This is a genomic window from Streptomyces sp. NRRL F-2664, assembly GCF_000719345.1.
Lineage (GTDB): Bacteria > Actinomycetota > Actinomycetes > Streptomycetales > Streptomycetaceae > Streptomyces.
Genome location: NZ_JOFX01000012.1, coordinates 115,344 through 173,014, shown reverse-complemented (window position 1 = coordinate 173,014; position 57,671 = coordinate 115,344). Strand labels below are relative to the sequence as shown.

The 57,671-nt window shown below is 73.2% G+C and carries 46 protein-coding genes and 1 riboswitch (2 of these 47 cut by a window edge); of the genes, 25 read left to right on the top strand and 21 right to left on the bottom strand.

What is annotated here, in order from left to right; translation table 11 throughout:
• The 4 genes from IF89_RS0114190 to IF89_RS0114175 form a co-directional block, all read left to right on the top strand.
• Window positions 1–1,700: the 3' portion of a RecQ family ATP-dependent DNA helicase gene (locus IF89_RS0114190; protein WP_030766500.1), read on the top strand. 460 nt of this gene lie to the left of the window's left edge; only the last 1,700 of its 2,160 coding nucleotides appear in the window; its start codon lies beyond the left edge, outside the window; the stop codon is at window positions 1,698–1,700.
• Between the two features lie 128 nt (window positions 1,701–1,828).
• Window positions 1,829–2,752, top strand: coding sequence for a serine hydrolase domain-containing protein (locus tag IF89_RS0114185; protein ID WP_051807061.1), 924 nt, complete (start codon window positions 1,829–1,831; stop codon window positions 2,750–2,752).
• A gap of 110 nt (window positions 2,753–2,862) precedes the next feature.
• Complete coding sequence (locus tag IF89_RS0114180) at window positions 2,863–3,678, top strand: SDR family NAD(P)-dependent oxidoreductase (RefSeq protein WP_030766493.1); 816 nt, start codon at window positions 2,863–2,865, stop codon at window positions 3,676–3,678.
• Window positions 3,679–3,743: 65 nt separating this feature from the next.
• Entirely contained in the window at window positions 3,744–4,496 is a 753-nt protein-coding gene (locus IF89_RS0114175; RefSeq protein WP_030766490.1) for a TylF/MycF family methyltransferase, read from the top strand.
• 78 nt (window positions 4,497–4,574) lie between these two features.
• On the opposite strand, the gene IF89_RS0114170 is transcribed toward IF89_RS0114175, so the two are convergent.
• Genes IF89_RS0114170 through IF89_RS0114155 form a run of 4 tightly spaced genes read right to left on the bottom strand, consistent with a single transcriptional unit; the run spans window position 4,575 to window position 8,277 of the window.
• On the bottom strand, window positions 4,575–5,507 hold the full coding sequence (locus IF89_RS0114170) for an aromatase/cyclase (RefSeq protein ID WP_030766488.1): 933 nt from the start codon (window positions 5,505–5,507) through the stop codon (window positions 4,575–4,577).
• Between the two features lie 3 nt (window positions 5,508–5,510).
• Complete coding sequence (locus tag IF89_RS0114165; RefSeq protein WP_030766487.1) at window positions 5,511–5,768, bottom strand: acyl carrier protein; 258 nt, start codon at window positions 5,766–5,768, stop codon at window positions 5,511–5,513.
• 35 nt (window positions 5,769–5,803) lie between these two features.
• Complete coding sequence (locus IF89_RS0114160) at window positions 5,804–7,015, bottom strand: ketosynthase chain-length factor (protein ID WP_030766485.1); 1,212 nt, start codon at window positions 7,013–7,015, stop codon at window positions 5,804–5,806.
• On the bottom strand, window positions 7,012–8,277 hold the full coding sequence (locus IF89_RS0114155) for a beta-ketoacyl-[acyl-carrier-protein] synthase family protein (RefSeq protein ID WP_030766484.1): 1,266 nt from the start codon (window positions 8,275–8,277) through the stop codon (window positions 7,012–7,014). The genes IF89_RS0114160 and IF89_RS0114155 overlap by 4 nt, the downstream gene beginning before the upstream one ends.
• A gap of 166 nt (window positions 8,278–8,443) precedes the next feature.
• On the opposite strand from IF89_RS0114155, the gene IF89_RS0114150 reads away from it, so the two are divergent.
• A complete protein-coding gene (locus tag IF89_RS0114150) occupies window positions 8,444–9,580 on the top strand; it encodes a glycosyltransferase (RefSeq protein ID WP_030766481.1) in 1,137 nt (378 codons plus the stop codon).
• A gap of 75 nt (window positions 9,581–9,655) precedes the next feature.
• Here IF89_RS0114150 and IF89_RS0114145 read toward each other — a convergent pair whose 3' ends face one another.
• From IF89_RS0114145 to IF89_RS0114125, 5 genes are all read right to left on the bottom strand, one after another.
• Window positions 9,656–10,663 carry an NAD-dependent epimerase/dehydratase family protein gene (locus tag IF89_RS0114145; protein ID WP_030766478.1) on the bottom strand — a complete coding sequence of 336 codons (1,008 nt, stop codon included), beginning with the start codon at window positions 10,661–10,663 and terminating at the stop codon, window positions 9,656–9,658.
• On the bottom strand, window positions 10,660–11,274 hold the full coding sequence (locus IF89_RS0114140) for a dTDP-4-dehydrorhamnose 3,5-epimerase family protein (RefSeq protein ID WP_043193919.1): 615 nt from the start codon (window positions 11,272–11,274) through the stop codon (window positions 10,660–10,662). The genes IF89_RS0114145 and IF89_RS0114140 overlap by 4 nt, the downstream gene beginning before the upstream one ends.
• Window positions 11,271–12,023 carry a class I SAM-dependent DNA methyltransferase gene (locus tag IF89_RS0114135; RefSeq protein WP_030766473.1) on the bottom strand — a complete coding sequence of 251 codons (753 nt, stop codon included), beginning with the start codon at window positions 12,021–12,023 and terminating at the stop codon, window positions 11,271–11,273. Before IF89_RS0114135 ends, IF89_RS0114140 begins: the two co-directional genes overlap by 4 nt.
• A 74-nt stretch (window positions 12,024–12,097) precedes the next feature.
• Window positions 12,098–13,222: a DegT/DnrJ/EryC1/StrS family aminotransferase gene (locus tag IF89_RS0114130; RefSeq protein ID WP_030766470.1), complete on the bottom strand. Its 1,125-nt coding sequence runs from the start codon at window positions 13,220–13,222 to the stop codon at window positions 12,098–12,100.
• Entirely contained in the window at window positions 13,219–14,577 is a 1,359-nt protein-coding gene (locus tag IF89_RS0114125; RefSeq protein WP_030766467.1) for an NDP-hexose 2,3-dehydratase family protein, read from the bottom strand. Before IF89_RS0114125 ends, IF89_RS0114130 begins: the two co-directional genes overlap by 4 nt.
• A 154-nt stretch (window positions 14,578–14,731) precedes the next feature.
• Between IF89_RS0114125 and IF89_RS0114120 the strand changes: the two genes are divergently transcribed.
• Together IF89_RS0114120 and IF89_RS37970 are read left to right on the top strand one after the other, a co-directional pair.
• On the top strand, window positions 14,732–15,799 hold the full coding sequence (locus IF89_RS0114120; protein ID WP_199820502.1) for a serine hydrolase domain-containing protein: 1,068 nt from the start codon (window positions 14,732–14,734) through the stop codon (window positions 15,797–15,799).
• Between the two features lie 37 nt (window positions 15,800–15,836).
• A complete protein-coding gene (locus IF89_RS37970; RefSeq protein WP_030766462.1) occupies window positions 15,837–17,066 on the top strand; it encodes a nucleotide disphospho-sugar-binding domain-containing protein in 1,230 nt (409 codons plus the stop codon).
• Between the two features lie 194 nt (window positions 17,067–17,260).
• Here the strand turns inward: IF89_RS37970 and IF89_RS0114110 are convergent, their stop codons facing one another.
• From IF89_RS0114110 to IF89_RS0114090, 5 genes are read right to left on the bottom strand one after another with little or no spacing between them, the layout of a single operon-like run.
• On the bottom strand, window positions 17,261–18,295 hold the full coding sequence (locus IF89_RS0114110; protein WP_030766460.1) for an LLM class flavin-dependent oxidoreductase: 1,035 nt from the start codon (window positions 18,293–18,295) through the stop codon (window positions 17,261–17,263).
• 14 nt (window positions 18,296–18,309) lie between these two features.
• Window positions 18,310–19,041 carry an SDR family NAD(P)-dependent oxidoreductase gene (locus IF89_RS0114105; protein WP_030766458.1) on the bottom strand — a complete coding sequence of 244 codons (732 nt, stop codon included), beginning with the start codon at window positions 19,039–19,041 and terminating at the stop codon, window positions 18,310–18,312.
• Between the two features lie 50 nt (window positions 19,042–19,091).
• Window positions 19,092–19,520: a hypothetical protein gene (locus IF89_RS47625; RefSeq protein WP_234327759.1), complete on the bottom strand. Its 429-nt coding sequence runs from the start codon at window positions 19,518–19,520 to the stop codon at window positions 19,092–19,094.
• A gap of 36 nt (window positions 19,521–19,556) precedes the next feature.
• On the bottom strand, window positions 19,557–20,486 hold the full coding sequence (locus IF89_RS0114095) for an MBL fold metallo-hydrolase (protein WP_030766452.1): 930 nt from the start codon (window positions 20,484–20,486) through the stop codon (window positions 19,557–19,559).
• Window positions 20,483–21,253: an AfsR/SARP family transcriptional regulator gene (locus tag IF89_RS0114090; RefSeq protein ID WP_234327757.1), complete on the bottom strand. Its 771-nt coding sequence runs from the start codon at window positions 21,251–21,253 to the stop codon at window positions 20,483–20,485. Before IF89_RS0114090 ends, IF89_RS0114095 begins: the two co-directional genes overlap by 4 nt.
• A gap of 460 nt (window positions 21,254–21,713) precedes the next feature.
• Between IF89_RS0114090 and IF89_RS0114085 the strand changes: the two genes are divergently transcribed.
• Window positions 21,714–22,913 (top strand): acyl-CoA dehydrogenase family protein, encoded by a 1,200-nt coding sequence (locus tag IF89_RS0114085; protein WP_043193918.1) that lies wholly within the window; start codon window positions 21,714–21,716, stop codon window positions 22,911–22,913.
• A 67-nt stretch (window positions 22,914–22,980) separates the two neighbouring features.
• On the opposite strand, the gene IF89_RS0114080 is transcribed toward IF89_RS0114085, so the two are convergent.
• Entirely contained in the window at window positions 22,981–23,886 is a 906-nt protein-coding gene (locus IF89_RS0114080) for a nitroreductase/quinone reductase family protein (RefSeq protein WP_030766444.1), read from the bottom strand.
• A gap of 462 nt (window positions 23,887–24,348) precedes the next feature.
• Between IF89_RS0114080 and IF89_RS0114075 the strand changes: the two genes are divergently transcribed.
• The 8 genes from IF89_RS0114075 to IF89_RS0114040 all read left to right on the top strand — a co-directional run bounded on the left by IF89_RS0114075 (window position 24,349) and on the right by IF89_RS0114040 (window position 35,654).
• On the top strand, window positions 24,349–25,326 hold the full coding sequence (locus tag IF89_RS0114075; RefSeq protein WP_234327756.1) for a superoxide dismutase: 978 nt from the start codon (window positions 24,349–24,351) through the stop codon (window positions 25,324–25,326).
• Window positions 25,327–25,436: 110 nt separating this feature from the next.
• On the top strand, window positions 25,437–26,702 hold the full coding sequence (locus tag IF89_RS37965) for a DUF4192 domain-containing protein (RefSeq protein ID WP_078628293.1): 1,266 nt from the start codon (window positions 25,437–25,439) through the stop codon (window positions 26,700–26,702).
• A gap of 209 nt (window positions 26,703–26,911) precedes the next feature.
• Complete coding sequence (locus IF89_RS0114065) at window positions 26,912–28,900, top strand: glycogen debranching N-terminal domain-containing protein (protein WP_051807058.1); 1,989 nt, start codon at window positions 26,912–26,914, stop codon at window positions 28,898–28,900.
• Between the two features lie 180 nt (window positions 28,901–29,080).
• Entirely contained in the window at window positions 29,081–29,827 is a 747-nt protein-coding gene (locus tag IF89_RS0114060) for an NUDIX hydrolase (protein ID WP_030766435.1), read from the top strand.
• 173 nt (window positions 29,828–30,000) lie between these two features.
• Window positions 30,001–31,797: an ABC transporter ATP-binding protein gene (locus IF89_RS0114055; protein WP_030766431.1), complete on the top strand. Its 1,797-nt coding sequence runs from the start codon at window positions 30,001–30,003 to the stop codon at window positions 31,795–31,797.
• 136 nt (window positions 31,798–31,933) lie between these two features.
• Entirely contained in the window at window positions 31,934–32,875 is a 942-nt protein-coding gene (locus IF89_RS0114050; protein ID WP_324605333.1) for a FadR/GntR family transcriptional regulator, read from the top strand.
• A 367-nt stretch (window positions 32,876–33,242) separates the two neighbouring features.
• Window positions 33,243–34,688, top strand: coding sequence for an RNA polymerase sigma factor (locus tag IF89_RS0114045; RefSeq protein ID WP_030766429.1), 1,446 nt, complete (start codon window positions 33,243–33,245; stop codon window positions 34,686–34,688).
• A gap of 99 nt (window positions 34,689–34,787) precedes the next feature.
• Window positions 34,788–35,654, top strand: a complete 867-nt coding sequence (locus IF89_RS0114040) for a S1 family peptidase (protein WP_030766428.1) — start codon at window positions 34,788–34,790, stop codon at window positions 35,652–35,654.
• 178 nt (window positions 35,655–35,832) lie between these two features.
• On the opposite strand, the gene IF89_RS0114035 is transcribed toward IF89_RS0114040, so the two are convergent.
• Window positions 35,833–36,066, bottom strand: coding sequence for a DUF7455 domain-containing protein (locus IF89_RS0114035; protein WP_030028922.1), 234 nt, complete (start codon window positions 36,064–36,066; stop codon window positions 35,833–35,835).
• 447 nt (window positions 36,067–36,513) lie between these two features.
• Between IF89_RS0114035 and IF89_RS0114030 the strand changes: the two genes are divergently transcribed.
• From IF89_RS0114030 to IF89_RS0114020, 3 genes are all read left to right on the top strand, one after another.
• Window positions 36,514–38,634, top strand: a complete 2,121-nt coding sequence (locus IF89_RS0114030) for a DNA gyrase/topoisomerase IV subunit B (protein ID WP_030766427.1) — start codon at window positions 36,514–36,516, stop codon at window positions 38,632–38,634.
• 176 nt (window positions 38,635–38,810) lie between these two features.
• Complete coding sequence (locus IF89_RS0114025) at window positions 38,811–39,296, top strand: DUF485 domain-containing protein (RefSeq protein ID WP_043193917.1); 486 nt, start codon at window positions 38,811–38,813, stop codon at window positions 39,294–39,296.
• The gene (locus tag IF89_RS0114020) at window positions 39,293–40,885 is read left to right on the top strand and encodes a cation acetate symporter (RefSeq protein ID WP_030766424.1); all 1,593 of its coding nucleotides are present in this window, start codon (window positions 39,293–39,295) and stop codon (window positions 40,883–40,885) included. The genes IF89_RS0114025 and IF89_RS0114020 overlap by 4 nt, the downstream gene beginning before the upstream one ends.
• Window positions 40,886–40,908: 23 nt before the next feature.
• Here the strand turns inward: IF89_RS0114020 and IF89_RS0114015 are convergent, their stop codons facing one another.
• The 3 genes from IF89_RS0114015 to IF89_RS0114005 all read right to left on the bottom strand — a co-directional run bounded on the left by IF89_RS0114015 (window position 40,909) and on the right by IF89_RS0114005 (window position 45,496).
• Complete coding sequence (locus tag IF89_RS0114015) at window positions 40,909–41,610, bottom strand: response regulator (RefSeq protein WP_078628290.1); 702 nt, start codon at window positions 41,608–41,610, stop codon at window positions 40,909–40,911.
• Window positions 41,607–43,223, bottom strand: a complete 1,617-nt coding sequence (locus IF89_RS0114010) for an ATP-binding protein (RefSeq protein ID WP_051807068.1) — start codon at window positions 43,221–43,223, stop codon at window positions 41,607–41,609. Before IF89_RS0114010 ends, IF89_RS0114015 begins: the two co-directional genes overlap by 4 nt.
• A gap of 1,034 nt (window positions 43,224–44,257) precedes the next feature.
• Window positions 44,258–45,496 (bottom strand): citrate synthase, encoded by a 1,239-nt coding sequence (locus IF89_RS0114005; RefSeq protein WP_030766416.1) that lies wholly within the window; start codon window positions 45,494–45,496, stop codon window positions 44,258–44,260.
• Window positions 45,497–45,575: 79 nt separating this feature from the next.
• Between IF89_RS0114005 and IF89_RS0114000 the strand changes: the two genes are divergently transcribed.
• Together IF89_RS0114000 and IF89_RS0113995 are read left to right on the top strand one after the other, a co-directional pair.
• Complete coding sequence (locus IF89_RS0114000) at window positions 45,576–46,736, top strand: citrate synthase/methylcitrate synthase (RefSeq protein ID WP_030766413.1); 1,161 nt, start codon at window positions 45,576–45,578, stop codon at window positions 46,734–46,736.
• Between the two features lie 24 nt (window positions 46,737–46,760).
• Window positions 46,761–47,855, top strand: coding sequence for a CobW family GTP-binding protein (locus IF89_RS0113995; RefSeq protein WP_051807056.1), 1,095 nt, complete (start codon window positions 46,761–46,763; stop codon window positions 47,853–47,855).
• A gap of 145 nt (window positions 47,856–48,000) precedes the next feature.
• Here the strand turns inward: IF89_RS0113995 and IF89_RS0113990 are convergent, their stop codons facing one another.
• Window positions 48,001–50,091, bottom strand: coding sequence for a restriction endonuclease (locus tag IF89_RS0113990; protein WP_030766407.1), 2,091 nt, complete (start codon window positions 50,089–50,091; stop codon window positions 48,001–48,003).
• A gap of 107 nt (window positions 50,092–50,198) precedes the next feature.
• The gene (locus IF89_RS0113985; RefSeq protein WP_030766404.1) at window positions 50,199–52,655 is read right to left on the bottom strand and encodes a DNA gyrase/topoisomerase IV subunit A; all 2,457 of its coding nucleotides are present in this window, start codon (window positions 52,653–52,655) and stop codon (window positions 50,199–50,201) included.
• Window positions 52,656–52,897: 242 nt separating this feature from the next.
• Here IF89_RS0113985 and IF89_RS0113980 point away from each other — a divergent pair, with 242 nt between their 5' ends.
• The 4 genes from IF89_RS0113980 to IF89_RS0113965 form a co-directional block, all read left to right on the top strand.
• Window positions 52,898–54,265 carry a M16 family metallopeptidase gene (locus IF89_RS0113980; RefSeq protein WP_030766401.1) on the top strand — a complete coding sequence of 456 codons (1,368 nt, stop codon included), beginning with the start codon at window positions 52,898–52,900 and terminating at the stop codon, window positions 54,263–54,265.
• 20 nt (window positions 54,266–54,285) lie between these two features.
• Window positions 54,286–55,653 (top strand): M16 family metallopeptidase, encoded by a 1,368-nt coding sequence (locus IF89_RS0113975; RefSeq protein ID WP_030766398.1) that lies wholly within the window; start codon window positions 54,286–54,288, stop codon window positions 55,651–55,653.
• A 183-nt stretch (window positions 55,654–55,836) separates the two neighbouring features.
• Window positions 55,837–55,996, top strand: a riboswitch (cyclic di-AMP (ydaO/yuaA leader).
• 12 nt (window positions 55,997–56,008) lie between these two features.
• Window positions 56,009–56,809, top strand: a complete 801-nt coding sequence (locus IF89_RS0113970; RefSeq protein ID WP_030766395.1) for a M23 family metallopeptidase — start codon at window positions 56,009–56,011, stop codon at window positions 56,807–56,809.
• 208 nt (window positions 56,810–57,017) lie between these two features.
• On the top strand, window positions 57,018–57,671 hold the 5' portion of the coding sequence (locus IF89_RS0113965; RefSeq protein ID WP_030766394.1) for a GntR family transcriptional regulator. 21 nt of this gene lie beyond the right edge of the window; the window shows 654 of its 675 coding nt (coding positions 1–654); it begins with the start codon at window positions 57,018–57,020; its stop codon lies off the right edge, out of view.

The following is a 57,671-nucleotide window of genomic DNA, read 5'->3' as shown; positions in this document are numbered from 1 at the left end:
ACGAGGCGCACTGCATCTCCGACTGGGGCCACGACTTCCGCCCCGACTACCGCAGGCTGCGCGCCATGCTGGCCGAACTCGCCCCCGGTGTACCGGTGCTGGCCACCACCGCGACCGCCAACGCGCGGGTGACGGCGGACGTGGCAGAACAGCTGGGCACGGGCGCCGGTGAGGCCCTGGTGCTACGCGGCCCGTTGGAGCGGGAGAGCCTGCGACTGGGCGTGGTGCAGCTGCCGGACGCCGCGCACCGGCTGGCCTGGCTCGCCGAGCACCTGGACGAGCTGCCGGGCTCCGGCATCGTCTACGCCCTCACCGTCGCCGCGGCGGAGGAGGCCACCGCCTTCCTGCGGCAGCGCGGCTTCAAGGTCGCCCCGTACACGGGCCGCACGGAGAACGCCGACCGGCTGCAGGCGGAGACCGACCTGCAGGAGAACCGGGTCAAGGCGCTGGTCGCGACATCCGCGCTGGGCATGGGCTTCGACAAGCCGGACCTCGGCTTCGTGGTCCACCTCGGCTCGCCGTCCTCGCCGATCGCCTACTACCAGCAGGTCGGCCGGGCCGGCCGCGGTGTCGAGCACGCCGACGTGCTGCTGCTGCCCGGCAAGGAGGACGAGGCCATCTGGCGCTACTTCGCCGACACCGCCTTCCCCCCGGAGGCACTGGTGCGGCAGACCTTGGCGGCCCTCGCCGACGCGGGACGGCCGCTGTCCGTGCCCGCGCTGGAAGCGGCCGTGGACCTGCGGCGCACCCGGCTGGAGACCATGCTGAAGGTCCTCGACGTGGACGGCGCGGTCAAGCGGGTCAAGGGCGGCTGGGCCGCCACCGGACAGCCGTGGACCTACGACTCCGAGCGATATGCCTGGGTGGCCCGGCAGCGGGCCTCCGAGCAGCAGGCGATGCGGGACTACGTGAGCACGTCCGGATGCCGGATGGAGTTCCTGCGCCGCCAGCTGGACGACGAGGGGGCCGCCCCGTGCGGCCGCTGCGACAACTGCGCCGGTCCCTGGGCCGACGCCGCCGTCTCCGCGGAGATGCTGACGGGAGCCACCAGGGAGCTGGACCGGCCGGGAGTGGAGGTCGAGCCGCGCCGCATGTGGCCCACCGGCATGCCCGCCCTGGGCGTCGACCTGAAGGGGCGGATCCCGGCCGGCGAGCAGTGCTCCACCGGCCGCGCCCTGGGCCGGCTCTCGGACATCGGCTGGGGCAACCGGCTGCGCCCCCTGCTCGCGGAGAACGCACCCGACGTACAGGTCCCGGACGACGTGCTGAACGCCGCGGTGGCCGTCCTCGCCGACTGGGCCCGCTCCCCGGGCGGTTGGGCCCCGGGTGTCGCGGACGCCTCCGCGCGGCCCGTCGGGGTCGTCGCCGTACCGTCCCTGACCCGCCCCCAGCTGGTCGGCTCCCTGGCCAGGGGGATCGCCACGGTCGGCCGGCTCCCCTTCCTCGGCAGCCTGGCCCACACCGGGCCGGACGGGGCGCACGCGGCCCGCCGCAGCAATTCCGCCCAGCGACTGCGGGCGCTGTCCGGGGCGTTCACCGTGCCCGAGGAACTGGCGGGCGCCCTGGCCGCCGCGTCCGGCCCCGTGCTGCTCGTCGACGACTACACCGACTCCGGCTGGACCCTCGCCGTCGCCGCACGGCTGCTGCGCAGGGCGGGCGCCGACCAGGTCCTGCCCCTGGTCCTCGCCTCCGCCGGCTGACCCGGCGGCGGGCGGGCGGCCGGGACCACCGTCCGCCCTGCCCGCCCCGTCCGCCGCTCAAGCGATGTCCGAGCAGGGGTTCGTAGAGAAACGGCAGCGGGCCGTCGGGCAGGAGGGCCGCTCTCCCGGTGCGAAGGACGGAAGACTGTGCAGCAATACCCCCAGGCAGGGCAGGTCGAGGACGCGTTCGGCGAGGGATCCTCACGCAGCGCTCGGGGATCGTCTGCCTCGACCACGCCCCCCTCACCCCGTCCGCGCTGCGCGCCCACACCCCGGTCGCCGAGGCGCTGGCCGCCGCCCGCCCCGAGTGGGAGCCGGACACCGCGCACGGTTACCACGCCACCACCTACGGGCACCTGCTGAGCGAACTCGTCCGCCGCCGCACCGGCCTGACGGCGGGCCGCTACTTCGCCCGCCACATCGCGGCGCCCCTCGGCCTCGACGCCTACATCGGGCTCCCCGCCGGCAGCGGCGCCCACCTCGCCACCATGCTGGAGTCCAAGGCCGAAGCCCTGATGGACGGCGCCGACCCCGGTACGGAGCTGGACATGCTCCGAGCCCTCGCGGACCCCGGATCCCTCACCCACCGGGCCATGATCGGCAGCATGCGGCTGCACGACGCCCTGGACCCGGCCGTGGAGGACCCCTCGTACGGGGGCCTGGCCGGCGCAGCCTCGCTGTCCCGGCTGTTCGCCGCCCTGGTCGGCGAGGTCGACGGCATCCGCCTCATCGGCCCCGAACGTACCGCCGAAGTGGCCCGTCCCTCCTCCCGCGGCACCTGCCGGGTGGTGCTGCTGCCCAGTACCTGGGGCCTCGGCTTCATGCTGCCTGACAGCCCGGTCTTCCCGGCCTCCGCCGGGCTCGGGCCGCGCGCCTTCGGCTTCGACGGGGCCAACGGCACCTTCGTCTTCGCCGACCCCGACCACGAACTGGCCTTCGCGTATGTCCAGAACGCCGGATCGCGCACCATCGGCCGCATGAACGACCGGGCGCACCGGCTGGTCGCGGCCGTGTACCGGTCGGTCGCGGGGAGCACGCGCGGCGGGGCGTGATGGCCGGGGCGCCCCCGGTCGCGCTCTAGCGGTTTTCCAGGGCCCGTGAAGGGCGCTTTGAGCGGCCGCTGCGAGCGTGACGCTCCCAGCCGACCCTTCGCGGAGGAACCATGGCCAACGCCAACCCCACCGTCCCCGTCCACGCCGACACCGACGCGCGTACCGCCCTCGTCACCGGGGCCACCAGCGGCATCGGCCTGGAGATCGCCACCCGGCTGGCCCGCGCGGGCCACCGCGTCTTCCTGGGCGCGCGCACCGCCGACCGTGTGGCGCAGACCGTCGCCGACCTGCGGTCCGAGGGCCTGGACGTGGACGGCCGGAGCCTGGACGTGACCTCCCGCGAGGACATCACCGCCTTCGTCCGGGCCGCGACGGAGCGCTTCGGCCCGGTGGGGATCCTCGTCAACAACGCCGGCCGCTCCGGCGGCGGCGTGACCCGGGAGGTCCCCGACGAGCTCTGGCTCGACGTCATCAACACGAACCTGAACAGCGTGTTCCTGATGACGAAGGACGTCCTCAACCACGGCGGCATGCTGGAGCAGGGCTGGGGCCGGATCATCAACATCGCCTCCACCGGCGGCAAGCAGGGCGTCCTGCACGGCGCCCCCTACTCGGCCTCGAAGCACGGCGTCGTCGGCTTCTCCAAGTCCCTCGGCCTGGAACTGGCCCGCACCGGCGTCACGGTCAACGCCGTCTGCCCCGGCTTCGTCGAGACGCCGATGGCCGCCCGCGTCCGTGAGACGTACGCCGGCCTGTGGGACGTCACCGTCGACGAGGCCCACGCCCGCGTCAGCGCCCGCGTCCCCGTCGGCCGGTACGTGCTGCCGGAGGAAGTCGGCGCGATGGTCGACTACCTGGTCGGCCCGGGCGCCGCCTCCGTCACCGCGCAGGCCCTCAACGTCTGCGGCGGCCTGGGCAACTACTGACCGGCCGCCCCCACCCCCTCCCCGCGCGCACGCGCCGACCGAACCCGAAAGGACACGCACTCCGCATGGAGAACACGGCAGAGCTGTATCTGGACCTCCTGGAGAAGGTCGTCACGAACCTCGTCTACGAGGACGCCCCGATCCCCAACGAGTGGTTCCCCGAGCGGGAGTTCCGCCCCGAGAACCGTGAGACCGGCACCGACTGGCCGAGCGTCGCGCACACCATGGTGGGCCTGCGGCGCATCCGCAACATCCGCACCCTCCTCGACCGGGTCGTCGCCGACGGCGTACCCGGAGACTTCATCGAGACGGGCGTCTGGCGCGGCGGCGTCTGCATCTTCGCCCGCGGCTACCTCAAGGCGCACGGCATCACCGATCGGACCGTCTGGCTCGCCGATTCCTTCGAGGGCATCCCGGACACCGGCGAGGACGGCCACCCCATGGACCGGGAGATGGCCCTGCACCGCTGCAACAACGTCCTGGGCGTCACCGCCGACACCGTGCGGGAGAACTTCGGCCGCTACGGACTCCTCGACGACCAGGTCCGCTTCCTGCCGGGCTGGTTCAAGGACACGCTGCCGGCCGCCCCCGTCGAACGCCTCGCGGTGCTGCGCCTCGACGGCGACCTGTACGAGTCCACGCTCGACGCGCTCGACCACCTCTACCCGAAGCTCTCCACCGGCGGTTTCGTGGTCGTCGACGACTACTTCATCCCGGCCTGCCGCAAGGCCGTGGACGAGTTCCGCGACCGGCACGGCATCACGGACGAGATCGAGGCCATCGACGAGTACAGCGTCTTCTGGCGCCGCTCCCGTTAGCAGCCCCCGCCGCACACGCCATCGGCCTCCAGGATCTCCCAGGATCCTGGAGGCCGATGGCGCGGGTGCGTCAGACGCTCACGCGGCGGCGGTGCGGCCGGCGTACTCCAGTGTCGTACGGCTGTTCCTGCCGAGCACCTCGCGCAGGTACCTGCGGGCGTCGGCCACCGTGGCCCCCGCACCGAGGACCTCCTCCACCGCACCGGGATCGATCACCACCGTGTGCTCGGCCGTGACGCGGACCCCGGCGCCCGCCCCGGCACCGGTGAACTCCCAGACCCCGCTGTGTCCGAGCAGCAGCCGCGGCGGCACCAGCTGCTTGTAGGCGATCCGCTCGCCGGGCCGGCAGATCCGCACCGAGCGGGTGGTGTGCGCGGTCCCGTCGGCGGTGACGGTGTCCATCTCCATCTCCTGCACCCCGGCGGCATCCTCGGTGAGTTCCACCCGGCCCACATGCGGCAGCCGCTCGGGCCACAGGTCGGCGCGGTGCACGAAGGCGTAGGCCTCCTCCGCCGTGCAGTCCAGGGTGACGGTGTCGGAGAAGGAGAACACCAGGTCGCCCGCGTCCGCGCCGAGCTCGGCGATCCGCGCCAGGGCCGCCAGTTCCAGGGGGCTGTTGCGATCCAGCGCGGCGTTGATCCACTCCACGGTGTCCGGGTCGTCCCCGACCGCCGTGAAGTCGTGCAGCAGCACGATGTCCGTGCCGCCGTCCTCACGCACTTCGAAGATCCACTCGCCGCCCATCGAGGCGATGGGCGACGCGCTCTCCTCCTGATCGAACCGGATCCGCAGGTTCAAGGGATCCAGCGTCCGACGCGACACCCACGTCTTCACCTCGCCCCCCACGGTGGCCCACAGCCGGAACCGCTCGGAGAGCTCGCCGCGCTCCAGGTAGTGCGCGGCGACGCTGGGTGCGAACACGGCCGGCCACCGGCCGACGTCGGCGGCGAGGTCGTACAGCGCCTGCGGCGGGGCGGTGGAGGTCAGGGCGTGCCGGGTGTGCCGACGCATGTCTCAGCCCCCCGCGGTCGGGGAGCCGTTGACGGAGGCCAGCAGCTCGCGCGGGGTGGCGACCTTGTCCGGCACCTCCACCCCGTACTCGCGCTGGATGACAGCCGTGGTCTCCAGCAGGGCCAGCGAGTCGTAACCCAGCTCCGCGAAGTCGGTGTCCAGGATGTCCCCGTCGAGCTGGCCGCCTTCGCTGCCGGCGGACTCCGACAGGATCCGGCGCAGGTCGTCCAGAGTCATCGTGGTGGTGGTCGGGTCGCTCATCGTTGCTTCTCCTTCATCATTCACTGCACGTTCCTTCAGTGGTCGTACGTCCGCACGACGGCGGCCGAGTTGAAGCCGCCGGCACCCCGGGCGAGGACGAGGGCCGTCGCCAGCCGCGCCTCTCGCGGGGACTTGCGGACCAGGTCGATGCCGTACTCCTCCGGGACGTCGTCGGTGTTCGCGGTCGGCGGGATCACTCCGTCGCGCATCGACAGCAGCGCCGCGACCACGTCCAGCGGGCCGCCCGCGGAGTGCAGCCGCCCGGTCAGTGCCTTCGGCGCGGTCACCGGGACGCCGTGGGCGCCGAACACCTCCCGCAGCGCCTCGGCCTCGCTCCGGTCCAGGGCGGGCAGGCCCGCCGAGTCCGCGAAGACCACGTCCACGTCGGCCGGGGCGGCCCCCGCCTCGGCCAGCGCCCGTTCGATGGCGCGGCGCAGGGCCGGCGGCCTCGGCGATCCGGGCGGCGGATCGAAGGTGGAGGCCTGCCCGGCGAGTTCGCCGTACGGGCGGGACGCACCGCGCCCGCGCGCCGCAGCCGCGTCCTCCAGGACGAGGATCGCGGCACCCTCCCCGGGCACGTGCCCGCTCGCCGTCCGGTCGAAGGGCCGGTACTCCCCGGAGGCGGTCACCCGGCCCCCCGACCACTGCGCCGCCCAGCCCCACGGGTCCAGCGCCGAGTCCGCGCCGCCGGTGACGACCAGCTTCGCCTCGCCGCGGCGCAGCGCCCGCCGGGCGTGGCCGAGCGCGTCCAGTCCGCCGGCCTGCTCGGCGACGAGTGCCTTGCCCGGGCCGCGCAGCTGGTGGCGGATGGAGATCTGGCCGGTGTTGACGGCGTAGAACCACGCGAAGGACTCGTAGACGCTGACGAACTGTGGTCCCTTGGACCACAGCTTCGCGAACTCGCGGTGGGTGAACTCGAAGCCGCCGAACGCGTTCGCGGTGATGACGCCCATGTCGTAGTCGACGAGGGCGGCCGGATCGACGCCGCCGTCGGCCAGCGCCCGCTCCGCGGCGGCCAGCGCGAACCGGGTGGACCGGTCGGTCTGCGGCAGCAGCCGGTTCGGCAGACGGGCCGCCGGATCGAAGTCCCGTACCTCGCCGGCACGCCGCGCCGGATAGCCGGACGCGTCGAACGCGGTGATGTCGGCGATGCCGCTGCGGCCCTCCACCGTCGCGGACCAGAAGTCCTCGGTGCCCGCTCCGTTCGGGGCGACGACACCCAGCCCCGTGATCACCGTGGTCGTCATGACACTCCTTCGGGCCGCCGCAGCAGCATCGCGCTCTGGAATCCGCCGAATCCGCTGCCCACCGTCAGCACGGTGTCCACGCGCTGTTCGCGGGCGGTCAGCGGTACGTAGTCGAGGTCGCACTCGGGGTCGGACCGGTACAGGTTGGCGGTGGGCGGCACCACCTGGTGCTTCATGGCGAGCGCGCACGCCGCGATCTCCACGGAGCCGATGGCCCCCAGGGAGTGGCCCACCATGGACTTGATCGAGCTGATCGGCGTGCGGTAGGCGTGGTCGCCCAGGGCGCGCTTGAACGCGGCCGTCTCGTGCCGGTCGTTCTGCACGGTGCCCGAGCCGTGGGCGTTGACGTAGTCGATCGCGTCGGCGTTCAGCCGGGACTGGTCCAGTGCGACCCTGATGGCCTCGGCCATCTCCCGGCCGTCGGTCTTCAGACCGGTCATGTGGTAGGCGTTCAGGCGCGTGGCGTACCCGCTGACCTCGGCGTAGACCGTCGCCCCGCGCGCCCGGGCCCGCCCCAGCTCCTCCAGCACGAACACGGCCGCTCCCTCGGCCAGGACGAAGCCGTTGCGGGAGGCGTCGAAGGGCCGGGAGGCGTGCGCGGGATCGTCGTTGCGGTTGGTGGTGGCCTTGATCGCGTCGAAACTGGCCACCACGACCGGGGTGACCGGGGTGTCGGCGGCTCCGGCCAGCATCACGTCGGCGGTGCCGTCCGCGATCAGCTGGACGGCGTTGCCGACGGCATCCAACCCCGAGGTGCAGCCGTTGGACACCAGGGCGACGGGGCCCTCGGCGCCCACCGTCCAGGCGACCTCGGCGGGCATCCTCCCGGGGGTCAGGTAGTCGTACATGTGCGGCGACAGGTAGCCGGGGTCGACCTCCCACTGCCGTCCGGCGTCGGACAGCACCAGGTACTCGCTCTCCAGGCTGGTGGCGGCCGCGACGGCGCTGCCCAGGCTCACGCCGACCCGGGACGGGTCGAGCGCGCCGAAGTCGAGGCGGCTGTCCGACACCGCGTCGCGGGCGCAGACCACGGCGAACTGGGTCGCCCGGTCCATCCTGCGGACCTCCCGCGGGGTGAGCCCTTCGGCCCCCGCGTCGAAATCGCACTCGCCCGCGAGCTGGGAGCGGAAGGGGGTGGGGTCGAAGAAGCTGATCCGGCGGGTCGCGGTACGACCCGCGGCCAGCAGGGACCAGAACTCCTCCGTGCCGCTTCCCCCCGGTGCGCGCACCCCCATACCGGTTATCACGACACGACGGGACATCGAATCGGTTTCCTTATCGAAGAGGTGACTCGTGGGACCGGGAGAAACCCGGCCGGATCCCTTGGTAGGCGGCGGCGGTCAACCTCGACTCAAGGGGCGCTCGACGGGCGCTCAGGACGGACGGGGGTCCAGCGGTTCTCTAGTGCCGCGGTGCACCGTCCGTGCGATGAAGATCCTCTTTATCACCGGGGGGAGTCCGGCGACCGTCTTCGCCCTCGCCCCGCTCGCCTCGGCGGCCCGCCTCGCCGGCCACGACGTCCTCGTCGCCTCCCCCGAGGACATGGCCCCGTACGTCACGGGCACCGGGCTGCCCGTCCTGCCCGTCACCGACGGCACCATGCGCCGGTTCATGTTCGAGGACCGGGCCGGGCGGGCGCTGTCCCTTCCGGCCGACCCCGAGGAGCGGATCCACTTCAACGGGGAGGGGTTCGGCCGGCTGGCCGCCGCGTCCCTGCCCCGGCTGCGCGCCCTCGTCGCCGACTGGACCCCGGACCTCGTGGTCGGCGGATCCCTCTGCTACGCGGCGCCGCTGCTCGCCCACGCCCTCCGGATCCCGTGGGTACGGCACACCTGGGACCTCGGCGAGCCGCCCGGCATGGACGCCGGCGCCACCGCCGAACTGTCCGCGGAACTCCGCGCGGCCGGGCTGGACCGACTGCCCGAGCCCGAGCTCTGGGTGGACATCTGCCCGCCCGGGCTGCGCGCCGCGGACCTGGCCCCCGGCCCCCGGCAGTCGATGCGGTTCGTCCCCGCGAACCTGCGCCGGCCGCTGGAGCCGTGGATGCTGCGCCGGCCGGATCGGCCCCGGGTGTGCGTCACCGCCGGCAGCCGTGTCGCCGGGCCGGACGGGGTCGCCGAACTGGTCGAGCTCGCCCGGACGGTGGAGGGGCTCGACGGGGAACTGGTGGTCGCCGCCCCGCAGGACGTGGCCGACGCGCTGACCGCGGCGGTGCCCGGGGTCCGGGCCGGCTGGTTCGCCCTGGACACCCTGCTGGCCACGTGCGACCTCATCGTGCACCACGGCGGCGGACAGACCGCCATGACGGCCCTGCACGCGGGCGTGCCGCAGCTGCTGGTGCCCACGATCCCGAAGATGCTGGAGCCGTGCCGCCGCATCGAGGCCCGCGGCGCGGCCGTGGTGCTGGCGGACGGCGAACAGTCCGGTGCCCGCGTCGCCCGGGCGGCGGCCGCCCTGCTGGCGGACCCCGGCCACCGGGAGCGGGCCGCGGAGATCGGCGCGGAGATCGCCGCGCAGCCGTCCCCGGCCCGGGTGGTCTGCGTACTGGAGGCGCTGCGGGCATGATCCCCGCAGCACGACGGCGGCCCCGCCCCGACGGGGGCGGGGCCGCTTGCGGTCCGCGCGGGCTCCGGCGCAGTGTCAGGGCCGGGACACCGGCCCCGCCTCGCGGACCACCGCGTCCACCGTCCGGTCCAGCGCCTCGTCCAGCGCCGTACGGGCCCGCCAGCCCGTGGCCGCCGTGAACGCCGACGGGTCGACCTCCAGGCTGCGGAAGTCGGTCGGGTCCGCGTGCGGGGGCGGCTCCACCGACACCACCGGTACCGCAGGGGCCCCCGTGCGACGTGCCACGGCGCGCGCCACCGCGCCGAACACCTCGCCCAGCGGCAGCGCCCGCCCGGTGCCGACCGGGTAGTGGCGGCCCGACAGCGCGTCCGCGTGCGCCAGGGCCGCCGTGAACGCCCGGGCCGCGTCCTGCACGTACAGCAGGTCGCGGCGGACCGTGCCGTCGTGCCACATCGTCAGCGGCTCCCCGGCCAGCGCCCGCCGGATCATGGTGGACACCACCCCGCGGTCGTCGGCCGTCGCGGTCCCCGGCCCGTACACGGGCGGCAGCCGGATGCTGACGGCCCGCGCCAGGCCCTGCGCCGCGGCCCGCTTCAGCAGGGACTCGGCGGCGTGCTTCTGCCGGTCGTACACCCCCTCGGGACGGTCCGGCTCGGAGCCGTCGATGCGCTCGGCCGAGACCCGCCCCACCTGGGTGTTGCTGGCAGGGAACACGACCGCGGGCGGCCCGCCGGGACCTCCGGGCCGCTCCGCGAGCAGCGCCACCAGGTCCCGGACCAGTCCGACGTTGACCCGCTCCGCCTCCGTGTCGTCCTCCGACAACCGCCACCCGGCCGCGCCGCGGATCCTGGCCGCGAAGGGCAGGACGGCATCGGCGCCCTCCACCGCCCGGGCCAGGACGTCCCGTTCGGTGAGGTCGCCGGTGAGCACCTCGACCCGCCCGGTGAGCCCCGTGGGGAGCGGGACCGGCCGCCGGGAGACCGCGCGCACCCGCAGGGTACGGTCGGCGGCCAGTTCCCGGACCACGGCCGAGCCGATGAAGCCGGACGCGCCGAGCACCACCACCTGCCGCGGGGCGCTCACCGCCCGCCCCCGCCGGACACGCCGGCCCCGGCCGGCCGGCAGTCGGCGTACGAGGGCAGCAGCCCGGCCCCCCGGGCCGCCGCCAGCGTCGGCGCCACCCGGTCGCGCTCGGACAGCACCGGATCGAGACCGCCGGGCAGCTCCAGGCCGAGCGCCGGATCCAGCGGGTGCACGGCCCGCTCCTTGTCCGGGCGGTAGGCAGCCGACAACAGGTACACCATCACCGTGTCGTCCTCCAGGGCGGCGAACAAGTGCCCCACACCCGGCGGCAGGTACAGGGCGGTACCCGCCTCCGGGGTGAGCTCCACGCTCTCGCTGCGCCCGAAGGTGGGCGAGCCGAGCCGGAGGTCGACCACCACGTCCAGGGCCCGGCCGCCGGTGCAGAGCACGTACTTGGCCATGGACCCGGGCGTCGCCGTGTAGTGCACCCCGCGTACCACGCCGCGCCGCGACCGGCTGGTGCTGACCTGCGCCACGGGGAAGAGGGGGCCGCCCAGCGCCGCGCCGAAGGCGGCCTCCTGGTGCGGGGAGCGGAACGAGCCGCGCCCGTCGTGGAAGACCTCCGGGGTGAAGGCGTACGCGCCCTCGACGGCCAGCTCGCGGACGTTCACGCGGCACCGCCGGGACGGGTGGCGACGAACAGCCCCGGACCGTACAGCTCGTGGGGCACGTACGAGGGCTCCAGCCCGGCCCGCAGGAAGGCGTCCCGGTACTCGGTGCGCTCGAACAGGCTCATGACGTGCGTGTCGGTGAAGTGCTCGATGCCGGTGGCGGGATCGGCGACCGTGTAGTGCACCTCCATCCGGCTGGTCCGTCCGGCGCGCACGGTGTGGGAGACCCGGGAGATGGTGCGCTCCCCGGACCGGACCACGTCGGCGCCGACCCAGCCGGGCACGAAGCTTTCCGGACACCACCACGGTTCGACGACGAGGACGCCGCCGGGCTCCAGATGCGCGGTCAGGTTCGCGATCGCCGCGTCCAGGTCGGCGGCGGTCTCCAGGTATCCGACGGAGCTGAACATGCAGGTGACGGCGGAGAAGGTGCGGTCGAGCCGGAAGTCGCGCATGTCGCCCTGCGTCAGCGGGACCCCCGGATTGAGGCGGGCGGCGACGGCGAGCATGTCGGCGGACAGGTCGACCCCGGCCGCGTGGCCGAAGTGGCCGGCGTGCTCGGCCAGGTGGGAGCCGGTGCCGCAGGCGACGTCCAGCAGCGAGCCGGCGGCCGGGGGGACCGCGGCGCGCTGCTCGACGAGTTCGCGCACGACGGCCGCTTCGGCCCGGTAGTCCTTGCCGCGGCCGTGGTAGAAGTCGTGGTAGACGTCTGCGCGGCGGTAGATGAGGGTGTCCGTGCTGGCGGGCATGGTGGGGACGGGCCTTTCGGTCGGGAGATCGGACGGAGGGCGGACGACGGACGCCGGGCTCGCGGGCCGGACGGTCAGAGGCCCGCGAGGACTTCGTGCAGTGCCTCGATGACCTTGTCCTGCACGGCCTCCGGAAGCGACGGGTACATGGGCAGCGAGAAGATCTCCCCGGCCAGCCGCTCGGTGACCGGCAGCGACCCGCTCCCCACGCCGAGGTGGGCGAAGCCGCGCATGGTGTGGACCGGCCACGGATAGCTGATGTTGAGGCAGATGTCGTAGCGGTCCCTGAGAGCGCTGATGATCTCGTCGCGGCGCGGGTGGCGCACCACGTACACGTAGTACACGTGCTCGTTGCCCGGGGCGGTGGCCGGGAGGGTCAGCCCGCCCGGCCCGCACAGCCCGGCGAGCCCCTCCTCGTAGCGGCGCGCCACCCGGCGGCGGCCGGCCACGTAGGCGTCGAGCCGGGTCAGCTTGCGGCGCAGGATCTCGGCCTGGACCTCGTCGAGGCGGCTGTTGTGGCCGGGCGTCCGCTCGACGTAGTACACCTCCTCCATGCCGTAGTACCGCAGTCGGCGCAGTGCCCGGTCGGTGTCGGCGGAGCCGGTCAGCACCGCCCCGCCGTCGCCGTACGCCCCCAGCACCTTGGTGGGGTAGAAGGAGAAGGCCGCGGCGTCGCCCATGGTCCCGGCCGGTGCCCCGTGGTGGCGGGCGCCGTGCGCCTGCGCGCAGTCCTCGACGATCCCCAGCCCGTGCTCCTCGGCCAGGCGCCGCAGCGGATCCATGTCCACGCACTGGCCGTACAGGTGCACGGGCAGCAGCGCTTTCGTGCGCGGGGTGATCGCGGCGGCGACCTGCTCGGTGTCCATCAGGTAGTCCTCGGCGCGAACGTCCACGAAGACCGGGACGGCGCCGGCCGCGTCGATGGCGACGACGGTCGGGGCGGCGGTGTTCGACACGGTGACGACCTCGTCGCCGCGGCCGACGCCGAGCGCTTCCAGCGCCAGCTGGACCGCGTTGGTGCCGTTGTCGACGCCGACGCAGTGCGGCAGGCCGTGGCGGGCTGCGAACTCGGCCTCGAACCCGCGCACGCTCTCGCCCAGCACGAGCCGGCCGCTGGCGAAGACCTGCTGCACGGCGTCGAGGATGTCCTCCCGTTCCGCCTCGTACTCCGGAAGGTAGTCCCAGACATGGGTGGTCACTCGTCGTCCTCCTTGTAGAAGCCCGCGAACGTCAGCAGGCTCCGCGCCTCGACGTTCAGGTGGTTGCCGTAGCGCACGAAGTCGGTGAGCTGGCGCAGGGTGATCCAGGCGTAGTCGTCGGGCACCCGCAGCGGGAAGCCCTCCCCGACCTCGACCAGCAGGTAGCGGTTCTGCGCGTGGTAGAAACGGCCGCCCTCCTCCGAGTGGACCCGGTCGAAGCGGATCCGCTCCGGGGGCGCGTCCAGCACCTCCGAGAGGAACCGCGGCCGGCGCTCGGGCGGCAGGCCGCGGTAACTGTCGGGCTGGCACTGCACGGTGGGGGCCATCTCCACCCCGTCAAAACCGCCCGTCTCCGTCCGGGCCTGCATCAGGACGTGCAGCACACCGCCGATCCGGCGGACCAGGAAGGCGATGACACCCTGGCTGCGCGGCTCGAACATGGGCTGGTGCCAGCGCGCCACCTCCCGGCTGTCGGTCTCGACCGACACGCCGATGACGGCGAAGTGCTGGTCCCGGTCGTGGACCAGGGCCCCCTCGCGCCGGCTCCACCCCTCGACCTTGGTCAGCGGGATCAGCTGCCGGGTCAGCGTGCAGCGGTTCTTGGCCTCGGTGAACCAGCTCAGCAGGTGGGTGGTGTCGTGCAGGGCCACGTTGCCGGCGGCCCAGGAACGGGCCAGCGCGCCCCGGAAGGTGTCCGCGACCAGGTCGGCGTCGCGGTCCCGCCACGATGCGGCACCCGCCAGCACCGTACGGGTGTCCATGTTGACCAGGTTCGGTATCCGCAGCAGCTGGGCGATCTGCTCGAAGTCCAGCCAGCAGAAGTCCTCCAGGACGGGGACGTCCTCGTCGACCTGCACGATCATGTTGCGGTTGCGCTTGGCCAGGAACCAGGACGCCTGCTCCGACTGCAGCACGTCCGACAGGACCCGGCCCGAGCGCGGCGCGGTGAAGTACTCCAGGTACGGGACGGGCCGGCCGCCGTGCGCACCGGTGAAGTTGGACCGGGTCGCCTGCACGGTGGGGGAGAGCTGGAGGCCGTTGACGTTCCCCGGCTCCATCTTCACCTGGAGCAGGAAGTGCGGGACGCCCGCGAACTCCTTGACCAGGATGCCCAGGACGCCCTGCTCGGGCTGGACGATGATCGGCTGCTGCCAGGCGCCCACCTCCCGGCCGGAGTCCGCGACGTCCAACCCCTCGACGGTGAAGAACCGCCCGGTGCGGTGGACGAGGTTGCCGGAGTCGGGGTCGGTGCGCCAGCCGTCGAGGGCGTCGAGCGGGATCCGGTCCACCCGGTAGCCGTGGGCACGGCGCCGCCCCGCGTACCAGTCGTGGAATTCAGCTATACCGGAGAACACGCCGCCACCTTCCGATCCGGAAAATCCCGTCCCATTCCCCCGGGGAATCCTGTTTTCCCACGAGAACAGCCTCTGTGCGGAATCGCATGGCGCCGATCCTGCCAGACGATTTCCATTCCGGTCACCCCGTGCGGGCTTCTGTATTCCCTTGCGAGTGGAACATGACCGGTATTCGAGCGGGGCCCGAGCGGCGGTCGGATCATCACAGGTCGGAGCCGACCGAAGCCGCCCCGGGTCCCCGGGCGGGCGGCCGCACCCTCCCCTCGCGAAGGACGGAAGACTGTGCAGCAATACCCCCAGGCAGGGCAGGTCGAGGACGCGTTCGGCGACGTCGCGCGCGCCTTCGAGGAGAACTTCGCGGCGGGCGAGGAGGCGGGCGCCGCCGTCTGCGTCTACGATCCTCACGCAGCGCTCGGGGATCGTCTGCCTCGACCACGCCCCCCTCACCCCGTCCGCGCTGCGCGCCCACACCCCGGTCGCCGAGGCGCTGGCCGCGGCCCGCCCCGAGTGGGAGCCGGACACCGCGCACGGCTACCACGCCACCACCTACGGGCACCTGCTGAGCGAACTGGTCCGCCGCCGCACCGGCCTGACGGCGGGCCGCTACTTCGCCCGCCACATCGCGGCGCCCCTCGGCCTCGACGCGTACATCGGGCTCCCCGCCGGCAGCGGCGCCCACCTCGCCACCATGCTGGAGTCCAAGGCCGAAGCCCTGATGGCCGGCGCCGACCCGGGCGAGGTCGTCGAGCTGCGCGACCCGACCACCCTCACCTACCGGGCCACCATCGCCAGCATGTCGCAGGACCCGGCCGACCCGGCCGTGGAGGACCCCTCGTACGGCGGTCTGGCCAGCGCCCACGCCCTCGCCCGGCTGTTCGCGGCCCTGGTCGGCGAGGTCGACGGCATCCGCCTCGTGGGCCCCCGCCTCACCGCCGAAATGGCCCGCCCGCACAGCAGCGGGACGTGCGAGGTCATGCTGACCCCGCTGACCTGGGGGCTGGGCGTGCAGCTCGCCGACAGCGCGGTGTTCCCCGCCGACGCCGGACTGAAGAATTCCTTCGGACTGAGCGGTGCGAACGGCGTCTTCACCTTCGCCGACCCGGAGCGCGAGCTCGCATTCGGATACGTGCCGAATATGGGATCCGCGGTGATGGGGAGCATGGACGGCAGGATTCGCAGGCTGGTCGAGGCCGTATTCCGCAGCGTCGACCGAATTCTGTGAAGAATCATCGCAGCGTCCTAATCTGAAGGAGTCCTCCATGCGGATCCTGTTTCCGGCCGCACCGGGATACGGGCTGATGCTGCCCCTCGTACCGCTCGTCTGGGCGGCACGCGCGGCGGGCCACGAAATCCTGATCGCCACCACCGCCCACATGGCGAAGGCGGCCGCCTGGGCGGGGGCACCGGTGGTCGACGTCTTCCCCCTCCGCGACGTCGGCGAGGACCTGGTCGCAGGTCCCGACGCGCCCGCGCCCGGGGGAGACGACGCAGCCGGCCTGCCGGAGGGGTACTGGGAACTCGCCCGCGCGATGCGCCCGTTCGACCTGTTCACCCTCGCGATGACCAGGGGAACCGTCGACGCCGGCCGCGACTTCGGCGCCGATCTCGTCGTCTACTGCTCCGACCACCAGGCCGGCAAACTGGCCGCCGTGGCCCTCGGCGTGCCCGCACTGGAGGTCGGCAACCGGGTGTCCTGGTCGATGCGCGATCCGGGCGTGCGCGAAGCCGCCCGGACCAATCCCCGGTTCGGTGTCGTCCCCGACGACAGCCCCGTCGTCCTGCGCCTGCGCCAGGAGCTCGGTCTCGGCGAACGCGAACCGGACCTCCTCGGCCGGATCGACCCGCGCGCCCCCAGCCTCGGCGGCCTGGAACACGAGGAGGCCGACCCGTACGACGGAGTGCCGTGGCTGCCGATGCGCTACGTGCCCTACAACGGCGGCGCCGTGCTGCCCGAGTGGGCGCTGCGCAGGCCCACCAGGCCCCGCATCTGCCTCACCCTCGGCACCGTCGCACCCCTGCTGCCCGGCGGCACCGACGCCCTGCGGCTCCTCGTCGACGCCCTCGCCGCTCTGGACGCGGACGTGGTCCTCGCCGACGACGAGACCGACCTCGCCGCGCTGGGCCCGCTGCCGGCCAACCTGGTGCCCGCCGGGTTCGTACCGCTCTCCGGAATCCTGCGCGACTGCGCGCTCGTGGTCCACCACGGTGGATCGGGCACCACCGCGGCCGCCCTGCACTACGGCGTACCGCAACTGCTGGTCCCCAGCGGCGCGGACAACGAACTGTGCGCCCGCCGGGTGACCGACCGCGGCGTGGGGCTCGCCGTGGCACCGGCGACGGCGGACGCCGCCCGGATCACCGCGGCTGCCGTCCGCCTCCTCACCGAGGAGTCCTTCCGGCACGCCGCCGCGCAGGTGCGCCATGAGATGGCCGCACAGCCCTCCCCGGCCGAACTGATCGACCGCATCACGGCGGGCGTGGCGGCCTAGGCAGGGTCCCACAGCGTGGCTCCGGCCGCTCGGGACGCCGGGCGGGACCGTGCGGACAGGGCCCGGGGCCCGGGTCGTGCGCAGGGGGAGCCTCGACCACGCCGGGACGGCAGCGGTGGGCGGACGCCCGCGGGCGGGGCACCTCCTCGGGTGCCCCGCCCGCTTGCGGTGCCGCCGCAGGCGGCGGTACCTCGTCAGTCGCGCACACCCGACCGTTCCAGCGCCGCCATCGCGCCCTCCAGGACCGCGATCCGCTCCTGCGTACCGCCTGCCATCGCGGAGATCATGATGCCGAGCGTGGTCACGCCCGCCTCCGCGTACTGCCGCATCCGCTCCGCGACCCGGTCCACCGGCCCGGTCAGCGCGGTCAGCTCCACGAAGCCGGCCGGTACCGCGGCAGCGGCCCCTGCCCGGTCGCCCCGGCCGGCGAGCCTGCCCACCTCGGCGGCCTGCTCCCCGAAGCCCAGCCGCGTGGCGAGCGCGATGTAGAAGTTCCGCTCCGGGGCGCCGATGCCCATGAGGTAGGCGTAGTGCGCCCGCAGCCGGTCGACGCAGCTGCCGGCGTCCTCGCCGATCGCGGTGCCCAGGCAGGGCATCACGTCGAAGTCCGCCATCGGCTTCCCGGCCCGTGCCCGCCCCGCCACGATGTGCGCCACCGACTCGGCGACCTGCTCGGGAGCGGCGAACACCCCGATCCACCCGTCGGCGATCTCACCGGCCAGCGTCAGGTTCCCCGGCCCGACCGCCCCCAGGTACACCGGTACGGGCGCACCGGCCGGCTCCGTGATCACGTGCAGCGGGGCCGCACCGGATCCGGAGGACGGCAGCCGGTAGTGCCGGCCCTCGTAGCGGACCGGCTCGCCCGTCAGGGCCCGCCGTACGATCTCCACGTACTCCCGGGTCCGCGCCAGGGGCTCCGCGAACGGGACCCCGTACCAGCCCTCGGACACATCCGGGTTGGACACGCCCAGGCCCAGTCGGAAGCGACCGCCCGAGAGCGACTGGAGGGTCGCGGCGGTCAGCGCGGCCAGCGCCGGGCTGCGGGCGGGGATCTGCATCACGGCCGAGCCGAGGGCGATCCGCCCGGTCCGCCCCGCCACCAGGCCGAGCACGCTGGCGGCGTCCGAGCGGTAGCCCTCGGGGGCCAGGGCCACGTCGTAGCCGAGGCGTTCGGCCGCGACGGCCAGCTCCGCGGCGCCCTGGTAACTCAGGTTCACGCCAAGCTTCACGGTGTGTCGTCCTCTCAGATCAGCAGGTGGGCGCCGCCGTCGGCGAGTACGACCTCGCCGGTGGTGTAGGCGGCCCGGTGCAGGCCCACCACCAGTTCGGCGATGTCCTCCGGGGTGCCGGTGCGGCGCAGCGGAACGGCTTCGCGGACCCGCTCGCGGATCTCGGTGAAGGTCTCCGTCCACGGCGTGTCGACGAGCCCGGGGGCGATGGCGTTCACCCGCACCTCGGGGCCGACAGCCGCGGCCAGCAGCCGGGTCATGTGGTTCACGGCGGCCTTGCTGACCGCGTAGGGAACGGAACTGCCGGCCGGCCGGACGCCGGCGACGGAGGAGATGTTGACGACGTGGCCGGCGCCGGAGGCGCGCAGCAGCGGCATGGCGGCCACCGTGGTCTGCCAGGTGCCGACGACGTTGACCCCGAGGATGGTGCGCCACACCTCCGCGGTGGCGGCCTCCAGGTCGTTGTGCGGGATGGCCCGGGTGACACCGGCGTTGTTGACCAGCAGGTCGAGGGCTCCGTAGGTGTCGGCGACCTCGTCCAGCAGCCGCCGCGCCTGGTCCTCGTCGGAGATGTCGGCCTGGACGAAGCGTGCGTCGGGCAGGGACGCGGCGAGCCGGCGGCCCGCGTCGACACTCCTGGCCGCGTTGACCACCACCGTCATCCCCTCGGCGGAGAGCCTGCGGGCGACGGCGGCGCCGATTCCGGACGAGGATCCGGTCACCAGGGCTACGGGGGTGCGGGTCATGGGGGGTTCTCCCTTCGGAGGACGGCCGTGGGGCGCGCCGCAGCGGCCGCTCAACGGGCCGCGTGCCGGGCGGTCGGGATGTGCGGGGCGGGGGAGGGGTGCTGGACGTGCTGGTCGTGCTCGACGCGGCGGGAGCGGTTGCGCACGCGGCCGTCCTCGATCTCCAGGACGTCGCGGACCAGGCAGCTGGGTCCGACCTCCGGCTCCTTGATCCCGGGCCGGACGGTGAGCACCAGGGCGTAGAACACGGCGTCGAAGGCGCCGTCCTCGCGCGGGCTGAGGTCGATCATGTTGAACCAGTGCCGACGCTGGACCGGGTCGGCGGCGAACCGCTCGTGGAAGGAGTGCAGTTCGGCGACGATGCCGGCTCGGGTGCGGGGGGTACGACGGAGCGGGGCGCCCGGGCACCTGGGGGGGGGCCGGGCGCCCGCGGGCGTCGCCGATCCTGTGAGCAGTTCCTCAAGAGCCGCTCGAAGCACCGTCAAGCCGAGCCACGGCCCCGTCCCGCGGCGGTGTCAGGCGTGGCAGGCCAGGGGAGCGCCCCGGTAGGCGGCCATCTCCTCGAACACCGTGTCCATCTCGGCGATGACGGCCGACATGTCCAGTGCCCCGCCGTGCGTGCGGCCCCGTTCCTCGGCGAACGCCCGGTACAGGTTGGGCACGATCCGCTCGGCGTCGAGCAGGCCGGCGAAGGGCCCGAGATCCGCCTCCCGGGCCGCCTCCGGCGCCGTCAGCCCCGCGGACACGCCCTGGCGGGCCAGTTCCTGCAGCCAGTGCAGGTAGGCCTCCGTCGTGTCGAGGACCTCGATGCCGCCGACCACGCCGTGCCCGGCCACGACCACCGCCGGGTCGAGGGCCCGCATGCGCGCGATCGCCCGCAGCGAACCGGCCACGGACCCCATCGGCAGGAACGGCGTCACCCCGGACATGACCACGTCCCCGGTGAACAGCACCCGCCGCTCGGGCACCCATACGGCGGTGTCGTTCGTGCTGTGGGCCACCTCCAGGTGGATCAGACGCGCCGTCACTGCCCCGACATGGAGAGTGAGTTCGCGCTGGTAGGTCACCTCCGGGAGCACCACTTCGAGCGCCCCCCACTCGACCTCCGGCCACAGCCCGGTGAGGTGGAGGCCGGCTGCCGCCATCTCCCGCCGCGTCTCGTGGTGCGCGTACACGGCCGCTTCCGGGAAGACGAAGTTTCCGAAGGTGTGGTCCCCGTGCGAGTGGGTGTTGACCACCGCGTGCGGGACCGGCCTGCCCCGGGCCACGACCGCTGCGCGCAGGCTGCGCGCGCGTGCCTCGGTCGCCGCCGTGTCGACCAGGACCGCCCGGCCCTCGGAGACGACGAGGCCGGCGTTGTTCACGCACCAGCTGCCGTCCGGCTGGACGTAGGCGAACACACCGTCGGCGACCTCGCTGAGCACCCCTGCCCCGTGCGCGCTCACGTCAGGACGTATTCGCGCAGCGACAGGTCGGTGGCGTTCGACAGCAGCTCCTGGTGCAGGCTCTGGAGCCGGCCGGACGGCTCGACGCCCAGCTCGTTGATCAAGGCCTTGCGCAGATCGCGGAAGACCTCCAGGGCGCGCCAGCCCGACCCCGACCGCTGGTGGGCGATCATGAGGCACGCGGCGAGCTTCTCGTGCAGCGGATGCTGTTCCACGAGCTTGCGCAGTTCCGGAACGAGACTCGCACTCTTGCCGAGCCAGAGATCCGCGAGAATTCGCTGCTCGAGAACGCGCATTCTTACTTCGTTGAGACCCATGAGTTCCATGGAAAGAACCCGGCCCACCGGCACGTCCATCAATGCCGGACCACGCCACAATTCCAATGCCTTGTGGAGGTGTTTCGAGGCCGCCTCGGCGTCCCCGCGCTCCAGCGCGTTGTCACCGGATCCAGCCAGTGACTCGAATTCGACCAGGTCGAACGACTTCGGCTTGACGGAGAGCTGATAGCCGTTGAACCGGGTGGCCAGGAGGTCCTTCGGAGTGCGCTCCGAGCCCTCGGGCAGGGCTTCGACGATGAGTCTGCGCAGGTGGAGGACGTAGGTCTGCAGGGTGGTCATCCCGCTGCGGGGGATGTCCTCGCCCCACACCTCCTCCATCAGGGTCGGGACCTGGACGACCCGGCCGCAGCGCAGGGCGAGGAGGGCGAGCAGTTGCCGCGGTTTTCCCGCGGTGGGCACGATGGACTGTCCGTTGAATTCGACGCTCAATGGTCCGAGAACGCTGATTTCCGCGAACGGTAGGGACTCCGACGGTCGAGAGGAATCTTTTGACATTCTGTAAAACCCCCGATGGCAAGATCGGGCCATGCGTGGGGAGCCGGCCCGACGTCTCGCCAGGCTACGACTTCGACAACCCAAGATCAAGTAAAGTATGACCGGTCGGAGAGGTTCCGGATCGGTGATTCCGGGTGCCGGATTCACATCCTCCGCCGCTTTGTGATAAAGCGCGCGGGAAGAGTGGGCGGGTGCCCGACCCGGCCGTACCGACCGGTCTCCATGGCTGCCCTCCGCCTCCGCCGCCGACCGGTCGGCGGGTGCTGTGACATATGTCCCACGCGGCGCACGCCGCTCTAGTGCGGCTGTAGCGCTGCCCTAGGGGACCTGTAGCCGTGCCCGATCGGATCGGTCGACGTTGGCTCCTCGCACCGACCGCAAGGAGAGCCGGCCCATGCCCCAGCAGCCACCGTCAGCGCCCGAACCGGCCCTCACCGCCGCAGAGGTGGCCGGCCTCGCGGCCGGCCGCGCCGAAGCGGCCGAGGCCGCCCGCTCGTTGGATCCGGACGTCGTACGGGCCCTGCTGGATGCCGGTTTCGCCCGTCACTTCGTGCCCCTCGACCACGGGGGCCGCGGCGGCGGCTTCCGTGCGCTCACGGACGCACTCACCACGCTCGGGGCGTCCTGTCCGGCCACCGCGTGGTGCGCCTCCATCGCCCTCAGCCTCTCCCGGATGGCCGGTTTCCTCCCCCGCGAGGGCCGCAAGCGCCTCTGGCAGGACGGGCCCGACACCCTGGTCGTCGGCTCCGTCTCGCCGCGCGGCCGCGCCCTGCCGGACGACGGCGGCTGGCGGCTGACGGGGACCTGGCCGTACGTCAGCGCCGTCGAGCACGCCGACTGGGCGCTCGTGCTCGGCCTGGCCAAGACTCCCGACGCCCCGGCCGAGCGCCGGATCTTCGCCGTGCCGCGCTCCGCCTACGCCGTCGAGCGGACCTGGTCCGACATCGGCATGCGGGCGACGGGCAGCCACACGCTCACCGTCGACGACGTCCACGTCCCGGGCGAGATGTCCTTCCCCGCCGATGACCTGATGGCCGGGCGCGCCCTCGCGGACGGCACGGGTGCGGGAGGGGACGGGCCTGCCGGCGGGGGCGGAGCAGCACGAGCCGTCCCGGTCGTGCCGCTCGCCGCCGTGAACGGGCTGTTCTTCTGCCTGCCGATGCTCGGCGCCGCCGAGGGAGCCCTCGCGCACTGGTCGGCGTACGCGCAGGAGCGCCTGCGCGCCGAGCGGCCCGGAGTGCCGGGTCCCGGCCGGGCCTTCTACGAGGAGACCCTCGCCCGGGCGGGCGGTGAGATCGACGCCGCCCGCCTGCTGCTGGAGCGCATCGCGGCCGTGGCCGATTCGGGCCGGGAGATCACCGAGCTGGAGACGGCGCGGGCCCAGCGCGACTGCGCGCTGGTGGCCGATCTGCTGGTCGGAGCGGTGGACCGGCTGTTCCGGGCCTCGGGGACGGCGGGGCACAGCGAGAGTTCGCCGCTCCAGCGGCTGTGGCGGGACGTGCATTCGGCCGCGGGACACATCGTGCTCCAGTTCGGGCCCAACGCTGCCGCGTACGCCGCCCGGGCACTGTCCCTCGGCCCGTCCGTGCCGTAGCGGCGCCGTGCGCTCCGCGTGCGTGCCCCCGGCGGTCCGACACCGGCCCGCCGGGGGCACGGCGCGTTCAGGAGGCCGGCGGGCCGGGCGGGAAGGGGATCTCCGCGAGCAGGGGCAGCAGCGACTCCTCCTCGTAGTCGAGGTGTGCGTTCAGCTCCTGCGACATGCGGGCCAACTCCTTGCGGAAGCGCTCCGGGTCCGCACCGCCTATGTCGGCCAGCAGCCCGCTCAGTTCCTGCTGCAGTCGCGCCACCGTCACGTGCTCCGTCCGCAGCCGCTCGAAGACGTCCTGCAAGTGCGGGTTCTGCGCCGCGAGGGCGGGGAACATGTGGGCGTCCTCGCCGGTGTGGTGGATCTCCAGCGTCTGGCAGAAGGCCAGGCAGTGCTGACGGATCTGCAGCCCGAGTCCCGGCGCCGGCGCGGCCCCGTCGCCCCGGTGCGCGGCCAGTGTCTCGAAGTAGGCGTCCACCTCGGCGCTCACGTGCCGCAGCTGCCCGCGCAGCCACACGTGCACCTCGACCAGCTTGTCGGCGAGGCTGCGGATCTCCGCCGGACCCTCCCCGGGCGCCGGATCGCTGCGCTCCAGCACCACCACCGGCAGCACGCGGCTGGTGTTCTCCTGGTACTCGCCGTAGCCCGGCTCCACCGCCACGACGTGCGCGAACAGCCGGTCGCGGTACTCGCCCTCGGCGGGCACCGCGATCGCCTCGAAGGAGTCGGTACCGACCTCCACCTGGACCATCGGGTTGGCGAGGACGTTGTGGTACCAGTCGGGATGCTTCGGTCCGCCCAGGTTGGAGCCGATGACCAGCAGGCGGTCCTCGTGGCGCACGTAGCCGAGCGGAACGGTCCGCTCGGCGCCGGACCTGGCGCCGGTGACGGTGAGCAGCAGCAGGTCGCTGCCCTCGAAGTAACCGCCGACCTTTCCCTGGTGGGCGCGGAACTCGTCGATGACGGTCTGGTTGAAGGACATGCGGGGTGGGACTCCCTCGGGCGGTGGAGACGTGCAGGGAAAGGGGGGAAGGAAGAGGCTGCGTGCGGCACGGCTGCGTCCGGCCCGGACGGCACGCCGGAGAACGGCGCGCGCGGGGACGGGCGGCGGCGGCACGACAGGACGCGGGGGACACGGCACGGCCGGCTTCGAGCGGCGGTGCGGGCGCGCCGAGGCGCCTGGATCAGGCGGAGCCTGTGAGAAGAGAACGCATGCGACGGTCCCTGAGGTGCGGGTGGTCGCCCGGTCACCGGCCGGCCCAGTTCTCTTTGGCCGGCGCCACGCGCCACGTTCCTCATTAGAGCGACCGCCCCGTGATCTTGTCAACGCGGCCCGGGCCCTCTCGAGCCGCCCCCCGGCCGGAATCGAGCGGAATCCAGGCGCCCCCCACCACACTCCGGCGCGAAGACGACACCACTAGGGGGCGCGATGCTCAGCTCGGCCATGGCACGACGACGGTTCCTCGGGATCGGCACGGCGGCGGGCGCCGCAGCACTGATGGGAGGCGCCGGCTGGGGCGGCGGGACCGCGGTCGCCGCCGAGCGCACCGGCCCCCGCGCCGGCGGCCGGCCCGACGTCCTGCACCTGCCGAACGGCTTCCACCCGGCCGGCATCGGCATCGGCCCGGCACCCTACGCCTACTTCGGCTCGCTTCTCGGTGGCGCGATCTACCGGGCCTGCCTGCTCACCGGCCGCGGCAAGGTCATCAACCCGGGCCTCGGCGAGGGGTACTACGCCGTCGGGCTCCAGGTGGACGACCGGCAGCGGGTCTTCGTCGCGGGCGGCTGGGGACGGCTGATCACCGTTCTCGACGGCATCACCGGCACGGTGATCGAGACGTACGAGGTCGGCAACGCCGACACCTTCGTCGACCACGTGGTGCTCACGCCGCGCGCCGCCTGGTTCACGGACTCCTTCAACGGACAGCTGTTCCGCCTGCCGCTCGGTCCGCGCGGGGAGCTGCCCGCGCGCGATGCGGTGGCGACCCTGCGGCTGGGCGGCGAGTGGACGCAGGGCCCCTCGGACGGGCTCACCGCCACGGGCATCGCGGCCACCCCGGACGGGTCCGCGCTCCTGGTGGTCAACATCCACGCCCACGGAGGCAGCCTGTTCCGCGTCGACCCGGCGACCGGTGTCGCCCGGCGCACCGATCTGGGCGGGCTCACGCTGCCCACGACCAACGGCATCCTGGTGCGCGGCCGCACCCTGTACGCACCCCGCATGAACGACCTCGCCGTGCTGCGCCTGGACCCGACCGGGCACAACGCCCGCCTGGCCCGCACCGTCACCGACGCGCGCTTCGAGACCCCCTGCGCGGCGGCCGTCCACGGCAATCACCTCTACCTGCCGAACTCCCGCTTCCCGCAGCCCCCGGAGCCGGACCTCCCCTACAACGCGGTGGCGCTCCCGCTGCCGCTGTAGCGGCGGCGCCCGGCCGTCGACCGCCGGTGCTCCCCGCCCGCGGGTGGCGGGGGCGCCGGCAGTTATCCACAGGGCTTTCGGGATCGGATCATGCGCGGGACCTTCGTGACATGACGAACAACAGCGCATCCCGTCGCCCGTCCGACCGGTCCTTCACCAGCCCGGCCGGAACCGCCAACGAACCGCAGATCACCCTGCGCAGCCCGGCCGAACTGGCCGACGCGCTGCCCTACATGCTCGGCTTCCACCCCTCCGACTCCCTCGTCATGGTCGCCGTGCACGGTGAAGGCGGCCGCTTCGGCGGCCGGCTCCGCGTCGGCATCCCCACCGCGCCCGCCGAATGGGAGGACACCGCCCGGCAGGTCGCGGACTGCCTCGTCCGCGGCAGCGAGCGACGCGGTGCCAAGCCCGACGGCATCGTCGTCTACCTCTGCCAGGAGCCGCGCGGCGAGGAGACCGGCCGGGAGGTGATGGCCCGGCTGCGGCCGTTCGCCCAGCGGATCCGGCTGGCCTGCGGAGCCCTGGACGTGCCGGTGCTGGAGGCCCTGTGCCTGTCGGCGGGCCGCTTCTGGTCCTACGTATGCCCCGACGAGCGGTGCTGCCCCGCCGAGGGCAGCCCGCTCGCCCCGGTCGGCACCTCGGTGATGGCCGCGGCCGCCACCTTCGCGGGCCTCCAGGTCCGCGGCTCCCTCGAAGAGATCGAAGGCAGGCTCGCTCCGCTGCGCGGGGCCGTCGCCGACGAGGCCGAAGGGGCCCTCGACCGGGCCGCCGCCGCGCTGATGCCGCGGATTCTCCACGGCGCCACCCGCGAGGAGGTCGGCGCCGAGACCATCACGCTGGCGCGGACCCTGATGCGGCGCATGGCCCAGGCCCCGCCCGCCGAGGGCGGTCCCCAGGGCGACGACTGGGACGATGCGCTGCTCGGCCACGACGAGGCCGCCTCCCTGATCCTCGGCCTTCAGGACCGCGAGATCCGGGACATCGCCGCCGAGTGGATGGAGGGCGAGGAGGCGGCCCCGGCCCTGCGCCTGTGGCGGGCCCTGGCCCGCCGCTGCGTCGGCGCCTACGGCGAGCACGCCGCGGCCCCCCTCACCCTCGCCGGCTGGGTCTCCTGGTCCACCGGCGACGAGCCGACCGCCCGGATCATCCTCGGCCTCGCCCTGCGGGCCGACTCCGCCTACCGCTTCGCCCAACTGCTGCACCACGCCTGCAACGAGGGGATCGACCCCGAGGGGCTGCGGCAGTGCCTGCGGGCGGAGCGCCGCCGCCGCGAACCGAGGCACACCCGGGCGGCCGCCGTCACCCGGCCGCCCGGACGGCGGAGCCGGCCGGCACCGCGCCGCGGATCCCGCCGCACCGCGGGGAGCGGGCAGTGAGCGCCCGCCGGCCGAGGTGCGGCGGCTCCCCGCATGTCCCGCACAGCGCCGCGGCCACGGCCGCCCGGTGCGGGCCGCGCCCCCGGGGCGCCCGGTCGGAGGCCGGGCCCGTGACCAGGGCGGGGGTGGGGGCGTTCAGATGGGGGGTGGTGCCGCCCCGGCCGCGCCGCCGCCCAGCCGAAGCCACCGGAGCGCAGACAAGGCGACCCATGTCCCACCCCGCACCTCCCCGCCCGACCGCCGTGCCCGCGGCCCGCAGGCCCGAACTGCCGCCCGTGCACGCCGCTGTCATCTGTGTCGCCGCCCCCTGCCTGGTCATCTCGCCCGAACACGGCCAGCTGACCGGCCAGGGGATCGACGGGATCTACCGCTCCGGCCGTCGGCTGCTCTCCCGCTGCATGCTGCGCGTCGGCGGCCGGGAACCGGTCGCCGTGCGGGGCCGCAGCCTCGGCGCCGACCGGGCCGCCTTCACCGCGACCGTGCGCACCGGCGCCGAGCCCGGCCCCGACCCGGACATCGCGCTGGAACGGATCCGCCACGCCGACGGCACCGAACGGATCACCCTGCGCAGCTTCGCGGCCCGGCCGGTGCGCCTCACCGTGGAGGTGCTCCTCGGCACCGACCTGGCGGAGTTGGCCGCGGTGGCCGCCGGTCGGGCCGGCCCGGAGCTGCCCGCCGGAGTCCACGCCGCCGGTCTGCGCTGGAGCGCCGGCGGGGCGCAGTCCGTCACCACAGCGGAGCCGGCACCGGACGACGCGGTGGCTTCCGCAGGACTGCTGCGCTGGCAACTCGACATGGACCCCGGCGCGGCCCGCACCATCGAGCTGCGCACCACGCAGGACCGGGCGGCGCGGGCCCCCGCCGGGCAGGTGGCCAACCCCCTGGCGGACGCCCGGGCCGAAGGGGACGACCCGAGGGCCGAGGCCTGGTTCCGTACCAGCGTCGAGGACCTGTGCGCGCTCCTTTCGCGCGACCCCGCCGAGCCGGGCGACGCCTTCGCCGCGGCCGGGGTGCCCTGGCGGCTCGGGCTGGCGCCGGCGGAGTCGCTCTGGGCCGCCCGCATGGCGCTGCCGCTGGGCACCGGGCTCGCCGCCGCCACCCTGCGGGTCCTCGCCCGGACCCAGATCGAGGGCCGCGGCGCCGAGGCCGGCTGGATCCCGGGTCCCCTGCGCGGCGCGGGGCCCCAGCTGCCGCCCGCGTGCACCGGTACCGAAGCGACCCTCGCCTTCCCCGCGGTGCTCGCCGAGGCCCGCCTCTGGGGCCTGCCGGAGGACGAGGTCGCCGGGCTGCTGCCCGCCGCCGAGCGGTGCCTCGACTGGCTGCGCGGCGCCTTCGGCGAGGACGGCTTCCTGGCCGATCCCGACCCGGGTCCGCGGCGCAGCGAGACCCAGGCCCACGCCCACCGGGCCGCCGTCCTGGGCGCCGACCTCCTCGCCGCGCGCGGCCGGCCCGGCGCCGAGGAGTGGCGGGACCGGGCGGCCGCGCTGCGCGAGCGGTTCCGCGACCGGTTCTGGATCGACGGCCCCGACGGCGGAAGGCCGGCCTCGGCCCTGCATCCCGACGGGCGGCCCCTGCCGCGGTTGACCGGGGCCGCCGCCCATCTGCTCGACACCGGGCTCCTTCGCGGCGGCCGTCCGGCACCGGGGCTCCTCGACCGGGTCCGCACCGAGCAGGTGGCCCGGCTGTTCGGAGCCCCCGCGATGGACTGCGGCTGGGGGCTGCGCAGCATGGCCCTCAAGGAGCCGGGGCACAACCCGTACGGCCACCGCTCGGGTGCGGTGCGGGCGTACGAGAGCGCCGTGGCCGTCTGCGGCCTGGCCGCGGCGGGCTTCGAGAAGGAGGCCGCCGGCCTGCTCAGGGGCATGCTGGACGCGGCGGAAGCCTTCGGGTACCGGCTGCCGGAGATGTTCGCCGCCGAACAGCGCACCGCGGGGAGCGTCCCCGTCCCGCACCCGGCGGCCTGCCGCCCCGCCGCCGTGGCCGCGGCCGCCGGGATTCATGTACTGACCGCCCTCGCCGGGATCCGCCCCGACGCCCCCGCCGGCACCGTCACCCTCGTCCCCCTTTCCAGCGCACCGCTCGGCGCGATCCGCCTGGCCGGTCTGCGGGTGGCGGGGGAGCCCTTCGCCGTCCGGGTCAGCCGACTCGGCCTCGCCATGGTGGAGGAGGCCGCAGATGCGCTTCAACTGGGCGGCTAGACCGTGTCCGCGGCCGGAAGCGGACGGACGGCCGGTGCGGGCGATGGCGCCCCGCCTCGGGCGGCTGCGCGGCGGGCGTCGCCGGTCGGGCCCGCCGGGGCCGGCTCCCCGCCCGCACGCCGCCGTCCTCAAGGTCACCAAAGCGCTGTTTATCGTCAGGCAGACGACTATGATCGCGGCATGTCGCCCTACGACCCGTCGGCCTATCCGCCCTTCGCAGTCACCGTCGACCTGGTCGTGCTCACCGTGCGGCGCCACGCGCTGTGCGCGCTGGTCGTCCGGCGGGGTGAGCAGCCGTTCCAGGGCCGCTGGGCGCTGCCCGGCGGATTCGTCCGCGGGGACGAGGACCTGGCGGCGGCCGCCGCGAGGGAACTCGCCGAGGAAACCGGCCTGTGCGCCCACGACCCCGCCATGCCGGGCGCCGGCAACGGGGCCCACCTCGAACAGCTGGCCACCTACGGGGATCCGAAGCGGGATCCGCGCATGCGCGTCGTCAGCGTCGCGCATCTCGTGCTGGCTCCGGACCTCCCCGCACCCCGCGCGGGAGGCGACGCCAACAGCGCGCGCTGGGCCCCCGTCGACGAGGTGCTGGCCGTCGGCGACGAGGGCGCCGCGGGGCTCGCCTTCGACCACGCGCAGATCCTGGCCGACGGGGTGGAGCGGGCCCGCTCGAAGATCGAGTACTCCTCGCTGGCCACCGCCTTCTGCCCGCCCGAGTTCACCGTGGGCGAGCTGCGCCGGGTGTACGAGGCCGTGTGGGGCGTGGCCCTGGACCCGCGCAACTTCCACCGCAAGGTCACCGGCACCCCCGGATTCCTGGTGCCGACCGGTGGGACCACGACCCGTCAGGGAGGTCGCCCCGCCCAGCTGTTCCGGGCAGGCGGAGCCACGCTGCTCAATCCGCCGATGCTGCGCCCCGAGGTCTGACACCGCGGCCCGGCCGGCGGCCGCGCGGGAGCCCGGGCTCGGGCCCCGGGTGAAACGGACGGAACGATCGGCATTCCATCGGATCGGTTGCGCCGAAAATCGGACATATCGCGCTATCTTGCTTGCGGTACTCACCCTGCCGCAGAGCGGTCTCACCCCCCGCGAGAGAAGCGATGCTCCAGGCCATCGGACTCACCAGCAAACCCCGCCCCCACGCCCCGCCCCTCGTGGACGACCTCACCTTCGAGGCCCGCCCGGGGCACGTGACCGCCCTGCTCGGCGAGCCGGGATCGGGCAAGACGACCGCACTGCGGCTCATGCTCGAACTCGAACCGGGCCGCGGCGTCACCTACTTCCGCGGCCGTCCGCTGCACCGGATCCCGCACCCCGGCCGTGAGGTCGGAGTGGTCCTCGGGGACGTCCCGGGCAACCCGGCACGGACCGTCCGCAACCAGCTGCGGATGCTCTGCGCCGCCGCCGGGGTGCCGGCCTCGCGGGCCGACACCATGCTCGAAGTCGTCGGTATCGCCGGCCTGCGCGACCAGCGTCTGGGCTCGCTGTCGCTCGGCATGGAACGCCGGGTCGCCCTGGCCTCGGCACTGCTCGGCGATCCCTGCACCCTGCTCCTCGACGAGCCCGCCGCGGGCCTCTCCCCGCGCGAGCGCGGATGGCTGTACGGGCTGCTGCGCGGCCACGCCTCCCTGGGCGGCGCCGTGCTGTTCACCACCGACGACGCCAAGGAGGCGGCCCGGAGCGCCGACCGGGTCGTCAGCATCGAGGCGGGCCGCCTCGTCGCCGACCAGGAGGCCGCGGAGTTCGCGCGGACCCGGCTGCGGCCCCGCGTCGCCGTGCGCACCCCGCACGCGGCCCGGCTGGCCGACGTACTGGGGCGGGAAGCGCGCGCGGCGCAGCGTGCGGTGGAGATCGTCGAGGAGAGCGGCAACCGCCTGTCGGTGTACGGCAGCAACTGTGCCGAGGTCGGCGAGGCGGCGTTCCGCCACGGCGTGCTGGTCCACCGGCTCGCCGACGAGACGGGCGACGCCGGCGCCTCCACGGCCCCCGTCCCGCACGCCCGAGCCGCAGCCGCGTCCGGAGCGGCGGGCGCCTCCGGAGCCGTGGGCGGCCCCGCGGCCGCAGACCGCGCCGGCCGTAGCGGGGACGGGCGTGCCCCCCGGCCCGCGTCCGCCGTGCGGCGCGTGGGCGGACCCCTGCGACCGCTGCGCTACGAGCTGCTCCGCGTCTTCGGCACCGCCACCCCTGTCCTCACCACCGCCCTCGTCGTGGTGGTCTCCGTCCTCACCGCGCTCGTGCTCGCCCGGGCCGGCCAGACCCCGCAGAGCCGGCTGCTCGCCGCCTGGCCCGAGCTGCTGCCGCTGCCGCCCGCCGCCCTGGGTGCCGGGCTGCTCGGCGCCCTGGCCTTCGGAGAGGAGTACCGCTACCCCGCCCTTGCCGCAGACCGGGGCACCGTGCCGCGCCGGCTGGGGCTGCTCACCGCGAAGCTCGGCGTCTGCGCCGCGCTGGCCCTGCTGCTGGGCGCGCTGGTGGTCACGGCCGACGCCGCCGCCCTGGCACTCGTCTTCGACAGCGGGCCCCTGCACCTCCCGACGCAGTGGCTCTCCCCGGCGGCGAGTTGGGCCGGTCTGCTGATCGGCTGCGCCTGGGCCGGCGTACTGGCCTCCGGCGTCTTCCGGTCCGCCACCGCAGGACTCGCGGCGGTGCTCGCAGTACCGGTGGGAGTGGTTCCGCTGGTGGGCAAGGCGCTGGAGGGCTCCTCCGTGTATCCGATGACCGGGCTGGGGCCCCGGCTGCGGAGCCTGTCCTGGGTGCAGTGGCCGCCGGAGGCGGACCGGCTGCTCGTAGGAGCCCTCCGGGTGATGACCCAACCCGTCGCGACCGCACTGCTGTTGTCGCTGATGGTCCTGTTGTGCGCCTATGGGTTCACCGGACTGCGCAGCAGGGTCCGTTGGTGACCGTTCCGATGCGGGAGCGGTCACGGACGGGACCGTTGCAGTCCATGTCACGTCAAGCGACCGCAACTCCCCGCAAAGGGCCCGGTTCCTTACGATAAGTCGTCAATTGCGTAGGTGGCACCGATCACCCTTTCGTGTGCTTTTCACCAAAGACCTCAAGGGTCATGGAGGCACGACCGACAAAGGATTCGTGAGTACCCTTGCGCACACCATGATGACCGCCGCCCGCCATGCCGACTCCGGCCTCGCCGGCGCGGGCGAACTCGACCGCTACCCCTACGCGGAGGCCCCCGGGTCCGACCGCGTCGGAGCACCCCACTGGGACGGCGCCGACGTCGAGTTGAGCCGCGTCGGCCGCCGCGCGGCAGGCAGCCGCGGCCGCGGCCTGCACGGCCAACTCGTCCAGCAGCTCGGCCAGATGATCGTCTCCGGCGACCTCGGTGCGGACCGCCCCCTGGTCCCCGAGGAGATCGGCCAGCGCTTCGAGGTCTCCCGCACGGTCGTCCGCGAATCGCTCCGCGTCCTGGAGGCCAAGGGCCTCGTCAGCGCCCGCCCCAACGTCGGCACCCGGGTCCGTCCCGTCGCCGACTGGAACCTGCTCGACCCCGACATCATCGAGTGGCGGGCCTTCGGGCCCCAGCGCGACGACCAGCGCCGCGAGCTCGGCGAGCTCCGCTGGACGATCGAGCCGCTCGCCGCGCGCCTCGCCGCCGGACACGGCCGCCCGGACGTCCAGCAGCGCCTCGCCGACATGGTCGAGATCATGGGCCACGCCCTCGGCCAGGGCGACTCGATCACCTTCGCCCGTGCCGACAACGAGTTCCATGCGCTCCTCATCCAGGTCGCCGGCAACCGCATGCTGGAGCACCTCTCGGGCATCGTCTCCGCCGCCCTCCAGGTCTCCGGCAGCCCGATGACCTCCTGCGACCGCCCCAGCGAGACCTGCGTGGCGCACCATGCGCGGATGGTCGAAGCCCTCGCCGCGGGTGACGCGACGGGTGCGGAGAACGCGATGCGCCAGCTCCTGACGGTTCATCCGGAGGTCGAGCGCGTGGTTCCCGCCCCGCGCGAGCACTGACGGGCGGGTGCGCGGGTGTGTACGACGCGTCGCCGGGCCCGGCCGGGCCCGGCGGGACCGCCGTGCGGACCCCTGCTGGAGCCGCCGCGGGGGCGGCGCGAACGCCGCGGTGCGACCGTATGACCGACCGCCGCGCACACGGGGTGTGACTCGGGCCACGAAGATTGTGCGTAACGCTCCGCGAGGCCGCGCGATGACTTAAGAGGTGATGGCCGACGGAGGGAAGACAGCAGCCCTTGGGGTGCTGTGCAGCTCCCCGGCCTCTGCCCGCGCCGCCGGCCCATCCCCGGTCGGTGGTCGTCGGCTCCGGTCCAGCACCACCAGGCCCGGGGTCGGAAGCCGTTTCCATCGTTCCGAGAGGTTGTTCGTGTCGGCCAGCACATCCCGTACGCTCCCGCCGGAGATCGCCGATTCCGAGTCTGTGATGGCGCTCATCGAGCGGGGCAAGGCCGAGGGGCAGATCGCCGGCGATGACGTGCGTCGGGCCTTCGAGGCTGACCAGATTCCTGCGACCCAGTGGAAGAATGTTCTGCGCAGCCTCAACCAGATCCTCGAGGAAGAGGGTGTGACGCTGATGGTCAGTGCCGCGGAGTCGCCCAAGCGCACCACCCGCAAGAGCGTCGCAGCGAAGACCCCGGCCAAGCGGACGGCCACCGAGCCCGTCAGGAAGACGGCGGCCAGGGCGACGGCGGCGCAGCCTGCCGCCCCCGCGGTCCCGGCGCCCGAAGCGGCGGAAGCGCAGGCACCGGAGGCCCTCGCGGGCGAGGAAACCGCCGCGGAACCCGTCGCCAAGAAGGCGGCCGCGAAGAAGACGGCGGCGAAGAAGGCCGCGCCCGCCAAGAAGGCGACCGCGAAGAAGACGGCCGCCAAGAAGACCGCCGCCAAGAAGGACGCCGACGAGGCCGGCGAGGACGAGAACCCCGACGAGGGGCCCGAGGCGGTCAAGGCCGAGGGCGACGAAGAGGACGAGAGCGGGGAGAACAAGGGCTTCGTCATCTCCGACGACGAGGACGACGCCCCGGCCCAGCAGGTCGTGGTGGCCGGCGCCACCGCGGACCCGGTCAAGGACTACCTCAAGCAGATCGGCAAGGTCCCCGCCAAGAACCACCTGCTGGAGGCCAACCTCCGCCTCGTGGTCTCCCTCGCCAAGCGCTACACCGGCCGCGGCATGCTCTTCCTGGACCTGATCCAGGAAGGAAACCTGGGCCTCATCCGTGCGGTCGAGAAGTTCGACTACACCAAGGGCTACAAGTTCTCCACGTATGCGACGTGGTGGATCCGGCAGGCGATCACGCGTGCCATGGCCGACCAGGCCCGCACCATCCGCATCCCCGTCCACATGGTCGAGGTCATCAACAAGCTCGCCCGCGTGCAGCGCCAGATGCTCCAGGACCTGGGCCGCGAGCCCACCCCGGAGGAACTGGCCAAGGAACTCGACATGACCCCCGAGAAGGTCATCGAGGTCCAGAAGTACGGCCGCGAGCCGATCTCGCTGCACACCCCGCTGGGCGAGGACGGCGACAGCGAGTTCGGCGACCTCATCGAGGACTCCGAGGCGGTCGTCCCGGCCGACGCCGTGAGCTTCACGCTCCTGCAGGAGCAGCTGCACTCGGTGCTCGACACCCTGAGCGAGCGCGAGGCGGGGGTGGTGTCCATGCGCTTCGGCCTCACCGACGGCCAGCCCAAGACCCTCGACGAGATCGGCAAGGTCTACGGGGTCACCCGTGAGCGCATCCGCCAGATCGAGTCCAAGACGATGTCGAAGCTGCGGCACCCCTCGCGCTCCCAGGTGCTGCGCGACTACCTCGACTGAGCCGGGCGCGGAGGTACGCGCGGTGGCCGCGCGGGTGCGCTCGGCCACCGGGCATCCCACTCTGGGTGGAGTCATGCACACTCGGAGTCAGGAGGCCCCATGCGTCGTCCCTTTGCCCGTGTCCTGGCGGGCGCGCTGACCCTGGCGGCGGGAGCGGCCGCGGCGCCGCTCGCCCAGATGCCCCAGGCGGCCGCGGACAGTGTGGTGATCGGCGGGAAGCCGGTGAAGGCGGCCGACAGCCCGTGGGTCGTGGCCCTGGCCAGCCGTGACCGGTTCGGGGGTACGCGGGACGGACAGTTCTGCGGAGGCGTGGTCGTGGCCCCCACCAGAGTGGTCACCGCGGCCCACTGCCTGGGTGGGCAGGTCCTCGGGGGCCCCGTCGAGTCCGTTGCCGATTTCCGGGTGATCGCGGGGCGTACGGAGCTGCGTGCCGCCGACGGCCGGGAGATCGCGGTGCGCGGGGCCCGGGTGAACCCGGACTATGACCCGCAGAGCAACGCCGGCGACCTCGCCGTCCTGGAGCTGGCGGAGGCCGTGCCGGCCCACCACGTGCTCCCCATGGCCGAGGACGGCCACCCCGCGTACCGGCCCGGCACCGAGGCGGCCGTGTACGGCTGGGGCGACACGAGCGGCTTCGGTGACTATGCGTACGGGCTGCGGGCCGCGCGCGTGAGCGTGCTCGCGGACGAGGTCTGCGAGCGCGCCTACCCGGGCGACGCGGACGGACAGTACCGGTCCGACTCCATGGTGTGCGCGGGAGACGGCGGGGGCGGCCGGGACGCCTGCCAGGGCGACAGCGGCGGCCCGCTGATCGCGCAGGGGCGCCTCATCGGCCTGGTCTCCTGGGGCCGGGGCTGCGGACGCGCCGACAGTCCCGGGGTGTACACGCGCATCGCCCCGCTGACAGGCTTCGTGACGGCCCCCCTGAGGGCCGCGCAGCCCGATGGGGTGCAGAACGTCGCCTGAGAGCCCCGGAGGCCTGTGGGGGCCGAGCAGGGTCGGTTCATGGGCATCAGGGGAACCAGGGGCCGCCCGGAGCCTCGGGCGGACGTGAGGACGGGCGGCATCCCTGGGTCTCAGGGGTGCCGCCCGTCGACCGGCCTGGCCGGTCCTGGCTCGTCGGATGCGAGGTTCGGCCGGTGTGTCAGCGGTCCTCGGGTTCGGCGTGGGCAGCCGGAGCGGACGTGAGCCGCTCGGTCTCATCCTGTATTTCCGCGGCGATCTTCTTGAGTTCCGGCTCGAACTTGCGACCGTGGTGGGCGCAGAAGAGCAGTTCACCGCCGCTCAGCAGGACGACGCGCAGATATGCCTGGGCGCCGCAACGGTCGCATCGGTCAGCGGCCGTCAGCGGGGTCGCGGGTGTCAGAACAGTAGTCACGTCGCCTCTTCTCTAGCTCGACGAGCTGTCGTACCAGGGTCAACATCCAACCAGGCCGAAAACGTTCCCGCTCGCGGCTTTTCCTCGAAACTTCCTTCCGAAGCTGGCCGGCTGTTGCCGGTTGGCGGCGAAGGAGCCGTATTGCGTTGCTTTACGGTTTCGCGTTGTCAGTCGTGCGCTTGTTGCAGTTCCATCCTCCCTGGCGTGAGTGCCAGGTTGTTCATGAGGACGTGCCCGAACCCTAAATGGTTCATGCGCCGAAGGGAACGTGATGTTTCCTTCACCCGCCCGGGGGATCGAACATCCGTGCGGATCTGGACTAGGGTGAGGAGAGGGCGAGGGTGGCGTTGCATCGGCTCTACCTGGCCTCGGTACCCTTCGACGGGCACCCGAGCCGCCCCTGCGCCCGACCGGGCCAGAAAAGAAATTCAGCGAGGAGCGAACTGCGTGACCGCCGACACGTCCGTGCCTTCCAGCGCGCTGCTGTCCGGAGCAGACCGGGACGGTTCCAACTACACCGCGCGGCACCTGCTCGTCCTCGAGGGGCTGGAGGCCGTCCGCAAGCGTCCGGGCATGTATATCGGCTCCACCGACAGCCGGGGCCTCATGCACTGCCTGTGGGAGATCATCGACAATTCCGTCGACGAGGCCCTGGGCGGCTACTGCGACCACATCGAGGTGATCCTCCACGAGGACTCCTCGGTCGAGGTCAGGGACAACGGCCGCGGCATCCCCGTGGACGTCGAGCCCAAGACCGGTCTGTCCGGTGTCGAGGTCGTGATGACCAAGCTGCACGCGGGCGGCAAGTTCGGCGGCGGCTCCTACGCGGCCTCCGGCGGCCTGCACGGCGTGGGCGCCTCCGTGGTCAACGCCCTCTCCGCCCGCCTCGACGTCGAGGTCGACCGGGGCAGCTCCACGCACGCCATCAGCTTCCGCCGCGGCGTCCCGGGCATGTTCACCGCGCAGGACCCCGACAGCCCCTTCGATCCGGCGAACGGCCTGCGCAAGGTCAAGCGCATCCCCAAGGGCAGGACCGGCACCCGGATCCGCTACTGGGCCGACCGCCAGATCTTCCTCAAGGACGCCCGCCTCAGCCTGGAGACCCTCTACCAGCGCGCCCGGCAGACGGCCTTCCTCGTCCCCGGCCTCACCCTGGTCGTCCGCGACGAGCGCGCCGTCGACGGCGCCGGCAAGACCGAGGAGACCTTCCGCTTCGACGGCGGCATCAGCGAGTTCTGCGAGTACCTCGCCCAGGACAAGGCCGCCTGCGACGTGCTGCGGCTGACCGGCTCGGGCACCTTCAAGGAGACCGTCCCGGTCCTCGACGACCGCGGCCACATGACCCCGACCGAGGTCACCCGAGAGCTCGGCGTGGACATCGCCCTGCGCTGGGGCACGGGCTACGAGACCAACGTCAAGTCCTTCGTGAACATCATCGCCACCCCCAAGGGCGGCACCCACGTCACCGGATTCGAACGCTCGGTGACCAAGACGGTCAATGAGGTGCTGCGCTCGGCCAAGCTGCTGCGCGTCGCCGAGGACGACGTGGTCAAGGACGACGTCATGGAGGGCATGACGGCCGTCGTGACCGTCCGCCTGGCCGAACCCCAGTTCGAGGGCCAGACCAAGGAGGTGCTCGGCACCTCGGCCGCCACCCGGGTCGTCGCCGCGGTCGTCGCCAAGGAGCTCAAGGCCTTCCTGACCTCCACGAAGCGTGACGACAAGCAGCAGGCGCGCGCGGTGATGGAGAAGATCGTCGCGGCCGCCCGGACCCGGATCGCGGCCCGCCAGCACAAGGAGGCGCAGCGCCGCAAGACCGCGCTGGAGACCTCCTCCCTCCCCGCCAAGCTGGCCGACTGCCGCAGCGACGACGTCGACCGCAGCGAGCTCTTCATCGTCGAGGGCGACTCCGCCCTGGGCACCGCGAAGCTCGCCCGCAACTCCGAATTCCAGGCGCTCCTGCCCATCCGCGGCAAGATCCTCAACGTCCAGAAGTCCTCGGTCTCGGACATGCTCAAGAACGCCGAGTGCGGGGCGATCATCCAGGTCATAGGGGCCGGCTCGGGCCGGACCTTCGACATCGACGCCGCCCGCTACGGCAAGATCGTGCTGCTCGTCGACGCCGACGTGGACGGCGCGCACATCCGCTGCCTGCTGCTGACGCTCTTCCAGCGCTACATGCGGCCGATGGTCGAGGCCGGCCGGGTCTTCGCGGCCGTCCCGCCGCTGCACCGGATCGAGCTGGTCCAGCCCAAGAGGGGGCAGGACAAGTACGTCTACACGTACTCGGACAACGAGCTCCGCCAGACCCTTCTGGAGTACCAGCGCAAGAACATCCGGTACAAGGACTCCATCCAGCGCTACAAGGGCCTCGGCGAGATGGATGCGGACCAGCTGGCGGAGACCACCATGGACCCCCGCTTCCGCACCCTGCGCCGGATCAACATCGGCGACCTGGACTCTGCCGAGCAGGTCTTCGACCTCCTCATGGGCAATGAGGTGGCCCCGCGCAAGGAGTTCATCACGAGCTCCGCGGCGACGCTGGACCGCTCGCGCATCGACGCCTGAGCGCCGGGGCACCGGAAGCCGGCGGCGCCCGACACGGGCCGGCGCCACGGCACACCGGTGCCCCGCATCTCATCACCTGTTGGAGTGAAGAGCACCGGTACACCAGTCCGGAAACCGTCCATTCCGCACATCCTTGTGGGCACGCGGCCAATGCGGCAGCGGACAAGGAGAGTTCGGTGGACAAGCACGAAGGCCGTGATGCCGGAACGATCCGGCTCGACGACCCCTGGTACGACGCGCTGGCCGTCGGCTGGGGCGAGGGGGCGGAGCCGACGCCGCCGCACCCGGCCCCCGCCGGCCGCCCGGCGCCCGGCGCATCCGACATCTACCTGGAAGTGCAGCGCAGCGCCGCCTTCCAGGAGGTCCGGAGCCGGTACCGCCGGTTCGTCGTCCCCGCGACCGCAGGGTTCCTCCTCTGGTACGTCGCCTACGTCGTCGCCGCGACGGCCGCCCCCGGCCTGATGGCGCGGCCCGTCCTGGGCGCGGTCAATGTGGCCATGCTGGCGGGACTCGGCCAGTTCCTCAGTACCTTCCTGCTCACCTGGGCCTACGCCCGGCACGCCCGGCTGCGCCGGGACCGGGCCGCCCTCGACCTGCGCTGGACGGTCTTCGAGCAGGAGCGCGGTCAGGAGCGGACCAGGGCGAGGAGGGCGGGCCGGTGACCACCGAGCACCAGACCCTCGCGCTGATGCTGTTCAGCCTGTTCATCGCGGTGACCCTGGGCATCACGACGTGGGTCAGCCGCAACCGGCACGGCTCCGCCGAGGAGTTCTACGCCGGCGGAAGGCTCTTCTCCCCGATGGAGAACGGTTTCGCCATCGCGGGCGACTACATGTCCGCGGCCTCGTTCCTCGGCATCTCCGGCCTGATCGCCCTCTTCGGCTACGACGGCCTGCTCTACTCGGTGGGCTTCCTCGTCGCCTGGCTGGTGGTGCTGTTCCTCGTCGCCGAACTGGTCCGCAACTGCGGCCGCTTCACCCTCGCCGACGTGGTCGCCGCCCGGATGAGCGAGCGCCCGGTGCGGATCGCCGCAGGCCTGTCCTCGGTCGTCGTGTCCGTGCTCTACCTCGTGGCGCAGATGGTCGGCGCGGGCAGCCTGGTCGGGCTGCTGCTCGGGAACTCCAGCGCCGCGGCACGCACCCTCACCGTGATCGGGGTGGGCGCCCTGATGGTCGTCTACGTTTCCTTCGGCGGCATGCGGGCCACCACCTGGATCCAGATCGTCAAGGCCGTTCTGCTGATGGGCGGGGCGATCACCTTGACCGTGCTCGTGCTGCTGCGCTTCCACGGTGATGTCGACCGGCTGCTGACCACCGCCGCCGAACGCAGCGGGCACGGCATGCAGTTCCTCAGTCCGGGCCTGAAGTACGGCGGGGACTGGACCGCCCGGTTCGACTTCATCAGCCTGGGCCTCGCGCTGGTCCTCGGCACCGCCGGCCTGCCGCACATCCTGTCGCGCTTCTACACCGTGCCCACCGCTCGCGCGGCCCGCCGCTCGGTGGTGTGGGCGATCGCGCTGATCGGCAGCTTCTACCTGATGACCATCGTGCTCGGCTTCGGTGCGGCCGCCCTGGTCGGAACGGACGAGGTGCGAGCCTCCAACGCCTCCGGGAACACGGCGGTGCCCCTGCTCGCGGCGTTCCTCGGCGGAGGCGCCGAAACCACCGGCGGCGCGGTGCTGTTCGCCTTCGTCGCCGCCATCGCCTTCGCCACCATCCTGGCGGTGGTGGCCGGCATCACCCTGGCATCGTCCGCCTCCGTCGCGCACGACCTGTACGCGTCGCTCAAACGCAGGCGCGCCAAGCAGCGCAGCGAGGTCTCGGTGGCACGCGGCGCTGCCGTGGGCATCGGTGCGGTGGCCATCGCCCTGGGGCTGCTCGCGCAGGACCTCAATGTGGCGTTCCTGGTGGGACTGGCCTTCGCGGTGGCGGCCTCGGCCAACCTTCCCGTGCTGATGTACTCGCTCTTCTGGCGCGGGTTCACCACACGCGGAGCCGTCTGGTCGGTGTACGGAGGCCTGGTCCCGGCGGTGCTGCTCGTCCTGGTCTCGCCCGTGGTGTCCGGCAGCCCGGAATCGCTGTTCCCGGGCGTGGACTTCCAGCTCTTCCCGCTCCAGAACCCGGGGATCGTCTCGATCCCGCTGGGCTTCCTGGCGGGCTGGCTGGGCACGGTCACCTCCGGCGAGGAACCGGACGAGGCGAAGCATGCCGAGATCGAGGTCCGCTCGCTGACCGGTGCCGGTGCCGTCTGAACGCAAGGGTGTGAGCGGGGGTGTCAGGCCGGCCCGTCCGAGGGGAGCCAGGAGTAGCGGTGCTCCGGACGGCCGGTCTCGCCGTAGCGCAGGGCCAGGCTGACACGGCCGCTGCGTTCGAGCAGCTTCAGGTAGCGCTGGGCGGTCTGGCGGCTGATGCCCGCGCGGTCGGCGATCTGCTGGGTGGACAGCGGGCCCTCAGCGGCGCGCAGGGCCTGGCGGACCAGCTTCGCCGTGGTGGGGGAGTGGCCCTTGGGCAGTTCGTTGACGGCGCCGGCGCCGGCGAGCGCGCCGAAGATCCGGTCCACTTCGGCCTGCTCGGCCTCGCCGCCGGTCTCCAACGTGCGCCGCAGCGAACCGTACGCCTCCAGCCGGGCGCGCAGCCCGGCGAAGGTGAAGGGTTTGACCAGGTACTGGAGTGCCCCGAGACGCATCGCGGCCTGCACGGTGGCCAGGTCGCGGGCGGCGGTGACCATGATCACATCGGTGTGGTGGCCGCGCTGGCGCAGGCGGCGGACCAGGTCCAGGCCGTTCTCGTCGGGGAGGTAGTGGTCCAGGAGTACCAGGTCCACCGGGTGGGCGGAGAGGAAGTCCAGGGCCTGGGCCGCCGAATGGGCCTGTGCCGCCACTCGGAAGCCGGGAACCTTCGCGACGTACGCCGCGTTGATCCGGGCAACACGCATGTCGTCGTCGACGACCAATACGTGGATCGGGGTCTCGTTCACCGCAGGGCCTCCGGGAGTACGACGGAGAATTCCGCCCCTCCGTCCGCTGCTTCACCGGCCCGGGCGCTGCCGCCCTGCCGCTCCGCGAGGCGGCGCACGAGGGCGAGGCCCAGCCCGCGCTCGCGGTGGGCCCGGGGCTGCTTGGTCGACCAGCCCTCGGTGAAGATCTCTTCGCGCCGCCCGGCGGGGATCCCGGGGCCGCTGTCGCGCACCCGCAGCACGGCGGTTCGGCCCTCCGTGCGCAGTTCCACCTCGACCAGGGGCGCTGCAGCGCCGGCGGCGGCGTCCAAGGCGTTGTCCACAAGATTGCCGACGATCGTGACGAGCCCGCCCGGGTCGACCAGGCGGTCGGGGAGGAGACTGGCGGCGGTCAGCCGCAGGGAGATGCCGCGTTCGGCGGCGACGGCGGCCTTGCCCACGAGGAGGGCGGCCAACAGCGGGTCGTGCACTTTCTCGGTGACCTGTTCGGCGGTTGTGCGGTGTCCGCCGGCGACTTCGGTCACGAAGTCCACGGCTTCCTCGTGCAGGCCCAGCTCCAGCAGGCCGAGGAGGGTGTGGAGGCGGTTGGCGTGCTCGTGGTCCTGGGCGCGCAGGGCGTCGATGAGGCCACGGGTGGAGTCGAGTTCGCGGCTCAGGTGCTCCAGTTCGGTGCGGTCGCGCAGGGTGGCGACGGCGCCTCCGTCCGCGGTGGGCATGCGGTTGGCGACCAGGACCCGGGGGCCCTGCACGGCGAGCAGGTCCCGGCCCGTCACCCGGCCGGAGAGTACGTCGGCGGTGCGGCCGGCGCCGAGAACGTCGTCCAGCGGGCGTCCGGCGAAGGTTCCGGTGCTGTCCGGGGTGAGGCCCAGCAGGCGGGCGGCCTCGTCGTTGACCAGCCGGACCCGGCCGTCCGGGGCGAGGGCGATCACGCCTTCGCGGATGGAGTGCAGCATCGCCTCGCGCTCGGCGAGCAGGCCGGCGATGTCGGAGAAGGCCAGGTCGCGGGTCTGGCGGTGGATCCTGCGCGAGAGGAGGTAGGCGGCGAGGGCGCCCGCGGCCAGGGCGCCGCCGGCGTGGGCGAGCAGGCCCGGGACGGCACCGAGCAGCCGGTCGCGGACGCTGTCGTAGGCGATACCGACGGAGACCGCGCCGACGATCTCGCCGTCGGCGGCGACGAGCGGCACCTTGCCGCGTGCGGACCGGCCCAGGGTGCCGTCGTCGATCTCCATGACCTCACGCCCGGCCAGGGCGTCGCCGGGGTCGGTGGATACGGGCCGTCCGATCCGGTCGGGGCTCGGGTGGGAGCGGCGAATGCCGTGCAGGTCGAGGACGACGATGTACTCGGCCCCCGTCGCCCGGCGGATCCGCTCGGCGGAGGCCTGCACCGGGCTGTCCGCCGACGCCGCGGACCCCAGGAGGCCGGCGGCGATCGACGGATCGGCCGCGGTGCTCTGCGCGATGGCGAGGGCCCGCCGCATGGCCTGGTCGTCGAGCTGCGCGCTGAGCGGGGCCAGGAACAGCCCGGTGGCCAGCACGACGACCCCGGCGGCGATGGCCAGCTGGGTCAGCAGGATCTGCGAGACCGCCCGTCTGGGCAGCCCGAGGCGCCGAGCGCTCATGAGGGGGAACCGCATGAGCAGCAACGGTAGGCCGCCCGCGGCCGGAACGAAACGCCCGCTCCCCGCTGCCCGGCCCCCGCTGCCCGGGCCGTTGCGCTGGGCGCACGATCCCTCCGCCCGGCGCGGACCGCAGCGCGAGGCGCTCGAACCGCCCCCGCGCTGACCGCCGCCTTGCCCGACTCCCGTAGCGGTCCGGCCCCCGGGTCTGCGCGGTTCCGCTGCGCCCGCGGGGCACCGCAGGGCGACTGGCTCGGACCGCCGCTCGCGTGTCACGGCACACGATCCGCTCCGTGCGGCGCGGACCGCAAAGCGCGTGATTCGCCCCCGCGCGGGCGACGGCCGTGCTCCCCGGGGCCCTCAGCTGGTTCGCCCCCTGGGCTGCGCGGTCCGCTTCTCGCGCGGCGCACCGCGAGGCGATCGGCCTGGACCGTCGGCCGCGCGCCGCGGCTGTCCGGCCCGGGTCCCGCAGCGGTCCGGGCGCCCCGGGCTGCGCAGAGGCGCACGATCCGTAAGGCGAGTGACTCACCCCGCGCGCCACAGGCGTTCTGCCGTGGTCCCGCGGGTGGTTCGGCCCCCCGGGCTGCGCGGTCCGCTTCGCATGCGGCGCACCGCCGGGCGACTGGCTTGGACCGTCGGCCGCGTGTCACGACCGTCCTGCCCCAGTCCCGCAGCGGTCCGGGCGCCTGCCCGGCTGTATGGCCGGCCCGGGGCCTGCTGAGGTCGCGACGCGGGCCGGCATGCGGGGAGCGGGGCGGTCCGGACGGGAGCCGTGGCTGTCTCGGCGGTCCGGGCACCCTGGTTCCGTCCGGTCCGCTGAGCGGTCTGCCGCATCGACCGGCGACCGGCGACCGCCGCCGGCAGGGCGTGCCGGGCCGCGCCGGCGGGCTCGGTGGGTGGCCTCGTGAGGGCGCACTCGTCGTGGCGCGGTGGCCCGCAAGGCCGTGTGGCTTCCGGTGGTCGATCCTCGTGGTCGGTGTGGCCGGGCGGTCCGGCTCCGGGCCGTGTCCCCGGCCGAGTGCTGTCGGCGCCGTGACACCCGGACGGTCGGGCTAGGGCAGGGGCTGGGGCGGGCGGGGGCCCTCGTAGTGGCCGCTCGGGCGCATGCGCAGGGGGCGCTCCTGGTACTCCTCCAGAGCATGGGCGATCCAGCCCGCGGTGCGGGCCACCGCGAAGACGGTCTCGCCGGCTTCGGCGGGCATGCCGCAGGACACCGTCAGGACCGCCAGCGCAAGATCCACATTGGCCTGCAGGCCCCCCTGACGGGCCATCACGGCGGCGACCTCGCGGGCCGCGGCCAGTGCCGGGCCGGCCTGCTCCAGTCCTTCCAGGCGGGCAAACAGCGCACCCGCCCTGGGGTCCTCGCCCTCGTACAGGCGGTGGCCCAGACCCGGCACCCGGCGTCCCGCCCGCAGGTACTCGGCTACCACCGGCGCGGCTCCCCCCTGCTCCAGGACCTCCGCCAGCATCCGGTGCGCGAGCCGCCCGGCCGCGCCGTGCAGGGGCCCTTCGAGGGCGCCGAGCCCGGCGGACACCGCCGCGTACGGGTGCGCGCGCGCCGACGCCGCCACTCGCACGGCCAGGGTCGAGGCGGCGAGGTCGTGGTCGACCAGCAGGGCCAGCGCCAGGTCCAGCACGGCGAGCGCGTCCGGATCCGGCTCCCGCGGCGTCAGGCGGGACCACAGCCGGCGGGCGATGCGGCCGTCCCCGCCGCACGCGGTGCCGAGTTCGGGAAGGGCGCCGACCAGCGTCGGGATCAGGCAGCGCGCGGAGCCGAGCACCGCTTCCTCCGACAGGTCGAAGCGCAGCGGATCCGCCACCGCCGCGGCGGCGGCCGCCACCCGCAGCCGGTCCACCGGACCGCTGTGCGCCGGCAGCGCCCCCACCGCCCGTCGGGCCGCTTCCAGGGCCTCCGGGGGAGCGGTGAACCGGACCCCGGGCCTGCGGGTCCCGGTCCAGAGCCACTCGGCGACCTCCTCGTACGGGTAGCGCGAGGCCAGGGCGACGGCATCGACGCCCCGGAAGTAGTACCGGTCGGGTTCGATGAGGGTGAGCGCCGTGCGTACGGACAGTTCCCCGGCGGCGGGGGCCGCCGCCTCGCGCCGGCTGCGCCGCGCCAGTGCTTCCACCTCGGCGGCGTCGAAGCTGCTGCCCCGCCCCGCTGCGCCGCGGCGGCTGGTCAGCTGGCCCCGGCTGACGTAGGCGTACACCGTTGCCGGTTTCACGCCGAGGACCCGCGCGGCCTCCTGCGTGCTGAGCCTGCGTCCGCCGTCCGCCCTCTGGTCACTCATGCCGCTACCCTACAGACGCCCCAGTATATTGATTCAATCAACATTGACAACGATTCGATCCATCATGGATGGTCGTCGCATGAATACCACCGACAGCACCATCCGAGGACCGCGCGGCCTTGCGGGGTTCGTGGTCACCGAGACCGAGCTGGGCGACGTCCGGGGCAGCGAAGGCTTCTACCACTACCGCCAGTACTCGGCGGTGGAGCTCGCCGCCGCTCGCACGTTCGAGGACGTGTGGCACCTGATGTTCCGCGGCGCGCTGCCGGCGGACCTCGCCGAGCGCGCCGCCTTCACCGCCGAGACCGCCGCGCTGCGCCGGCTCCCCGAGGGGGTGCGGGCCGTCCTGCCGGACCTCGCCCGCGCCACCCGGCTCTCCGGTCCGCTCGCCGGGCTGCGCACCGCCCTCTCGCTCCTCGGCGCATCCGCCGGCTTCCGGCCGGTGTACGACCTCACCGCCGACCGCCGCGCTGCCGACGCCCTGGCCGCCTGCGCCGCAGTACCGACCCTGTTGACCGCCCTGCACCGGCTGGGCCAGGGCCTGGAGCCGGTCGAACCCCGCGAGGACCTCCCCCACGCGGCCAACTACCTCTACATGCTGACCGGCGAGGAGCCCGACCACCTCCGGGCCCGTGCGGTCGAGCGGTACCTGATATCCACCGTCGACCACGGCTTCAACGCCTCGACCTTCACCGCCCGCGTGATCGCCTCCACCGGCGCCGATGTCGCCGCCTGCCTGACCGGCGCCGTGGGGGCCCTCTCCGGCCCCCTCCACGGAGGCGCCCCCAGCCGCGCCCTGGACACCCTCGACGCGATCGGCACCGTGGACCGGATCGGTCCGTGGATCCGCGAACGGGTCCTCGCCGGCGACCGGATCATGGGCTTCGGACACCCCGTGTACCGCACCGAGGACCCCCGCTCCCGCATGCTGCGCGAGATCGCGCTCGGCTTCGGCGGTCCGCTGGTGGACTTCGCCGTCGAGGTCGAGCGCCAGGTGGAGGAGATCCTCGCCGAACTGAAGCCGGGCCGGGAACTGCACACCAACGTGGAGTTCTACGCGGGTGTGGTCATGGAGCTGTGCGGGCTGCCGCGCGAGATGTTCACCCCGACCTTCTGCGCGGCCCGGGTGGTCGGCTGGAGTGCGAACATCCTGGAACAGGCCACCGATTCGAAGATCATCCGTCCTGCGGCCCGGTACACGGGTCCCACTGCGCCGCACCCCGTGCCGCTGCTCGACTGACCGGGCCTGGCTACGATCGACCGGGTGAACAGCAGGCAGCCCATCCCCGTCGTCGTCCTCGCCGGATTCCTCGGATCCGGCAAGACCACCGTGCTGAACCACCTCCTCGCCGCCCGCGGAGGGACCCGCATCGGGGTCGTCGTCAATGACTTCGGCTCCATCGAGGTCGACGCGATGTCCGTGGCCGGCCAGGTCGGCGACTCGATGGTCTCCCTCGGAGGCGGCTGTCTGTGCTGCGCCGTCGACGGCAGCGAACTGGACGCCTACCTGGAGAAGCTGGCCGCGCCCGTCCACCGGATCGACGTGATCATCATCGAGGCGAGCGGCCTGGCCGAACCCCAGGAGATGATCCGCATGCTGGTGGCGAACGAGAACCCGGCCGTCCGGTACGGGGGCATGGTGGAGGTCGTGGACGCGGCGGAATTCGACGCCACCCGGGCCCGGCACCCGGAGACCGACCGCCATCTCGCCGCCGCGGACCTGGTGGTACTCAACAAGACCGACCGGGTCGACGCGCGTGAACGGGCCCGGATCGAGACCGAACTCGCCGCGCTCTGCGCCCCGGGCACCCCGGTCGTGGGCGCCGACCACGGCCGCATCGACCCGGAGCTGCTCTTCGACCGGCGGCCCTGGACCGAGACCCGGGGGCAGCTCTCCTTCGAGGACCTCCTCGCGCAGTCCCAGGACCACGACCACTGCACCCACCCGCACGCCGCCTACGAGAGCACCGAGTTCCGTTCCGAGCAGGCCCTCTCCCCGCGCCGGTTCATGGACTTCCTCGACCGACGGCCGGACGGCCTCTACCGGATCAAGGGCTTCGTGTGGTTCGGGGTCCCCGGCCACCAGGAGCGCTACGAGGTCCAGGCCGTCGGCCGCTTCCTGCGCTTCGCCCCGCAGCCCTGGGGGCGGGGCGAGACGCCGCAGACGCAACTGGTCCTGATCGGCTCGGGCACCGACGGCGCGGCGCTGCTGCGCGACTTGGAGTCCTGCCGCGAGGAAGCCCCGCAGAACACGAACCCCGAGAGCATGTGGGGCGTCCTGCGTTACGCCGATCGGCCCGCGGAGGACTGGGGCGACGTCCGCGAGCCGGACGGCTTCGAGGCGCCCCGCGCGGACTGATCACGGGGTGCCGAGCGTCCCCTGTCCGGTTCCGGCCCGCCGGCCGCCCCCGGGCCCGGGCCGGCGGACGGCGCATGCGGGGAGCCGGAGCGGTCACCGAAGCGGCTCCGGCGACCGGTCACCGGACGCGTCCCCCGCCCCACCCCTACGCGACCTCGACCCCGTACTCACGCAGCAGGTCCTCCAGGCCGCCCCGGTAGCCCTTGCCGCCGATCACGAAGTCCCAGTCGCCGTTGGCGCGGCGCCGGAACGACCCCAGGACCAGCGCGGTCTCACCGGCCCGCCCGTCGGAGACCTCCAGCTGCCCGGCCTCCGCGCCCTGCGCGTCCAGGAGCCGGATCCGGGCGTCGGTGAAACCGGCCAGGTCGGCGTGCGGATCGGCCTCCGGATCGACGGCCGCGACGAGCACCAACCGGTCCGCCTCGCGCGGCAGCGCGTCGAAGGAGACCTCCAGCGCCGCCTTGTCCGGTGCCGTGTGCGCCCGCGCCCGGACCGCACCGTCCGGCGTGCGCGGGTTGTTGAAGAAGACGAAATGCTCCTCGCTCAACACCCGGTTGCCCGTGCACACGAGGGCGCACACGTCCAGGGCGACCCGCCCCGACCAGGTCATGCCGAGCACGTTGTGCTCGGCGGAGGGCGGGTCGGGCTCGGCCGCACGCTGCGCCGGGACGCCGCCCGCCGCACCGCCCCCGAGGCGGCCGCGCAGTCCGTACTGGTGCAGGAGCTCCACCAGCCTCTCCCCGGGAACCAACTCCAGCGGCTTGCCGTTGGAGAAGGTGTACGACGTCGGACCGAAGGACGAGGTGGTGACCAGCACCCCCTTGTTCGCCCCCTTGTCCTGGACCGTGCCGTACAAGTCCCGTACCGCCGTGGGCGGCACGGTGTTCCGGTAGCGCTTGACCTGTACCACGATCCGCCCGCCGGTGATCGGGGACGGGTCGTTCGCCTCGATGTCCACGCCGCCGTCCCCGGACCGCTGGGTGGTCACCGCTTCCATGCCCATCGCCCGGAAGAGCTCTGCCACCAGGTTCTCGAAGGCGATCGGGTCCATCACGAAGAGGTCCGGCTCGTCCTCGTCGTCGCCCGCGTGCCCGCCGTGGCTGACGACTCCGCCGACCTCGTCGGGCCTGCGGCCCGCGCGTACGGCCGTCAGCTGGTCGGGCCGCGCCGACAACTGCCCGCGCAATCCCTCCACCAGGCAGTCCACGGCGCTGACCTGCTCCAGTCGAAGCCCCGCGAAGGCGGACCGCGCCGCCGACACGGAACCGAGCACGATCCGTGCCTCCTGCCCCGTCACCGGATCGTGGTCGTCCACGAAGCCGTTGACCACCACCGATTCCAGCGCGCCGAACTCGTCCGCCGCGTAGAGCTCGCGCAGTACCAGCAGCAGGCACTGCGCGAGGAGGTCCCGGTACAGGGCGCGCCGCTGGGTGGCGGGGCGGGCCGTCTCCTTGTCCTGGTCCGTGCTGGGCATGTAGCGCACCGACTTCGCTTCGGGCACGACCTGGAACCCCGGCAGCTGCCAGTCCAGCACCAGCTCCCGCCCGCCCCGGTCGTAAGCGGCGGCCAGCTGCCTCGGCAGAGCCTCGGGCCACGCGGTGGAGGCGTACAGAGCGGCCGAGAAGTACTCCACGGCGGCATCGGCGTCACCTGCGCGCAGCTGCGCGGCCAGCTCGGTCAGGCCGTTGTTGTGGGCCCGGATCCCGGCCAGCTGCTGCGCCGCCCACTGGTCGTACTGCTGCCGGTACGCGGCCAGTTGCTGCTGGCGCTGCAACTCCGCGGCGTGCGCCGCCTGCCAGGCCGAGGTGTAACGGGCGTGCGCCTCGCGTTCCGCCTGCGCCCGGCGGTTGGAGCCGAGGGTCCACCCGCTGTTCTGCTGCTGGAACTGTTCGAGGCGCGGCATCGGCAGCGGATGCGCGAGGTTACCCGGGGAGAAGGGCTCCAGCTGTTCGGACCTGACCAGTGCGGCCGTCCGGAACGCCGGGGCCCGGCAGCCCGCTGCGAGCAGCCCCTGCAGGGCGGCGACCTCCGCCTCTATGCGCTCCGTACGCCGGCGAGCCTCGGCCTCGCGGTGCTGGCGGTAGGCGGCCTGCTGCTCGCGCTGCCCCCGGGCCGCCTCACGTTCGTACGCCCGCTGACGGCGTTCCGCCTCGCGGTGCTGGATCAGCTGTGTCTGCTGCATCCGGCGCTGGGCCTCGGCCCAGTCCCCGATCAAACCGCCCGACCGACGACTCATCAGCTCTGTGTTCTCCCGCCCCACCCGACCGTGCCAAGAGGGAAAACACTAGTCGCCATTCGGGTGGTACGTCCCCCGGACGTACCACCCGAATGGTCCGCAACCTCCTACAGCGCCGGTCCCGCCAGGGCCGCCACCGCCGCGGGCAGAGCCGCCCCCGAGCCGTCTCGGCGCGGGTCCGGGGCCGGCAGCTCGGCCGGAGTGCCGTTCGCCGCCGCCGCGCGGGCCGGGGCCGCGCCGGCCCAGGCCAGCACCAGCAGGTCCTCGCCCTTCAGGAACCTCTGGCAGCGGACGCCGCCCGTGGCCCGGCCCTTGCGCGGGTACTGGTCGAAGGGGGTCAGCTTCCCGGACAGCATCGAGTCGTCCAGGGTCCCCTGCGAGCCGGCCACCGTGAACACCAGGGCGTCCCGGGCCGGGTCGACGGCGGAGAAGTGGATCACCTTGGCGTTCTCGGAGAGCTTGATGCCCGCCATACCGCCCGCCGGGCGGCCCTGCGGGCGCACCTGGCCCGCCGGGTAGCGCAGCAGTTGGGCGTCGTCGGTGATGAAGACCAGGTCCTCCTCGCCGGTGCGCAGCTCCACCGCGCCGACGATCCGGTCGCCCTCCTTGAGGGTGATGACCTCCAGCTCGTCCTTGTTGGCCGGGTAGTCCGGCACGACGCGCTTGACCACGCCCTGCTCGGTGCCCAGGGCCAGGCCCTGCGAGGACTCGTCGAGCGAGGTCAGGCAGACCACCTTCTCGTCCGGCTCCAGCCCGGAGAGGAACTCCGAGACCGGCGCGCCGCCCGCGAGGTTCGGCGCGGCGTGCGTGTCCGGAAGCTGCGGCAGGTCGATCACCGACAGGCGCAGCAGCCGGCCGGCTGAGGTGACCACGCCGACGTCGGCCCGCGCGGTCGCCGCGACCTGCGAGACGATCAGGTCGTGCTTGGCCCGGGCGCCGCCCTCGTCCTGCGGCAGCGGGTCGCCGTTGGCCGTACGGGCCAGCAGGCCCGTCGAGGACAGCAGCACCCGGCACGGGTCGTCCGCGACCTCCAGCGGAACGGCCGCCACCGCGGTGCCCGCCGACTCCAGCAGGACCGTACGGCGCTCGGTGCCGAACTTCTTCGCCACCGACGCCAGTTCCGCGGAGACCAGCTTGCGCAGCTCGTTGTCCGACTCCAGGATCCCGGTCAGCTCGTCGATCTCACCGGTCAGCCGGTCGCGCTCGGACTCCAGTTCCAGGCGGTCGAACTTGGTGAGCCGGCGCAGCGGCGTGTCCAGGATGTACTGCGTCTGGGTCTCGCTCAGCGAGAACCGCTCCATGAGCCGCGCCTTGGCCTGGGCGGAGTTCTCGCTGTCGCGGATGAGGCGGATGACCTCGTCGATGTCGATCAGGGCGATGAGCAGGCCCTCGACGAGGTGCAGCCGGTCCCGGCGCTTGGTGCGGCGGAACTCGCTGCGCCGCCGGACGACCTCGAAGCGGTGGTCGAGGTAGACCTCCAGCAGTTCCTTGAGGCCGAGGGTGAGCGGCTGCCCGTCCACGAGCGCCACGTTGTTGATGCCGAAGGACTCCTCCATCGGCGTCAGCTTGTAGAGCTGCTCCAGCACGGCCTCCGGGTGGAAGCCGTTCTTGATCTCGATGACCAGGCGCAGGCCGTGGGCGCGGTCGGTGAGGTCCTTGACGTCGGCGATGCCCTGGAGCTTCTTGGAGCCGACCAGGTCCTTGATCTTCGCGATGACCTTCTCGGGGCCCACCGTGAAGGGCAGTTCGGTGACGACCAGGCCCTTGCGGCGCGGCGTGACGTTCTCCACGGCCACCGTCGCGCGGATCTTGAAGGATCCGCGGCCGTTCTCGTAGGCGTCCTTGATGCCGGAGAGGCCGACGATCCGGCCGCCGGTGGGCAGGTCGGGACCCGGTACGAAGCGCATCAGCGCCTCCAGGTCCGCGTGCGGGTGGCGGATCAGGTGCCGGGCGGCCGCGATGACCTCGCCGAGGTTGTGCGGGGGCATGTTGGTCGCCATGCCGACCGCGATTCCGGACGCGCCGTTGACCAGCAGGTTCGGGTAGGCGGCGGGCAGCGCCACCGGCTCCCGCTCCTGGCCGTCGTAGTTGGCGGCGAAGTCGACGGTGTCCTCGTCGATCGACTCCGTCATCAGTGACGTGGCGTCGGCCATCCGGCACTCGGTGTAGCGCATCGCCGCCGGCGGGTCGTCGTTGCCGAGCGAGCCGAAGTTGCCGTGGCCGTCGACGAGCGGCAGCCGCATCGAGAAGGGCTGGGCCATGCGTACGAGTGCGTCGTAGATCGACGCGTCACCGTGCGGGTGGAGCTTGCCCATCACCTCGCCGACGACGCGGGCGCACTTGACGTACCCGCGGTCGGGGCGCAGACCCATCTCGTTCATCTGGTAGACGATGCGGCGGTGCACCGGCTTCATGCCGTCCCGCGCGTCGGGCAGGGCGCGGGAGTAGATCACCGAGTACGCGTACTCGAGGAAGGAGCCCTGCATTTCGTCGACGACGTCGATGTCGAGGATCCTCTCCTCGAAATCCTCCGGCGGCGGGGTCTTCGTGCTGCGGCGGGCCATCGCTGCGCGGCTCCTTAACCAAGAATGTATGTGCTGGGTGTCTGGCTGGTCTGGCGGGGGTCTGGCTGGGTTCCGCCGGTGCCCCGGCGGGGGTGCGGCGTCGACCATTGTGGCCCCAGGGACCGACAGCGCCGACTCCGACCCAGGTCTGGGCCGGGAACTTATCCGGTGGCCCACGCGCTTGCATACAGTGGCAGGTCTGACGGAAATCTCTGCATCGCGATCGAAGGGACCACATGCCCATGGGTCACACGGCCACAGCCCAGGCCGGCTCCGGCGGCCTGACAGCGACCGAGCACCGGCTGGCCAACGGCCTGCGCGTGGTGCTGTCCGAGGACCACCTGACCCCGGTCGCCGCGGTCTGCCTCTGGTACGACGTCGGCTCGCGCCACGAAGTCAAGGGGCGTACCGGCCTGGCTCACCTCTTCGAGCACCTGATGTTCCAGGGCTCGGCGAGCGTACCGGGCAACGGCCACTTCGAGCTCGTCCAGGGTGCCGGCGGCTCCCTCAACGGCACCACCAGCTTCGAGCGCACCAACTACTTCGAGACGATGCCGACCCACCAGCTGGAGCTCGCGCTCTGGCTGGAGGCGGACCGGATGGGATCACTGCTGGCCGCCCTGGACGAGGAGTCCATGGAGAACCAGCGCGACGTCGTCAAGAACGAGCGTCGCCAGCGCTACGACAACGTCCCCTACGGCACCGCCTTCGAGCGGCTGACCGCGCTGGCGTACCCGGAGGGCCACCCCTACCACCACACCCCGATCGGTTCCATGGCCGATCTGGACGCCGCGTCCCTGGAGGACGCGCGCACCTTCTTCCGTACGTACTACGCGCCCAACAACGCGGTGCTGTCGGTCGTCGGCGACATCGACCCCGAGCAGACGCTCGCCTGGATCGAGAAGTACTTCGGCTCCATCCCCTCCCACGACGGCAAGCAGCCGCCCCGGGACGGCTCGCTGCCCGACGTCATCGGCGAGCAGCTGCGCGAGGAGATCGTCGAGGACGTCCCGGCCCGCGCGCTGATGGCCGCCTACCGGCTGCCGCACGACGGCACCCGCGAGTGCGACGCCGCCGACGTGGCGCTGACCATCCTGGGCGGCGGCGAGTCCTCGCTGCTGCACAACCGCCTGGTGCGCCGCGACCAGACGGCCGTCGCCGCCGGCTTCGGCGTGCTGCGCCTGGCCGGGGCCCCGTCGCTGGGCTGGCTGGACGTCAAGATCTCCAGCGGGGTCGAGGTACCCGCCGTCGAGGCGGCCGTCGACGAGGAGCTCGCGCGGTTCGCCGCCGAGGGCCCGACCGCCGAGGAGATGGAGCGCGCCCAGGCCCAGCTGGAGCGCGAATGGCTGGACCGGCTGAGCACGGTGGCCGGCCGCGCCGACGAACTGTGCCGGTACGCGGTGCTGTTCGGCGACCCGCAGCTGGCCCTCACCGCCGTCCAGCGCGTCCTCGACGTCACCGCCGAGGAGGTCCAGGCGGTGGCCGCGGCCCGCCTGCGCCCGGACAACCGCGTCGTGCTCGTCTACGAGCCCCTCGCGGCGGACGGCGCCGGTGGGGCAGAGGGCGAAGAGAACGCCGACAGCGACGAGAACGAGGGGGCGGAGCAGTGAGCGACACCGCAGCCGTCACGATGACCTTCCACCCGCGCCCGCAGGCCGGCGAGCCGCAGCCGTGGGCCTTCCCCGCCCCCGAGCGCTCCACGCTGCCCAACGGGCTGACCCTGCTGCGCTGCCACCGGCCGGGCCAGCAGGTCGTCGCGGTCGAGATGAACCTCGCCGCGCCCCTGGACGCCGAGCCCGAGGGCCTGGACGGCGTGGCGACCATCATGGCGCGCGCCCTGTCGGAAGGCACCGACAAGCACTCCGCCGAGGAGTTCGCGGCCGAGCTGGAGCGCTGCGGAGCCACCCTGGACGCGCACGCCGACCACCCGGGCCTGCGGGTCTCCCTGGAGGTGCCCGCCTCCCGGCTGGCCAAGGCGCTGGGCCTGCTCGCCGAGGCGCTGCGTGCCCCCGCCTTCGCCGACGCCGAGGTCGACCGGCTGGTGCGCAACCGGCTCGACGAGATCCCGCACGAGCTGGCCAACCCGCAGCGCCGGGCCGCCAAGCAGCTCTCCCAGGAGCTCTTCCCGGCGTCCCTGCGGATGTCCCGGCCGCGCCAGGGCACCGAGGAGACGGTCTCCCGCATCGACTCCGCCGCCGTGCGCGCCTTCTACGAGGCCCACGTACGCCCCGCCACCGCCACCGCGGTGGTCGTCGGAGACCTGACCGGAATCGACCTGGACGCGGTCCTCGCGGACACCCTGGGCGCCTGGACCGGCGACACCGCCGAGGCCCGTCCCGTGCCGCCCGTGACGGCCGACGACACCGGCCGGGTGGTCATCGTCGACCGGCCCGGCGCCGTCCAGACGCAGCTGCTGATCGGGCGCATCGGGCCGGACCGCCACGACCGCGTCTGGGCGGCCCAGGTCCTGGGCACGTACTGCCTCGGCGGCACCCTGACCTCCCGCCTGGACAAGGTGCTGCGCGAGGAGAAGGGCTACACCTACGGGGTGCGGGCCTTCGGCCAGGTGCTGCGCTCCACCGCCGACGGCAAGGGCGCCTCCATGCTCGCCATCAGCGGCTCCGTGGACACCCCGAACACCGGGCCGGCGCTGGAGGACCTCTGGAAGGTGCTGCGCACCCTCGCGAACGGCGGTCTGACCGATGCCGAGCGCGATGTGGCCGTGCAGAACCTGGTGGGCGTGGCCCCGCTGAAGTTCGAGACGGCGGCCTCGGTCGCCGGCACCCTGGCCGACCAGGTCGAGCAGGAGCTGCCGGACGACTACCAGGCGCAGCTGTACGCGCAGTTGGCCGAAACCGGCACGGTGGAGGCCACCACGGCGGTCGTGCAGGCCTTCCCGGCGGACCGGCTGGTCACGGTCCTGGTGGGCGACGCGGCGGTCATCGAGGAACCCGTGAGGGCCCTCGGGATCGGTGAGGTCACCGTCGTCACCAACTGACGTACGTCGCAAGGGGCTCCGGCGGTTTTCCGCCGGGGCCCCTTTTGTCCGTTTAGTGGTGAGGTTGCTCGTATGGGGTGTGGCGTACGCAACAAAAAGGCGCGTCTGTTTGGCGATTGACTGATGATCCGCCTAGCGTCAGGCGTGCTGTCCGTCAGTTGTGCCCGCCGCACCGGCGGCACCGGACAGCGATCGCCGAGTCCCCGTCAGGCGCGAGCCTGGGGAGCCGGGGACCCACATCAGTCCCTGGGGTGAATCGGACCCCCTCGCAAGAGGAGGCCCGTAGGAGACCTTCCTGCTCCGAACCCGTCAGCTAACCCGGTAGGCGAGAAGGAAGGAAAGGATCAAACCCTTCATGGCGTTTGGCAGTCGTCCCGCTGGCACCGGCAAGCACCGTGGTTCCAGCCGCCTGAGCAAGAAGACCGCCGGCTACGCCGGTATCGCCGCGATCGCCACGACGGGCGTCGTCGGCTCCCTCGCCGCCCCGGCCTTCGCCGCGGACAACCACAGCAGCTCCATCCCGGAGAACGGGCTGGGTGCCGTCGTCGTGGGCGAGGACCTCGCGGGCGACATCCAGGACCAGGCCGCGGCCCAGCAGCGCGCCGCCGAGCACGCCGCCGCGAAGGCGCAGGCCGAGGCCGAGGCCAAGCAGAAGGCCGCCGAGGCCAAGCGCCTCGCCGAGGCCAAGGCGAAGGCCGAGCGCGAGGCCGCCGAGCGCGCCGCCCGCGAGGAGGAGCGCAAGCGCCTCAACACCTTCGTCTCGCCGCTGGACGGTTCGTACGTCAGCACGCAGTACAAGGCGGGCGGCGGCATGTGGTCCTCCGGCAGCCACACCGGCATCGACTTCCACGCGGCCTCCGGCACCTCGGTCCAGGCGGTGGGCTTCGGCACCGTCGTCGAGGCCGGCTGGGGCGGCGCCTACGGCAACAATGTCGTCATCAAGCACAACGACGGCACCTACACCCAGTACGGGCACCTGTCCTCGCTGAACGTCTCCGTCGGCCAGCAGGTCACCCCGGGCCAGCAGATCGGCCTGTCAGGCTCGACCGGCAACTCCAGCGGCCCGCACCTGCACTTCGAGGCCCGCACCGGCTCGCAGTACGGCTCGGACATCGACCCGATCGCGTACCTGCGCTCGCACGGCGTCAGCCTCTGACCCCACCCTTCCGCGCCGCGGCCGAACCGAGCGCCGCGCACGCGATCACGAAGACCCCGCCTCCCGAGCCGGGGTCTTCGTGTTTTTGCGTTCCGGTGCGATGTTTCGGATTTCCGTCCGTTCCCGAAATCTTGCTGTGCTGCAATAGAGTCGTTGTGTGCGCGTCATGCGCATGGACTGGCGGACGGAAAAAGGCGGAGGTTCGGTCTTGCGTATTCCTGCGCACGCGGTATGCACGGCAATTCGCGACGACATCGTCTCCGGGGTGTTCGAACCGGGCAGCCGGCTGACCGAGGAGGTGCTGGCCCGCCGGTACGGGGTCTCGCGGGTCCCGGTGCGCGAGGCCCTGCGGACCCTGGAGTCGGAGGGCTTCGTGACCACGCGCCGCCACGCCGGGGCCTGTGTGGCCGAGCCGACCGAGCAGGAGGCGGCGGACCTCCTGGAGATGCGCATGCTGCTGGAGCCGCTGGCAGCGTCCCGGGCGGCGCGGCGCCGTACCGACGCCCACCTCAAGGTGCTGAGGGGGCTGGTCAGGCTGGGTCAGGAGAGGGCGGGCCGGGGGCAGGGCGAGGACCTGCGGGCTCTCGGCGGCTGGTTCCACGAAACGCTCGCACAGGCCTCCGCGAGCCCCGGGCTGATCGCGCTGCTCACCCAGCTGCGGCACAAGGTGGCGTGGATGTTCGTGGTGGACGCACCGGCCCGGCCCGCCGAGTCCTGGTCGGAACGCGGCGCGATCGTGGACGCGGTGGCCCGCGGCGACGCCGAGCGGGCCCGGGCCCTGGCCGCGGTGCACGCGGACCGCGCGCTGGCCGCGTACCGGCCGAGGCGGCGTCCGGTGAGCACTTCGCAACGTGCCGTAAAC

Coding starts and splice junctions, on each gene's coding strand:
- IF89_RS0114180 (WP_030766493.1), top strand. CDS start 2,863: ATGGCCAACGCCAACCCCACCGTCCCCGTCCACGCCGACACCGACGCG.
- IF89_RS0114175 (WP_030766490.1), top strand. CDS start 3,744: ATGGAGAACACGGCAGAGCTGTATCTGGACCTCCTGGAGAAGGTCGTC.
- IF89_RS0114170 (WP_030766488.1), bottom strand. CDS start 5,507: ATGCGTCGGCACACCCGGCACGCCCTGACCTCCACCGCCCCGCCGCAG.
- IF89_RS0114165 (WP_030766487.1), bottom strand. CDS start 5,768: ATGAGCGACCCGACCACCACCACGATGACTCTGGACGACCTGCGCCGG.
- IF89_RS0114160 (WP_030766485.1), bottom strand. CDS start 7,015: ATGACGACCACGGTGATCACGGGGCTGGGTGTCGTCGCCCCGAACGGA.
- IF89_RS0114155 (WP_030766484.1), bottom strand. CDS start 8,277: ATGTCCCGTCGTGTCGTGATAACCGGTATGGGGGTGCGCGCACCGGGG.
- IF89_RS0114150 (WP_030766481.1), top strand. CDS start 8,444: ATGAAGATCCTCTTTATCACCGGGGGGAGTCCGGCGACCGTCTTCGCC.
- IF89_RS0114135 (WP_030766473.1), bottom strand. CDS start 12,023: ATGCCCGCCAGCACGGACACCCTCATCTACCGCCGCGCAGACGTCTAC.
- IF89_RS37970 (WP_030766462.1), top strand. CDS start 15,837: ATGCGGATCCTGTTTCCGGCCGCACCGGGATACGGGCTGATGCTGCCC.
- IF89_RS0114105 (WP_030766458.1), bottom strand. CDS start 19,041: ATGACCCGCACCCCCGTAGCCCTGGTGACCGGATCCTCGTCCGGAATC.
- IF89_RS0114085 (WP_043193918.1), top strand. CDS start 21,714: ATGCCCCAGCAGCCACCGTCAGCGCCCGAACCGGCCCTCACCGCCGCA.
- IF89_RS0114080 (WP_030766444.1), bottom strand. CDS start 23,886: ATGTCCTTCAACCAGACCGTCATCGACGAGTTCCGCGCCCACCAGGGA.
- IF89_RS0114075 (WP_234327756.1), top strand. CDS start 24,349: ATGGCACGACGACGGTTCCTCGGGATCGGCACGGCGGCGGGCGCCGCA.
- IF89_RS37965 (WP_078628293.1), top strand. CDS start 25,437: ATGACGAACAACAGCGCATCCCGTCGCCCGTCCGACCGGTCCTTCACC.
- IF89_RS0114065 (WP_051807058.1), top strand. CDS start 26,912: ATGTCCCACCCCGCACCTCCCCGCCCGACCGCCGTGCCCGCGGCCCGC.
- IF89_RS0114060 (WP_030766435.1), top strand. CDS start 29,081: ATGTCGCCCTACGACCCGTCGGCCTATCCGCCCTTCGCAGTCACCGTC.
- IF89_RS0114055 (WP_030766431.1), top strand. CDS start 30,001: ATGCTCCAGGCCATCGGACTCACCAGCAAACCCCGCCCCCACGCCCCG.
- IF89_RS0114040 (WP_030766428.1), top strand. CDS start 34,788: ATGCGTCGTCCCTTTGCCCGTGTCCTGGCGGGCGCGCTGACCCTGGCG.
- IF89_RS0114010 (WP_051807068.1), bottom strand. CDS start 43,223: ATGCGGTTCCCCCTCATGAGCGCTCGGCGCCTCGGGCTGCCCAGACGG.
- IF89_RS0114005 (WP_030766416.1), bottom strand. CDS start 45,496: ATGAGTGACCAGAGGGCGGACGGCGGACGCAGGCTCAGCACGCAGGAG.
- IF89_RS0114000 (WP_030766413.1), top strand. CDS start 45,576: ATGAATACCACCGACAGCACCATCCGAGGACCGCGCGGCCTTGCGGGG.
- IF89_RS0113990 (WP_030766407.1), bottom strand. CDS start 50,091: ATGAGTCGTCGGTCGGGCGGTTTGATCGGGGACTGGGCCGAGGCCCAG.
- IF89_RS0113985 (WP_030766404.1), bottom strand. CDS start 52,655: ATGGCCCGCCGCAGCACGAAGACCCCGCCGCCGGAGGATTTCGAGGAG.
- IF89_RS0113980 (WP_030766401.1), top strand. CDS start 52,898: ATGGGTCACACGGCCACAGCCCAGGCCGGCTCCGGCGGCCTGACAGCG.
- IF89_RS0113975 (WP_030766398.1), top strand. CDS start 54,286: ATGACCTTCCACCCGCGCCCGCAGGCCGGCGAGCCGCAGCCGTGGGCC.
- IF89_RS0113970 (WP_030766395.1), top strand. CDS start 56,009: ATGGCGTTTGGCAGTCGTCCCGCTGGCACCGGCAAGCACCGTGGTTCC.